The following is a 55,953-nucleotide window of genomic DNA, read 5'->3' on the forward strand; positions in this document are numbered from 1 at the left end:
TTTTGTTCGCGACTGCGGGGCTCGCAACCCCGGCTCACTCCTCGCGCTCACAGATCCGCCTTTTGTTCGCGACTGCGGGGCTCGCAACCCCGGCTCACTCCTCGCGCTCACAGATCCGCCTTTTGTTCGCGACTGCGGGGCTCGCAACCCCGGCTCGCTCCTCGCGCTCACAGATCGACACGGTATCGCGGCGGTATGCCCATCATCCCCCCAATGGGGGGTGGACAGTGACCCCACCACGGCCGAGCCCGCCATGGTCGAGTAATCTGCGACCGTCGGTGACGCCTTTGCCGCCGGTGCTGAGGAAAGACGCACCGCGGCGCGCTAGGGAGGCAGGACCAGGTGGTCGCAAGGAGTTCGGAGGTACGGCCGTCGGCCGTACGGCACAGCGCTTCGCCAGGGGTCGGTGGACGCCGGGGGCGTGGTGCTGGTCGGTTGGCCGGGCTCGGTCTCAGTGGCGTTGCGCTGCTGATCCTGCTCACGGGCTGTGATGTGGGCCAGGCGTTTGACGGCTTCGGTTGGCCGCAGGGCGGCATCTCGCCGGAGTCCAAGCGGATGTACGACCTGTGGATCGCCTCCTGCATCGCCGCGCTCGCGGTCGGCGTCTTCGTGTGGGGCCTGATCTTCTGGTGCGTCGTGCGCTACCGCAAGCGTGGCAACGCGCTGCCGGTGCAGACCCGGTACAACCTGCCGATGGAGTTCCTCTACACCATCGCGCCGATCCTGATCGTCTCCGTGCTCTTCTACTACACGGCGATCGTGCAGACCGACGTCGACAAGTTGTCGAAGAACCCGGACGTCACGGTCGAGGTCGTCGCCTTCAAGTGGAACTGGCAGTTCAACTACCGCGACGGCCAGGGCACGGAAGCCCGCACCACCGCGTCGACGCTCGGCACCAGCGAGGTCATCCCGGTGCTGGTGCTGCCGACCGGCCGGTCCATCCGCTTCGAGGAGACCAGCCGCGACGTCATCCACTCGTTCTGGGTGCCGGAGCTGCTGTTCAAGCGGGACGTCATGCCGGGCAAGATCCGCAACGTGTTCGAGGTTTCCAGCCTGGACGCCGAGGGCGCCTACGTCGGACGCTGCGCCGAACTGTGCGGCAGCTACCACGCGTTCATGAACTTCGAGCTGCGGGTGGTCTCGCCGGAAAAGTACGACCAGTTCCTGGCTGCCAAGCAGAGCGGCAAGTCGACCCAGGACGCGCTGACCCAGATCGGTGAGCAGCCGTACGCGGAGACCACGCAGCCGTTCGACACCCGGCGGACGCAGGACAACTTCAACCCGGACAAAGTTCCGGCCCGCACGGGAAGCTGAGGCAGCCGCATGAAGACCGAGTGGCGTATCTTCCTGGTCATCGCCGGGTTCCTCTTCGGTGCCACCATCCTCTACGGCGCCTGGACCAACGGTGCGTCCGGCGGCGTCGAGTGGGTTGGCACCGTGGCCCTGCTGCTGTCGTTCCTGCTCTGCTCGATGTGCGGCGGCTTCTTCTGGTTCGTCTCCCGCCGCATCGACCTGCGGCCCGAGGACCGTCCGGACGCCGAGATCGCCGACGGCGCTGGTGAGGTCGGCTTCTTCAGCCCGGGCAGCTACTGGCCGTTCGGTCTGGCGCTGGCCGCCGCGATCGCCGCGCTCGGCATGGTGTTCTGGCAGTTCTGGCTGATCGGTGCCGGTCTGTTGGCCGTCATCTTCGCCGCCTGCGGGTTGCTGTTCGAGTACTACAGCGGCACCCGGCGCACCGCCGAGCACTGATCCACCCGGTCGCCGTCGCGACCGACCCGTACGCCACGAAGGCCCGCCTCCCATTGGGAGCGGGCCTTCGTCGTGGGGGCGCTCGTCGTGGCGGGCCTTCGTCGTGGGGGCGCTCGTCGTGGCGGGCCTTCGTCGTGGGGGCGCCTTCGTCGTGGCGGGCCTTCGTCGTGGCGCGCGCCGGGCGGTGCTGCCCAGATGTTGGTGGTCTGGGTGCTGCGGCGCGGGTGCGGGGCGGTGCCGTTGGTGTGGTGCCGGTGCTGGGTGGTGAGTGTCAGGCGGCGTAGCGGTGGGTGGGCTGGTGGCGTCGGCGCTCAGCCAGCCGGGTGACCGAAAAGGTGAACGTGGCGATCACCACGGCGACGCCGCAGCCGGTGCAGATCAGCTCGGGACAGTCGGTGTCATGGCCGTCGACGCAGGGCGGCATCTCGAACGGCGTCACGTCCTGGCAGGCATCGCAGTAGAGCTCGCGGTGCGACACGGGTGTCTCCTTCTCACTCCAGGTGAACCGCCCCCGGATGCGACAACGACGCACAACGGAAGCGGAGAAGTACTCGCCTGTAGTTTTCCACCCGGGTCCGACAAATCTCCGCCGGGTGCCCCGGGAGGCCCGACACAGGCTGACCGCTGCCGCATGATCCACTCGACATCATTGAGGTCGGGGTGTCCAGGGCTGCCGGACAGCACCGATTCAAGGATCTTGAGTTGATCAAGGGTCGGGCGGCCGTCTGATACCCCGGGTTCAAGGACCCCGAGTCGATCAAGCGGTGGAGAGCGGCGGTGGCGGCGCTTCAGTCAGACGGGCGCCGGCCCGAGGGCGGCGGCGGTCTTGATCCAGCGGTCCAGGGTCGCGGCGGCCGCGCCGGAGTCGATCGACTCGGCCGCGCGGTTCATGCCCGCGCGAAGCGCCTCGGTCAGGTCGCCGTCGAGCGGACCCTGGGTGGCCAGCGCCGCGGCGGCGTTGACCAGCACCGCGTCCCGGACCGGACCCGTCTCACCGGCCAGCAGGCGACGGGCCACACCGGCGTTGTACGCGGCGTCACCGCCCCGCAGGTCCTGCAGGGTGGACCGGGGTACCCCCAGGTCCGTCGCGTCCAGCACGGCCTCGCGCACGGTGCCGCCCTGGGCCACCCAGACGCGAGTGGGTGCCGCCGTCGTGAACTCGTCCAGGCCGTCCTCGCCGCGCATCACGATCACCGAGTCGCCGCGGGCGGCGAAGACGCTCGCCATCACCGGGGCCATCCGGGCGTCGAAGCAGCCGACCGCGCCGGCACGGGGACGGGCCGGGTTGGTCAGCGGGCCGAGGAAGTTGAAGAAGGTGGGCACTCCCACCTCACGGCGGACCGGCCCGGCATGCCGCATGCCGGGGTGGTGTCGGGCCGCGAAGCAGAACCCGATGCCCGCCTCCTCGACGCAGCGGGCCACCTGTTCGGGGCCGAGATCCAGCGGGATGCCGAGGAACTCCAGCAGGTCGGCCGTGCCGCAGAGGGAGGAGGCGGCCCGGTTGCCGTGCTTCACCACGCGGACGCCCGTGCCCGCGACCACGAGCGCGGTCATCGTGGAGATGTTCACCGTGTGGGCAAGGTCACCGCCGGTGCCGACGACGTCGAGCGCGGTGCGGCGCACCTCCTCGGGAAGCACCACCGGCACCGCACGACCCAACATCGCCTCGACGAGACCGGCCAGCTCGGCCGGGGTCTCACCCTTGGCCCGCAGCGCGATGGCGAAGCCCGCGATCCGCGCCGCGCTCGCCGAACCGGTCATGATCTCGTCCATCGCCCACGCGGTGTCGGCGGTGGACAGCTCCTCGCCGTGCAGCAGCGAGCTGAGCAGGTGCGGCCAGGTCCGATCGCCCATGGCGGGCCTCCCGAGCGTGCGAAGTGCGGGTGGGCTGGAACGGGCGCCGGCGGATCCGGCGCCGCGACGGTGCCGGACAGCTGCGAGACGTCAGGCGGGTGCGTGCGTCCGCAGCAGCTCGGCCACCGTACCGCCGGTGGTCACCGGGTCGAGCGGGTGCACGAGCGTGGCGTCGACCTCGGCGTACGCGGCGAGCCATCGGTCGGCGGCGCGGGCGATCACCAGGCAGGTCGGGGGAGCGTCGTCCCGGTCGTCCTTGATCTGGCGGGCGATGCCGATGCCGCCACCCGGGCTCGCCTCACCGTCGAGCAGCAGCAGGTCGATCTCGTAGTCGTCGACCAGCCGGATGGTCTCCGCATAGGTCGACGCGTCGACGAACTCGATCTGCAGACCGGGCGCGGGCCGGGTGCCGACGGCCATCCGCATCCGATCACGGACCTGCGGGTCGTCGCTGTAGAGCAGGACGGTGCAAAGACGATCGCTCATGCCGGCACTCCGCTTCCAACCTCGTAGCTGCCCGCCGATCGTACCGGTCGACGTGACGTAGCCGACATCCCGCCCGGCGGCACCCGTCGGGCGTACCGTCCGGGCAGCTCAGGCGGGCGCGGCGTCGGCGGCGCGCTCGCGAGCCTCCTGGCGGTCCAGCTCGCGGTCGACCCGGCGGGCCTCCCGCTCGGACTGCTTGACCCACTGCACCACCAGCACGGCGAGCATGGTCACACTGACGAACTCACCACCGGCCCAGAGGATGCCGCCGGCGACCACCTGGTCCGCCTTGGGGTCGGACCAGCTCAGGTTGAGCGACGGGTACCAGTCGCCGCCGAAGAGCGTGGTGCTCTGCATGATGGTGAGGCCGAGCACCGTGTGGAACGGCACCGACAGCAGCATCAGGAGCGCACGCGCCGGGTACGGCCAGCGGCCGGGCAGCGGGTCGAGGCCGAGCAGCGGCCAGAAGAACACGCAGCCGGTCATGATGAAGTGCGCGTGCACCAGCTCGTGCGCCCAGGCGTGTTCGAGGGTGAAGCGGTACAGATCACTGAAGTACAACACGAACGGGTTGACCACGAAGATGGCGAACGCCACCAGCGGGAAGCTGTAGACCCGGGCGACGCGGCTGTGCACGATCGCCAGCAGGCGCTTGCGCGGCCCGACCGGCAGGGTGCGCAGGGCCAGGGTCATCGGCGCGCCCAGCGCCAGGAAGATCGGCGCCACCATGGACAGCACCATGTGCTGGACCATGTGCACGGACAGCAGCGCGGTGTCGTAGGCGTGCAGCCCGCTGACCGTGACCAGCGCGATGCCGCCCAGCCCGGGGCCGAGGAAGAACACGGTACGGGCGACCGGCCAGCGGTCGCCCCGCAGGCGCAGCCGGTACACCCCGTAGAGGTACAGGCCGGCGGCGAGCACCAGGCCGAGGGCCAGCCAGCTGTCCAGCCGGGTCTCGGTCAGCACCGCGCCGACGGTGAACGGCGGCGGGGCCGAGGTGGCGGCGAAGATCGGATCGACGTGCAGCACGCTTTTCAGGCTAGGCCAGGCGAACCGGACCCTGGCGGTCGGGCCACGGAAGGCGCAGGTTTGCCACCCCGCTGATGGGCGGCCCCGGTCAGGGGCAATAATGACGGCGTGACTGCGGCCCCAGCCATTGACAAGAGCCGGATCCACTCTCTGACCCGACCGAACATGGTCAGCGTCGGGACGATCGTGTGGCTCTCCAGCGAACTCATGTTCTTCGCGGCGTTGTTCGCGATGTACTTCTCGATCCGCGCGGCTGCGCCGGAGCAGTGGGAGAAGCACACCGAGGCGCTGAACATCCCGTACGCGACCACCTTCACGGTGATCCTGGTGCTGTCCTCCGTGACCTGCCAGCTCGGCGTCTTCGCGGCGGAGAAGGGCGACGTGCACGCGCTGCGGCGCTGGTTCACCGTCACCTTCGTGATGGGCCTGATCTTCGTGCTCGGCCAGCTGAACGAGTACCGGCACCTGGTCGAGGACGGCATCAAGATCAACGGAGACGGGTACGGGTCGGTGTTCTACCTGACCACCGGCTTCCACGGCCTGCACGTGACCGGCGGTCTGATCGCCTTCATCATCTTCATGGTCCGTACGACCATGGGCCGGTTCACTCCGGCGCAGGCGACCTCGGCGATCGTCGTGTCGTACTACTGGCACTTCGTCGACGTCGTGTGGATCGGGCTGTACGGCATGATCTACTGGCTTCAGTGATCTTGCGCGTCACGTTCCGTGCTGCTGCTCCGTCCCCTGAGACAGGTCCAACCGGTTAAGGACACCGCTCATGACTTCTGACAACGACCGCCGAGGCGGTCTGCTCGCGCGGCTGCGTGAGCGGCCCGCCGCGCGCAGCAGGGGCCGCCGCCGGCTGGGCGCCGCGGTCCGGCTGATCGCCGCGCTGATGCTCGCCGGCGGCGCCTACACCGTCTTCGCTCCCGGTGCCCAGGCGCAGGACAATCCGCAGCTGACCGGCGCCGCCGCCGAGGGCAAGGCGCTGTTCGACGTGAGCTGTGTGACCTGTCACGGCCGTAACGCCCAGGGCGTGGAGGGTCGCGGTCCGAGCCTGATCGGCGTCGGCGCGGCCTCGGTCGAGTTCCAGGTCAGCTCCGGGCGGATGCCGCTGGCCCGCCAGGAGGCCCAGGCGCACCGCAAGCCCCCGGTCTTCACTCCGGATCAGGTCACCCAGCTCGGCCAGTACATCCAGGAGCTCGGCGGCGGTCCGGTCGTGCCGGGCACCGAGGAGAACCTCCACGAGAACGGCAACGTCGCCGCCGGTGGCGAACTGTTCCGGATCAACTGCTCCCAGTGCCACGCCTTCGGTGGCGGCGGCGGTGCGCTCTCCTCGGGCAAGTTCGCCCCGAGCCTGCACCCGGCGACCGACCGGCAGATCTACGCGGCGATGCTGAGCGGCCCGCAGAACATGCCGGTGTTCGGTGACAACCAGATCACTCCGGAGCAGAAGGCGAACATCATCGCCTACATCCAGGAGACGCTGAAGCACGACCAGGACCCGGGCGGCTTCAACCTCGGCCGGTACGGCCCCTCCACCGAGGGTCTGGCGATCTTCCTGATCGGCATCGTGGCGCTCGTCTTCGCCAGCCTGTGGATTGCGGGCAAGTCGTGACCGAGCGGATCATCCGGTTCAGTGCTGTGGCGCCGCTCGGCGCCATTCGTAGCGAGGTGACGGCATGAGCACCCACACCGAGCACCAGGCCCCGCAGGGCCAGGAGCCGCTCGACGTGAACGACCCCAAGCTGACCCGTTTCGACGTCGTTCGCGAGGGCGCGCGTCGGGACGACATCGAGATCGTCCACTACGAGCCGCAGGTGCTGCCGGGCACCAAGGCGGAACGTCGGCTGACCCGCGTGGTCGCCGGGTTCTTCCTGATCACCGGCCTGGCCGCGACCGCGTTCCTGGCCATCTACATCTGGTGGCCGTGGCAGTACGAGGCGGGCCGTGGCGGCGACAAGTGGTACACGCCGCTGCTGGGCGCCACCCTCGGCATCGCCCTGCTCGCCGTCGGCTTCGGCATCCTGACCTGGGGCAAGAAGTTGCTGCCCAAGGAGGTCTCGATCCAGGACCGGCACGAGGGGCAGGTGGACTCCGAAGGCCGCACGATCACCGGCCAGACCATGCTCTACATGGCCGACGAGTTGGGTGTGAAGCGTCGTCCACTGCTCGGCATCTCGTTGCTGGCCGGCCTCGCGCCGGTCGCCGCGGTCGCGGCGGCGCCGCTGGTCGGTGGTCTGATCTCCCAGCCGCACAAGAAGAACCAGATGTTCACCACCGGATTCGCCTCGGCCAGCGGCGGCGAGCCGATCCGCCTGGTGCGCGAGGACGGCCGGCCGGTGCGCCCGGCAGACGTCAGCGTCGGTGGCCAGGTGACGGTCTTCCCCGGCATCGAGCACGGGGTGAGCAACACCCACGCCGACTCCCCGACGCTGCTGATCCACCTCCGGGACTCCGACGCGCAGGAGTCGCGTCAGGCCAACGAGAGGATCGGCCACGGCGACTACATGTGGGGCAACTACGCGGCCTTCTCCAAGATCTGCACGCACGCCGGCTGCCCGGCCAGCCTCTACGAGCAGCAGACCAACCGGCTGCTCTGCCCGTGCCACCAGTCCCAGTTCCTGATCACCAACAACGCCAAGCCGGTCTTCGGCCCTGCCAGCCGGCGGCTGCCGCAGCTGCCGATCGAGGTGGACTCCGAGGGTTTCTTCGTGGCGAAGTCCGACTACACTGAGACCGTCGGGCCTGATTTCTGGGAGCGGCCATGAAGCGTCGAAAGTTCGACCTGGCGGCGACGCCGGGCAAGGCTGCCGTGGGAGTGGACGACCGCTTCCAGGTGGCCACCCCGCTGCGCAAGCTGCTGAACAAGGTCTTCCCGGACCACTGGTCCTTCCTGCTCGGCGAGATCGCGCTGTTCTCGTTCATCGTGCTGCTGCTGACCGGTGTGTTCCTCACCTTCTTCTACGAGCCGGCGATGACCGAGGTGGTCTACAACGGCAGCTACGCGCCGTTGCAGGGCACGCCGATGTCCGCCGCGTACGCCTCCAGCCTGGACCTGTCGTTCGACGTCCGCGGTGGTCTGGTGATGCGGCAGATGCACCACTGGGCGGCGCTGCTGTTCATGGCCGCGATCGTCGTGCACATGCTGCGGGTCTTCTTCACCGGCGCCTTCCGCAAGCCGCGCGAGACCAACTGGATCATCGGTTCGCTGCTGTTCTGGGTCGGCTTCCTGGCCGGCTTCACCGGCTACTCGCTGCCGGACGACGGCCTGTCCGGCACCGGTCTGCGGATCGCCTCGGCGATCATGCTCTCCATCCCGGTGATCGGCACCTGGGTCACCTCGTCGATCTTCGGCGGCGAGTTCCCGGGCACGATCATCATCAGCCGGTTCTTCATCGCCCACGTGCTGCTCATCCCGGGTCTGCTGCTGGCGCTGATCAGCGTCCACCTCGGCCTGGTCTTCAAGCAGAAGCACACCCAGTGGCCCGGCCCCGGCCGGACCAACAACAACGTGGTCGGCGAGCGGATGTTCCCGCGGTACGCGCTGAAGCAGGGCGGCTTCTTCATGGTCGTCTTTGGCGTCATCGCGCTGATGGGCGGCCTGTTCCAGATCAACCCGATCTGGTTGTTCGGCCCGTACGAGGCGTGGGTGGTCTCCGCCGCCAGCCAGCCCGACTGGTACGTCATGTTCCTCGACGGCTCGACCCGACTCATGCCGGCCTGGGAGATCAACATCCCGCTCGGCGACGGGTACGTGATTCCGCCGCTGTTCTGGCCGACTGTCGTGCTGCCCGGCATCCTGGTGGGCCTGTCGACGATGTACCCGTTCCTGGAAGCTCGACAGCTCAAGGACCGCAAGAACCACAACCTGCTCCAGCGCCCCCGGGACGCTCCGGCGCGGACCGCGGTCGGTGCCATGGCCGTCTCGTTCTACGTCGTGCTGACGCTCTCCGGCGGCAACGACGTGATCGCCGACAAGTTCCAGATCAGCTTGAACGCGATGACCTGGGCCGGCCGGATCGGTCTGCTGGTGGTTCCGCCGCTGGCGTACTACGTGACGTACCGGCTCTGCCTGGGCCTGCAGCAGCACGACCGGGAGGTGCTGGCGCACGGCGTGGAGACCGGCATCATCCGGCGCATGCCAGACGGTCGGTTCGTCGAGGTGCACCAGCCACTCAGCGCGTCGAACGGGCACGCGGACGGCCACGGCGAGCTGGAGTACGTCGGCTGGGTCGTGCCGAAGAAGATGAACCGGCTCGGGGCACTCGGCCCGGCCATCCGGGGCTTCTTCTACCCGATCGAGAGGCCGGTCGAGGCGCCGGTCTCGCCGGGGCACCCGCCGGTCGAGCCCCGACCGGAACGCGAGGAGATCACCAGCGGCGACAGCCGCCGCTGACCGCCCAGACGCACCGTCACGGGGCGCCCGCCGGATTCCGGCGGGCGCCCCGTCGTATCCGTACCCCCCGCCCATCCGACCAGGAGTCGGACGGCCCTGATCGGACCGGTCGACCCCGCGCGACGGGCGATCGCAGGAATAACCCCGGTGAGCCGGGTATCCGTGCGGTCCAACGTCTCAAGGGGGGGAAGCATGTTGGGTATCAAACGCCTCGGCCTGTTGGCCGCGCTGGTACTTGTCGGTGTCGCGCCGGCTGCGGCCGCGCAGGCCGCGGCACAGCCGTCGACGCAGGACACCCAGTACCTGCAGGCGGTACACCAGGTCAACCTGTTCGAGATCACCGCGGGTGACCTGGCCCAGCAGAAGGGTCAGGACCAGGGGGTCAAGGACCTGGGCGCGATGCTGAAGACCGACCACACCCAGCTGGACCAGACGGTGCAGCAGACCGCGTCCCAGCTCGGGGTGGAACTGCCGAACGAGCCCAGTGCCGATCAGCAGGCGGTCATCGACAAGCTGAACAACGCCAGCGGGGCGGAGTTCGACCGGCTCTGGGTGACAAGTGAGCTGGCCGGCCACGTCCAGGCCATCCAGGCCACCCAGACGGAGATCTCGCAGGGCTCCGAGCAGTCGGTGGTCCAGTTGGCCCAGACGGCCCTGCCGACGCTGCAGGCGCACTATGACGAACTGGTGCAGCTCGCCAACAAGCTGGGCATCCCGGTTCCGCAGACCAGCGCCAGCGGTACACCCAGCCCGGGTGGCACCGGCACCGAGTCCCCGGCTCCGGGTGGCACCGGCACCGAGTCCCCGGCTCCGGGTGGCGGCACCACCGAGGCCCCGGCTCCGGGCACCACCGAAACGCCGGCTCCCAGCGTGAGCTGACGTAGCGACAGCAGACGGCCGGTCCACCCCCGCGGGTGGACCGGCCGCCGTGGGTGCGGTGGGTGGTCAGTCGGCGCTGGAGAGGCCGATCGCGAACGCCTCCTCCAGGTCGTGCTGGGAGTACGCCCGGAACGCGATGTGCGACTCGGTGTTGAGCACGCCCGGCACCTTGGAGATGCTGCCCGCGATGACCTGGGCGATCTGGTCGAACTCGCGGACCCGGACGATGGCGATGAGGTCGACGTGCCCGGCCACCGAGTAGACCTCGCTGACCCCGGAGAGGCTGGCCAGGGTCTCCGCCACCTCGGGGATCGCGTCGGTGGCACAGTCGATCAGCACGATGGCGGTGATCACGGGACATTTCTCCGTTCGTCGGCGTCGTCGCCCATGCTAGATGCTCCCCGGCGGCGCGGAGACCGGGTGTGCCCGCCGGCCCGCGCCGGACTCGGCTCAGGCGTGAGCGGTGGCGGCAACGGTCAGATCGTTCCCGGCCCGGATCACGTCCTGCAGCCGTTCGTCGTCGCGCACGGTCGCGCCCGGCCACACCACGCTGCGGAACACGTCGCCGTCCACCCGTGCGCCCGCGCCGACCACCGACTCCACGCAGCCACCGGTCACCGTGGCGGACCTGTCGACGAGGGTGCCGCCATGCGCGGCGTGCAGGTTGGCGGCCAGGTAGTCGGCGGGGGTGCCCGTGTCGTAGAAGGTGCCCGGGTAGGGCACCACCTCCAGCGCGCCCGCCGCCTCCGCCGGACGCCAGAGGGCGCGGACCAGGTCGGAGAAGACGACAGGCAGATCGCGGACGAGCCGCCAGGGCAGCAGCGAGAAGCCGGTGAAGTTGTGCCCGGCGAAGGTGCCGGGCGCCGCCGGGTCCGCGGCGGGCTGACCGAGCAGGCGTACGGTGTGGCCGTCCCACCCGTCGAGCAGTGCGGCCACGTCCGGGCCCGGCGAGGCGGCCGGGTCGGCGAGGTACGCGTCGGCGTTGCCGACCAGCACCGGCCGCCCGTCGATCCAGTCCCGCAGGTTGGCCACGCCACCCGCGGTGCCCAGTGGCTCGCCCGGCTCGACGGACAGGTGGGCGCGGTCGGCGACGTGCGCGACCACCTGGTCACCGAGATAGCAGGCGTTCACCGCGACCCGGGCGGGGCCGACCAGGCCGAGCCCCGCGACCCGTGCCAACGCCCGATCCAGCAGCGGGACGTTGCCCACCGGGCAGAGCGCCTTGGGCACCCGTTCGGTGAGCGGACGCAACCGGGTGCCCGCACCGGCGGCGAGCACCACCGCGCACAGCTCCGCCGGCACGGACGCCGTCGGGGTCATGGCAGGTCGTCGGGGATCGGGGGCGGGAACTGCCCGGCCAGCGGCCCGATGTCGTAGTAGGCGAGCAGCCGGGCCGTCGGCCAGGTCAGCTTGGGCAGGTCGTCCAGCGGGTGCCACGCGGCCTCGAAGACCTCCGCGCCGTCGACCGCCAGCTCGGTGCCGGACGCCGGCACCTCCGCCTCGAAGACCATGTCCACCCAGCCCTTGGCGTGCACGATCGCGTTCGGCACCGCCGGACGTAGCCGGGACGGGGGGAGTCGGACGCCGGACTCCTCGAACAGCTCGCGCGCCGCGCCCACCACCGGGGCCTCGCCGCGGTCCAGCAGGCCGGCGGGCAGTGACCAGCCCTTGCCGGGCGGCTGGCGCAGCATGAGCAGCCGTCCTGCGCCCGGTGCCTCGGAATCGCGGACCAGGGTGACCGCACCGACGATGTACTTCGGCATCGCCAGCTTGACCAGGCGCCGGCGCACCGGCAGCGGCAGCCGGTAGAAAGCCTGGTAGAAGATGGCCCGACCGGTGGCGCGGGAACGGGGGATCATGACTCCAGGCTAGTGGTCACGAATGTTCCTCGGACGCGCTGGGCCGGCCCCGGTCACTGTCGATGGTCGACCAGGTCGATGAGCTGGCGTACCACGGTGTCCGGTTCGATCACCCGGTCGAAGACCGCGACCAGCAGGGTCTCCAGGTCGGGATAGCCCAACTCCTCCGAGAGGCGCAACAGCGGCAGGTCGCTGGCGAGACCCCGGTTGTGCTGACGCAGGGTGAGCCCGATGGTCGCCCGACCCAGACGGACCTTGTCGCTGATCGTGATGCCCGGCTCGGTGTGCTCGGCGAACCACCTGTTGATCTGCATCTGGGCGTGTGGCGACTTGACGAAGCTCAACCACTCCCGCCGGGGGCCACGCGAGGCGACCCCGGCCTCGAATCCGTTGTCGCCGTCGTTCTCGGTGAAGATCTCCACCACGTCGCCCTCGTCCAGCTCCGAACTCAGCGGGGCCAGCCGACCGTTGATCCGCGCCGCGAGACAGTGGTCGCCCCGCTCGTTGCCCAGTTCGTACGCGAGGTCGACCGGGGTGGCGCCGCCCGGCAGCACGACCTGCCGACCCTCGGCGAAGACCTGGATCTGGCCCTCGGCGAGGTCGCAGCGCAACGACTCGAGGAACTGCGCCGGGTCGGCCGCGTCCGGCTCCCAGTCGAGCACCCGGCGCAGCCAGTCCAACTGCTCGGCGCGGGCCGCGGCGCTGCTGCTCCCCGAGCGGGGGAAGCGGAAGTCGGCGGCGATGCCGTACTCGGCGGAGCGGTGCATCTCCTGGTTGCGGATCAACACCTCCACCGTGCGGTCCTGGGGGCCGCGGACGCTGGTGTGCAGCGAACGGTAGAGGTTGTTCTTCGGTGAGGCGATGAAGTCCTTGAAACGCCCCGGGATGGGTCGCCAGGTGCCGTGGATCGCGCCCAGCGCGGCGTAGCAGTCGGTGGCCGGGCCGTCGACCACGACCACGATGCGGGGCAGGTCGAACGGGGCGGTGTGGCCGCCGGCGATGGTGTCCTTCCAGATCGAGTAGAGGTGCCGGGGGCGCGGGCTCACCTCGGCGTCGACCCGGCTGCGCTTCAGCGCCACCTTGGTCCGGGTGACCACGGCGTCGAGGTACGCGTCCCAGCCCGGCCGGTCGTGCACGTGCCGGGCCAGCCGGGCGTGCTCGTCCGGCTCCAGGTGCAGCAGCACCACGTCGTCCAGCTCGCGCTTGAGGGTCTGGATGCCCAGCCGGTCACAGAGCGGGACCAGCACCTCCTGGGTCTTGCGGGCGATGCGCTCCCGCGACGACGCCGAGCGCACCCCGAGGGTGCGCATGTTGTGCAGCCGGTCCGCCAGCTTGATGATCAACACCCGGACGTCCTTGGCGGCCGCCACGATCATCTTGCGGATCGTCTCCGCCTCGGCGGCCTTGCCGTAGAACGCCTTGTCGAACTTGGTCACCCCGTCGACCAGGTGGGCCACCTCGCCGCCGAAGTCCTCGGAGAGCGCCTGGAGGGTGTAACGGGTGTCCTCCACGGTGTCGTGCAGCAGCGCCGCGACCAGAGTGGTGGTGTCCATCCCCAGCTCCGCGCAGATCTGCGCCACCGCGAGAGGATGGGTGATGTACGGCTCACCGCTCTTGCGGAACTGCCCGCGGTGCATGTTTTCCGCGATCGTGTACGCACGTCGCAGCACCGCGGGATCGGTGCCGGCGTGGATGCCCCGGTGGGTGCGCACCAGTTGGGTGACCGGGTCGGAGTCGGTGGTCGGCCAGCTGAGCAACGACCGCAGCCGGCGGGCGAGCGGCAGCTCACCCGGCTGTGTCGGCAGGGCGCCCCCCAGGGCGGCGCCGTGTCCGGCGTCGACGTCCACGAGGGACACCTCCTCACCCCGGCTCCGCGACGCCGGAACCCGGCGGCGGGAGCAGGCCCACGAATCGGGCAGGACTACACTCCTCTAACAGCCTAAGCGAGTCGACGTAGTCCGATCGGTCAGTTGGTCATGAGCGTTCGGTCGAGAGTTGGTGAGACGCGCCGTTCTCGGCCTTCGCCAGCAGGTCACGGAACCGCCCCGCGCCGCCCACCGGGGATGACCAACCGGAGGACATCTCGACCAGTCGGGTCTCCGGTCGTTCCAACCAGGACAGGATCCGCTCGGACTCCTCGGCGGTCGCCGCCGGCACCGGGCCGTGCCCGCCGGCCACCGTTTCGGCAGTGGCCCGGATGGTGGCCAGCGTGGGTCGCGGGTGCGCGCCGGGCGGGGACACCCCCGCGCCGGCCAGCCGGCCGTGCCGCACCAGCGCCAACTCCCAACCGCCCCGGGCGGCCGGCCGGGCCGCGGCCAGCTCGACGATCCCGGTCAGCGCGGCCAGCCGCTGCATCCGCACGGTGGCCCGCAGCACCGCCGCCAGCCGGAATCGCACCACCGCGGCCTCCTCGTAGCGCTGGTCGGCCGAGAGCACGTCGATTCGGGCGAGCAGTGCGTCCACCACCGGCTGCGGGTCACTTGTCGTGGCGGTGCGGAAGGGCCGGGCCGCGCTGTCGTCGTACTCCTCGGGGGTGATCTTGTGTTCGCAGGGCGCCGGGCAGCGACCCAGCTCGGCCAGCGCGCAGGCCGGCGTGACGGTGCGCAGCGAGAGCCGGTGCGTGCACTGGCGCAGCGGCACGGCGTCGTGGAAACCGGCGGCGGCCAGCTCCGCGGCCCGCCGGGAGGTGAACGGGCCGAGGTACGCGGTGTCGGTGGGGGAGAGGTCGCGGACGATCGAGAGCCGAGGATAGGGACCGTCGGTCAGCTTGAGCCAGACCACCCGCTCCGGGTATTTCGACCGTCGGTTGTACGGCGGGGCGTGCGCGGCGATCAACCGCAGCTCACGGACCTCCGCCTCCAGCGAGTGCGCGCACTCCACCGCCTCGACCCGCTCGGCCGCCGCCAGCATCTCGGAGATGCGGGCGCGCTTCTCCCCGGCGGTGAAGTAGCTGCGCACCCGGGTGGCGATGTCGACGGAGGTGCCCACGTAGAGCGGACGGTCGTCGGCGGCCCGGAAGATGTAGACCCCCGGGACCTTGGGCAGCCCCTCGGCCAGGTGCCGTTTGCGGCGTTGGGTCGGGGTGACCGCGCGGGCGAACTCGATGGCGTCGCCGACCGTGTCCACCCGGTGCCCGCCGAGCCGACCGATCAGCCCGTGCAGCACGTCGACCGTCGCCTTCGCGTCGTCGAGGGCCCGGTGGGTGGGCTGGGTGGCGGTGCGGAAGTAGGCGGCCAGGGTGCCCAGCTTGCGGTTGGGCACCTCGTCTCGGGTCAGTACCCGGCGGGCCAGCGCCGCCGTGTCCAGGACCCGGGGGTTGGGCCAGCGGTAGCCGTGCTTGGCGCAGGCCGCCTTGAGGAAGCCCACGTCGTAGGGGGCGTTGTGGGCCACCAGCACCGCGTCGGCGATGAACTCCAGGAAGCTGGGCAGCACCTGCTCGATCGGCGGCGCCGGCACCAGCATCGCCTGGGTGATGCCGGTCAGCACGGTGATGAACGGCGGGATCGGCTGCCCCGGGTTGACCAGGGTGGCCAACACCCCCAACTGCTCGCCACCGCGCACCCGGACCGCGCCGATCTCGGTGATGCCGCCGCCGTCCGGCGCACCGCCGGTGGTCTCCAGGTCGACCACCACGAAGGTGGTCGCGTAGAGCGGCAACGCCGGGTCCACCCCGCCCACCGTCGGGTCGAGACCGGCCAGTGACTCCTGGACGTACTCCGCCTGTGCCATCGGCGGCACGCTAGCGCGTCGGTCCGACACTCGCGTCGCAGCCGTCCCACCAGTCACCATGGGGCTAGGATGAGAGATCGGCTCACTCACCGGGCGGTGGGCCCGGTCGCGGTGGGAGACTTGCCACATGCCCCTCACCGAGCCGTCCGACGACCACCTCCCGCAGGAGGATCTGGTCGCGCTCGACGGGGCCGTCAGCAACCCGGACGACAACGTAGTCAGCGCGACATCCGACGCATCCGACCCAACCACGGCGGGCGACGGCGCGGCTGGTGAGCCGGAGCCGACGCTGCCCGAGCCGACGCTGCCGGAGCCGGTCCGGCAGCGGATCGTGACGCTGACCGCCACGGTCCTGCCCACCCTGCCCGCCGACGAGGTGCCGGTGCCGTTGCGGCGGGTGGCCAAGTTCGCCCCGAACCGGCGGGCCCGGCTCGGCGCGCCGGCCATCGCCGCCCAGCTCACCGCCGACCCGCTGTTCCGGCAGCGGGTCACCGCCCGGGTCCTGGCCGACGCCGGCGACCTCGGGGCCGCCGTCGTCGAGGGCACCGCGCCCGCCGCCGCCGACCCGGTCGAGGTCGCCGCGCTGGCCTACCTGGCCCGGCCGCGTGGCTGGCGGGAGCTGATCGACGCCAGCGGTGCCGCCGTGCGTGCCGAGGCGGACAGCGCGGTCGTCGCCGAGCTGGTCCGCGAGGCCGAGCAGCGGGCCACCCGCGCCGAACACGACCGGGCGGTGGCCCGGGTCGAGGCGGAGAAACTGCGCGACGAGCTGGCCCGCGTCCGCGAGGAACTGGGTCAGCTCCGTGAGGAGTCCCGGCAGGTCGCCCGCACCCTGCGGGAGACCCAGGCCCGTGAACGCAAGGCCACCGAACTGCTGGCCACCGAGCGCGGCCGGGCCGCGCGCGCCAGCGCCGACGTCGACGCCGAGCTGCGCCGTGCCCGCGCCCGACTGGCGGAGGCGGAGGCGGCCGCCGGGGTGGCCCGGGCCAGCGCCAAGGAAGCGCGCTCGGTCGACGACGCCCGGCTCTGGCTGCTGCTGGAGACCATCGGTCAGGCCGCCGTCGGGCTGCGCCGCGAGCTGGCGCTCGACCCGGTCGACAAACTCCCCGCCGACTTCGTCGCCGACGCGTTCGCCGAGCAGCCGGGCACCGCTGCGGCCAGCCCCGCCGCACGTGCCCGCGACACCGACGACCCGGCTCGACTCGACCAACTGCTCGCTCTGCCCCGGGCACACCTCGTGGTGGACGGCTACAACGTCACCAAGCGCGGCTTCGGCGAGATGTCCCTGGAGCAGCAGCGCAAACGCCTGATCACCGGGCTGGGCGGGATCGCCGCGCAGACCGGTGACGAGATCACCGTGGTCTTCGACGGCGCCGAGCGGATGCACGGGCTGCCGCCCGCGCCGCGCGGCGTCCGGGTGCTGTTCTCCCGCAAGGGCGAGACCGCCGACGAGCTGATCCGGCGGCTGGTCCGCGCCGAGCCGGCGGGGCGGCCGGTGGTGGTGGTCTCGTCCGACCGTGAGGTCGCCGACGGGGTACGCCGGCACGGCGCCTACCCGCTGGGTGCCGACTCGCTGCTGCGGCGGCTCGCCCGCTCCTGACCATGATCGACACGAGCTCCATGATGTCGGGGCGTCCGACCGCGTCGGACGATCCGATTCCCGTGAACTCGAGTCGATCTCGCCCCGAGGTGACACGTCGACCCGGATTCCTGACGTAACGTGCGGGCCAGCGTTGCCGCTGTCGCCGACGGAGGAGGTCGCCATGACCCAGGACAACGTCAAGGTCTTCGTCGACAAGGACCTGCGACGTGCCCGGTTCACCAGGTCGACACTTGCCGGTGCGGTCATGCGCGGCGTCGACGTGAACGGCCTGGACATCGATGCGCCGTGGCTGGCCGAGGGCACGCTCCTGGTCAACGGGGTCGATGTCGCGCCGCTGGTCGAGGCCGAGCTCAACCGACGATTTCCCGGGCGCGAGCTCCGGCAGGCCGAGGATCCGGACGGTCTCCGCCTGGCGTGGGCGGCGATCGAGGAGGCCTGGGCGTCCGCAGTAGACCAGGTCCGATCGATGCCCCCCGGCGCGGTCGACGTATCCATCGACGGGGAGTGGTCGTTCGCGCAGACGCTGCGCCATCTCGCGTTCGCCGCCGACGCCTGGCTGGGCAGGGCGATCCTGCGCCTGCCGCAGCCCTTCCACCCATTCGGGCAACCAGATGCCGAGTACGAGGCCGAGGGCTTCGACATGTCGATCTTCGCCACGGAGCAGCCGACGTTCGCCGAGACCCTGAGGGTGCGGGCCGAGCGGCAGGCGATGGTGCGCGACCTCGTCGCGACCGTCACACCGGACCAGCTCGCCGAGCCTCGGCCGGCCGCCTGGTGGCCCGAGCAGCAGGTGACCGTCCTGCACTGCCTTCACGTGATCTTCGACGAGGAGTGGCAGCACCTCCGCTTCGCACTGCGTGACCTCGACGCGCAGGGCTGAGGGGGAAACGCGATCGGGCCGCAGACCGGCGCGGGTGGGGCTGGTTGCGGTGTCCGGGCCTTGGGGGCGGGCGCGCTAGTCCGCGAAGTGGTCACCGATGCGGATCTCGTCGTACCGGGTTTTCGGCACGCACGAGTTCCTGTCCCGGCCGCTGTCGGTGACGTAGGTGACCCGGTAGCAGGTCCGCAGGCGGCACATCTGGCCTTTGCGGTTGCAGACGGACGTCGAGGTCACCTCCTTGCCCGAGACGGTGCCGACGGTGTCACCACGCGCCCACCACGCGATCAGTCCGATCGCCACGGCCAGTGCGCAGACGATCCCCACCACCGCGATGATCGGCCTTCTCGCCGCCCCGCTGCGGCGGCGTGGCAGCACCTCGCCGCCCGGATGCTCCGACGAGGGACGGCCGTCTTCCTCGGTCACCCACCCACCCCCGATGTCACGGCCTCACCGTAGGAGGTCGTCGCAACGGTGCCGCCGTGACCGCGACCGGTCGGTCGACACGGAATTGGGAACGTCGGGGTGTCCGGCCGGTCGGGATAGGCCGATATCGCTGATCTGGAGTGGATCTCGCCCCCAAACGGACGGTCGGGCGCGGTTTCTGTCGTACCCGGTGGCTAGCGTCGATGTGACCGACGGTGCTCGGCCGGCGACGACAGGGTGCGCCGACCGCGCGTCACGAGCGATCAGGAGGCGTGATGCTCATCGACTGCGACGGGTGCGCGAAGCGGGACGCCGGCTGTTCCGGCTGCCCGCTCACCGCCCTGTTCGACGAGACGTCCCCGGCCGCCGGGCTGGTCGCCGCCGAGGTGGAGGCGATCGAGGTGCTCGCCCGCGCCGGTTTCGACGTGGAGGTGTTGGCCGCGCCCACGCGTACCGCGGCGGCTCGCCGCCGTGCTGTCCGCCGGATCGCCTGAGCGCGACACCGTGCCCGGAAGCGGGCTTCTCGCGGACCATAGGATGAGCGGTCACGGCGGGAGGAGCGGCGCGATGAGCGGGGTACGACGGGCGGTGACGCGGTGACTCCGCGCGGGTGGGCGCTACTGACCCTGGCCGGGCTGACCATCGCGCTTGTCGTGATCGCCGCGCTGCTCATCCCGTGGCACCGACCGCCGGCCCCGCGGGCCGACCAGCTTGCCGCGCTGCGTGACCTGCCGGCCGAGCAGGTGGCCAAGGGGCGGGAGTTCCGAGCCGCGCTGCGTCCGGGCGGTTACACCGCGCTCGCCGTGGGGCTGCTCGTCGCTCTCGCGCTCGGGCTGACCCCGCTGGGCAGTCGCCTGGTCGAGCTGGTGGGCCGGCCGTTCGGTGGGCACTGGGTCGCGCAGGCGGTGCTCGGCGGGCTGGCCGTGATGCTCGTCGCCGACCTGGTGACGCTGCCGTTCGCCGCCTGGCGCCAGAGCGTACTCACCCGCTACGGGCTGAGCACCAACGGCTGGAGTGGCTGGGCGGTCGACCTGCTGAAGTCGTACGCGGTCAGCGCGGTGATCGGCGCGGTGGCGCTCGTCGGCTTCTACGCGGTGATCCGGTTCGCGCCGCGCTGGTGGTGGGCGTTCGGTGCGGCGGGTGCGGCGCTGCTGGTGGTGCTGCTGTCGTTCGTGCTGCCGGTGCTGGTGGAGCCGGTGTTCAACAAGTTCACGCCGATGGAGCAGGGTCCGCTGCGTACCGAGCTGATGAGCATGGCCGCCCGCGACGGGGTGCCGGTGCGCGACGTGCTGGTCGCCGACGCGTCCCGGCGCACCAAGGCGGTCAACGCGTACGTCTCCGGTCTCGGGCCGACCCGTCGGGTGGTCGTCTACGACACGCTGCTGCGCGAGGCGACCCCGGCCGAGGTGACCGCCGTGGTCGCGCACGAGCTTGGGCACGCAAAGGACTCCGACGTGACGGTGGGCACGCTGACCGGGGCGCTGGGCGCCGCGGCGGCCGTGGTGGCGCTCTATCTGCTCGGCTCGTGGGGGCCACTGCTGCGGCTGGCCGGCGTCGACTCGGTCGCCCAGCCACGCGCGTTTCCGTTACTGCTGGCACTCGTCACGGTGGCCGGCCTGGTCGCCGCGCCGGTGCAGGCGCTGATGTCGCGACGGGTGGAGGCGCGGGCCGATGCGCACGCGCTCGCGCTGACCCGCGACCCGCAGGCGTTCGAGTCGATGCAGCGCCGGCTCGGGTCGGTCAACCTCGGCGACCCCGATCCGCCACGCTGGGAATACCTCTACTCGGCATCGCATCCGTCCACCGTCGAGCGGATGGCCGCCGCGCGCGCGTACGCCCGGGAGGCCGGCCGATGAGCCGCACGCTGTTGATCACCAACGATTTCCCGCCCCGTCCGGGCGGCATCCAGTCCTTCGTGCACAACCTCGCGGTGCGGCAACCGGCCGGTTCGGTGGTCGTCTACGCGTCGAGCTGGCGGGGGGCCGAGAAGTTCGACGCCGACCAGCCGTTCGAGGTGATCCGGGAACGCACCCGGGTGCTGCTGCCCACCCCGTTGATCGCCCGCAGGGCGGCGCGGTTGGCGCGCGCGTACGACTGCGACACGGTGTGGTTCGGCGCGGCGGCCCCCCTGGGGTTGCTCGCCGCCGGGCTGCGTCGGCGTGCCGGCGTACGCCGGGTGGTGGCGCAGACCCACGGCCACGAGGTTGGTTGGGCGGCGTTGCCGGCCGCCCGGCCGGCGCTGCGGCGCATCGGTCGAGGTGTGGATGTCACCACCTATCTCGGCGAGTACACCCGCAGTCGGCTGGCCCGCGTGCTGAACGGGGTGACCGAGCTGCGCCGGCTCGCCCCGGGGGTCGATGTGGACACCTACCACCCGACCGTGGACGGCGAGCAGGTCCGGGCCCGGCTCGGGTTGACCGACCGTCCGGTGGTGGTCTGTGTGTCCCGGCTGGTGCCGCGCAAGGGTCAGGACATGCTGATCCGGGCGCTCCCGGAGATCCGCCGCCGGGTGCCCGAAGCGGCACTGCTGATCGTCGGCGGTGGTCCGTACCGGGCGACCCTGGAGAAGCTGGCCCGACAGACCGGTGTGGAGCGGGACGTGGTGTTCACCGGCTCGGTGCCGTCGGCCGAGTTGCCGGCGCACTACGCGGCCGGCGACGTCTATGCGATGCCGTGTCGCACCCGTAACCGGGGGCTCGACGTGGAGGGGCTGGGCATCGTCTACCTGGAGGCGTCCGCGACCGGCCTGCCGGTGGTGGCCGGTGACTCCGGGGGCGCACCGGACGCGGTCCGGGAGGGGGAGACCGGTTACGTCGTACGCGGGCGCGACGTCGCCCAGCTCGCCGACCGGGTGGCCCGTCTGCTCGCCGATCGGGACCTGGCCCGCCAACTGGGCGCTGCCGGCCGGGCCTGGGTGGAGCGGGAGTGGCGCTGGGAGGCGCAGGCGGAACGGATGGCGGCGCTGCTCGCCGGTTGATCGCCGGTCAGCTCTCCCGGGCCGGCGCGTAGTGCGGCACGTACTCCTGGCCGGTGAGTTTCTGGATCTCCGCCATCACCTCGTCGGTGACCGTCCGGACGTCCCGCGGCCCGTGGATCCGGTCGACGACCGGGATCGGCGGGCCGAACCGCAGGGTGACCGGATGTCGACGGGGCAGCCGTGCGTCGACCGGCAGCACCTCGGCGGTGCCGAGCACACCGACCGGAATGATCGGCACTCCGGCGTCGCGGGCCAGCCGGGTCATCCCGACGCGGCCCCGGTAGAGCCGTCCGTCCGGGGAGCGGGTGCCCTCCGGGTAGATCGCGACCAGGCCACCGGCGCGCAGCACCGGTACGGCGGCGTCGAGAGCCCGCAGGGCGGCCCGGCCGCCGGCGCGTTCGACCGGGATGGCGCCCATCCCGGCGACGATCCGCCGATTGAGCCAGCCGCCCGGACCGCGGCCGTTGAAGTACTCGACCTTCGCCCAGAAGGTGACGTGCCGGGGCGTCGAGGTGACGAGGAACCACTCGTCGGCGACGGACAGGTGGTTGCCGGCGAGGATCGCGCCGCCGTGTCCGGGCAGGTGCTCAAGCCCCTCCACGTGGGGCCGCCAGCCCATCCGGAGCGCGGCGCCGACGGTCAGCTTGGCGACGTCGTACAGCAGGGGCACGTGTCCTCCGGGGTCGAGCTTCAGGCTCGCGCCGGGCCGAGGTGGGCCTCCAGCGCGGCGTGCAGCAGGGTGTCGTCGTCGGTGACGCCGGTGGCCAGGGGCAGGCTGCCCCAGGCCCAGAGCTGGGCGATGCCGTGCAGGTTCGCCCAGAGCGCGCCGGCGAGCACCGTCGCGGGGGCGTCGGTGGGCCGACGCACCTGCGCCACCAGGTCGGCCAGCGCGGTGAACAGCGGCAGGCTCGTCTCGCGCAGCCGCAGCCGGCCGCTGTCCAGCAGGTCGTGGCGGAACATCAGCTCGAACATGCCGCGGTGGGCAGCCGCGAAGTCCAGGTACGTCCGGGCCAGCGCGGCCAGTCGGGTACGCGGGTCCGGGTCGACGTCGCGCATCGTCTGCTCGACGCGGGCGGTGAGGTCGGCGAAGCCCTCCCGGGCGATGGCGGAGAGCAGGTCGACGTGGGTGGGGAAATAGCGGCGCGGTGCGCCGTGCGAGACGCCGGCACGGCGGGCGATCTCCCGCAGGGACACCGCCGTCTGACCCTCGCGCAGCACCAGGTCCACCCCGGCGGCCACCAGCCGACCGCGCAGGCCTGCCTCGTCCGCGTCCATAGGCATTGTCTACCAGTAGCGGTAGACGCTGTCTACCTGGTCGGTGTGGTGTCGGTGCGTCCTCCCTCGCATGATCCACTCCGATTTCCTGATGTCGGGGTGTTCTGGTGCCCGAGATACCCCGACATCAGGAAAGACGAGTGGATCAAGCTCGGCCGGTCGGCCGGTCGGCCGGTCGGTCGGCCCGGTGCGGCCGCTCGGCCCAGCGGCCCGGTGCGGCCGACCGGCCCAGCGGCCCGGTGCGGCCGACCGGCCCAGCGGCCCGGTGCGGCCGACCGGCCGGGCGGGCGTTCCGAGGACTCAGCGGATGCGGGCCAGGATCCGGTCGGCGGGGGCCGGACGCCCGAAATGCCAGCCCTGGCCGGCGTCGCAGCCGATCGCCCGTAGCCGCTCGGCCTGCCCGGCGGTCTCCACACCCTCGGCGGTGACCGTCAGGTCCAACGCGTGCGCGAGCGAGACCAGCGAGGCGAGGATCCGCTCGTCGGTGCGGCCGACCGAGGGCGACCGCAGGCCGGCGACGAACTCCCCGGCGACCTTCAACTCGGTCACCGGCAGATCCCGGAGGTACGCCAGGTTGCTGTAGCCGGTGCCGAAGTCGTCGATGGCGATCCGTACGCCGAGGTCGGCCAGCACCCGCAGGGCGCGGACCGGCTCCTCGGCGGTGCTCATCATCGTGCTCTCGGTGATCTCCAGTTGGAGCCGCTCCGGCGGCAGACCGGTCTGCCGCAGGAGCGCGCGAACCTCCTGCACCAGCCCGGGCCGGTGCACCTGCCGTACCGCCAGGTTGACGCTGATGAAGGGTGCGGCGACGGTACCGCCCGCCCACGCCTCCGCCTCGCGGCAGGCCTCGGCCAGCACCCAGCCGCCCAACTGGATGATCAGGCCGGTCTCCTCGGCCAACCCGATGAAGCTGTCCGGACGCAGCACCCCCAGCTCCGGGTGGCGCCAGCGGACCAGCGCCTCGACGCCGACCAGGCTGCCGTCGCGCAGTGAGGTCAGTGGCTGGTAGTCGAGGTAGAACTCGCCCCGCTCCAGCGCGGCGGGGATCGCCGCGGAGAGCGCGTACCGGGCCAGTTCGCGTTGGTTGCGCTCGGCGTCGTAGAGCGCCCAGCGCGCCCCGCCGGCGGACTTCGCCCAGTGCAGGGTGCTGTCCGCGGCCCGCATCAGGTCGCTGGGGTTGGCCCCGGCCACCTGACGCTCGACGATGCCGATGCTCGCCGAGATCTGCAGCTCGTGCCCGTCGACGAGCGCCGGTGTCCGGACCGCGGCCAGCGCGCTCTCGGCCAACTCCACCATGTCGTCGGTGCCGCCGGTGCGTTGCACCAGGATGACGAACTCGTCGCCGCCGAGCCGGGCCACCAGATGCTCACCCATGGCCCGACACAGCCGTTCGGCCACCGTGACCAGCAGCCGGTCACCGACCTGGTGCCCCAGGGTGTCGTTGACGACCTTGAAGCGGTCCAGGTCCAGGAAGCACACCCCGACCCGCTGCGCGCCCCGGCCGGGCTCGTTGAGCGCCGCGGTGAGCCGCTCGGTGAACAGCGTCCGGTTGGGCAGACCGGTGAGCGGGTCGTGGGTGGCCTGATGCCGGAACCGGGCCTCGCTGGCACGCAGCGCCCGCTCGGCCTGCGTCCGGGCCCGCATGGCGGCCCGGCGGATCGACTCCTGCTCGTCGAGGGTGCGGTCGCGCAGCGCGCGGGCGTAACCGGTCGCCACGGCCGCCAGCAGCCGGGCCATCCGGTCCTCGACCTCCTCGGCCACCAACCCCAGGTCGCGCACCAACCGAAGCTGGATGACCTCGACGGTACGACCAAGCCCCTCCGCGGAGGCGATGTGCGCGGCGACCAACTCGGCACCGACCCGGTACCCGGCGCGCAGGTCGAACGGCTCCGTGAGCAACGCGCCGGCCAGTTGTGCGGTGAGCCGGTCCAGCATGGTTTCCAGCTGGGCCTGGGTCATCGGCAGGTAGCTGGTGCCGGAGACCGCCTTCGCCCAGGCGCGGGCGAAGGTGCCCGGACGGGTGGCCGCGTCGGGCGTCTCAGTCACCGAGTCGCCCGACGCCGCCCATGAAGACCGCGCGCTCGGCGTCCTCCGCGCTCTCCGGGGTGTCCGGTCGCCACTGGGGCACCCACACCACGCCGGGGTCGAGCAGCTCGAACCCGTCGAAGAGTGCGGTCAGCTCAGCCCGATTGCGTATCCACAACGGATTGTCGGTGCGTCGGTAGACCCGTTCCGCCTCGGCGCGTTCGTCGTCGCTGCGACCGTCGTCGCTGGCCTGCGACAGCACCAGATAGCTGCCGGGGGCCAGGGCGTCACGCAGCGTCCGCAGCAGCTCCGCCGGTCGGTCGTCGTCGGGGACGAAGTGCAGGACGGCCACGACCATCACGGCCACCGGTTGGCTCAGGTCGAGCAGCTTGCGGACCTCCGGGTGGGCCAGGATCGCCTCCGGGTGCCGCAGGTCCTCCTGCACCACCACCGTCCGGTCGTTGCCGGCGAGGATCTCGCGGCTGTGCGCCACCGCCACCGGGTCGACGTCCACATAGACCACCCGGGACCGCGGGTCGAGCCGCTGGGCGATCTCGTGCACGTTGCCGACGGTCGGGATGCCCGAGCCGATGTCCAGGAACTGCCGGATTCCGGCCTCGGCGAGATGGTGCACGGCCCGGCGCAGGAACGCGCGGTTGGCCTGGGCCATCAGCGGCGCCTCCGGCACCGCCGCGACCATCGCCTGCGCCGCGGCGCGGTCCGCGGCGAAGTTGTGCGAGCCACCGAGGTAGTAGTCGTACATTCGCGCGACACTCGGGCGCTCGATGTCGATGGTGTCGGGTGCCCAGTCCGGCCGCTGCATGCGATTCACCCCTCGAGTCCGCGACGCGGGCGTCGTCGCCCGCGCGGGTATTGTGCACCCGCCACGCACGCCAGACCATAGCCTGCGGGAGGTTACCCGCCGACGTCGGTCGATGCGCGACGGCCCGCGCTGGCCGAAGCCGGCGCGGACCGTCGGTCGTGCGGTCCCGCTGAACGAGCGGGGCGGGTCAGAACTTCGGCGCGTCCGGTGCTTCGAGCAGGCCGAGCCGCAGCGCGGTCATCAGCGCCTGGGCCCGGTTGGCCGCGCCGAGCTTCTCGTAGAGCTTCGAGATGTGCGTCTTGGCCGTGGACTCGCTGACGAACAGCTGCTTGGCGATGCCGGCCACGCTCATCCCGTCGGCGAGCAGCCGCAGCACCTGCCCCTCCCGGGGAGACAACTGCGGGCCGGACGGCGCGAGCCGGCGCTTCATCGCCTCGGCCAGGTCGGCGGCGGTGAACGCGCTGGGGGAGGAGGCGGCGTGCCGCGCGGCGGCCACCACCTCGTCGGCCGGGGCGGTCTTCGGCACGAAGGCACTCGCACCGGCCTCCAGCGCACCGAAGAGCTGGTCGTCGCCGGCGTACATGGTCAGCACCACGATGCCCATCGACGCGCTGGACTTACGCAGCGCGCGGGTGGCCTCCAGGCCGCTGCCGTCGGGCAGCCGCAGATCCATGATCACCACGTCCGGCTGCAGGGCGCCGGCCTGGCGTACGCCCTCCGCCGCCGTGGCGGCCTCACCGACGACCTCGAACTGCCGGTCGCGCTCGAAGGCGTGGCGCAGGCCCTTGCGAATCAGGTCATGATCGTCAACAAGGAGGACCTTGGTGCGGGTGGCCGGTGTCGGACTTGTGGTCATCCTCGGGTTACTCCCCTTCTGGTGCTGCGCTGTCGCGCACGTTATCTCGGCGGGACGAGGTGCCAACAACCACGGCCACGGTAGTGCCGCTGGGTTGCCGCGGCCTGATCTCCAACCGGCCCCGGATACGTTCCGCCCTCTCGGCCATGATCGCAAGACCGTACCGTCCGTCGGGGCGCTGGTCAGCCATCCCCTGACCGTCATCCGACACTTCTATTTGGGCGTACGGGGGGTCGACCTCACACGTGACCCACAAATTCGAGGCGCCGGCGTGCTTGCGCGCGTTGGTCACCGCCTCCTGGGCGATGCGCAGCAACTCGGCCTCGGTGGCGGCCGGCAGCCGGGCGGTGGACTCGTCCAGCGAGAGGTGTACCCGCAGTCCGCCGGACGCGCCCACGGTGCGCGCGTACTCGGCGATGGCGGCGGCCAGCCCGCCCTGCCGGTCCACCTCACTGCGCAGCTCGAAGAGGCTCAGCCGCAGCTCCTGGATCACCCGGGTCACCTCGGTGCGCAGCGTACGCAGGGCCTCGGCGGTCTCGTCGGCGTCGTCGAAGACGGTGGCCATGGCGTTGTCGATGCCGTAGCCGACCATCACCAACTCCTGCGCCACCCCGTCGTGGATCTCCCGGGCCAGCCGCTGCCGTTCCTCGTTGGTGGCCAGCGAGCGCACCTCGTCGAAGAGCAGCGCCGCCTCCAGCCGCAGCGCGGCCGGGCGGGTCAGCGCGGTCACCCGGGACACCACCGGAGGTGGGTACGCGTGCGCGGCGTCCGCCTCCAGCACCACCAGCCCGACCGTGCGGACCCCGGCGACCAGCGGAACGATCAGCGCGGACACGTCGCCGCCACGGTGTGAGCGGGACTGCGAGCGCACGGCCGTCGTGGCCTGCTGGCTGGCCCAGGCGTCGGCGATGGCCGAGTCGGCGTCCAGCGTCGTCTCCCAGTCCACCCGGTCGACGCCGGCCTGGGCGAGCACCACGAGCCGGCCACCGCCGCTGGCCGAGAGCACCGCGCCCCGGTCGGCCTGGGCCACCGTGCGCAACTCCTCCAGCAGGTGCTCGGAGATGCCGCCCGGGTCCAGGGTGGCGCCGGGCAACTGCCGGGCCACCGTCCGCAGCTGGGTGAGCAGCCTGGTCGCCTCGGCGTACGGCTGGGGTTTGCCCTCGTCGCGAACGGCCATCACCCGGTGCAGGGTGCCGGCGGCGTAGAGCCCCAGCGCCGCCAGGATGAGCCACTGGGCGCAGACCGCGAGGTAACCGGGCTGGCCGAGCTGGAGCTCTCCGCCGACAGTGGTGAGCGCACCGCTGACCAGCAGGGTGGCGGCGGTGACCGCGAGCAGGGCGGTGCCCTCGGAGAAGTGGCGGCGCAGCGCGGTGACGGTCACCGGGACCGCCAGGTAGGGCAGCACCGCCGAGGCGCCGAGCCCGGCGACCGTGCCGATCGACGCCACCGCGGCCACCTGGCTCGCGGCCAGGCCCAGCACCACCACCTCGGCCACCCGGCTCAGCGGCGCGATCAGCCGGTGCTGCGGGGCCAGCAGGGACGGGAGCCCGGCCACCGCCAGTAGCGCGATCCACCACAGCTGGGTGAGGTCGCGGGTGGCGAAGAGGGTCAGGACGGCGATCAGCGCCAGCATCACCAGGCGGGCGGCCGCGGCGAGGGGATGCGGGTGCGGTGCGGTTGCTGTGGATGCGGGCACGTGACGGATGGTAGTCAGCCTCGGTAGATCTCGGCGATGTCCGCCGCGTACGTCGTGTGGACGACCTGGCGCTTGACCTTGAGCGACGGGGTCAGCTCGCCGGTCGCCTCGGTGAAGTCGCGGGGCAGGACCCGGAACATCTTGATCGCCTCGGCCTTGGAGACGGCCTGGTTGGCGGTGTCGATCGCGGTCTGGATCTCCCGGAGCAGGGCCTCGTGCTCGCGGAGCTGCTCGACGGGGGTGTCGGCGGGCATCCCGACGCCTGCCAGCCAGGCCGGGAGCGCCTCTTCGTCGACGGTCACAAGCGCCGCGATGAACGGCTTGCGGTCACCGACGACGACGCACTGGCTGATCAACGGGTGCGCCCGGACCAGGTCCTCCAGCACCGCCGGGGCGACGTTCTTGCCGCTGGCGGTGACGATCAGCTCCTTCTTGCGTCCGGTGATGCTCAGGTAGCCGTCGGCGTCGAGGTGGCCCAGGTCACCGGTGCGGAACCAGCCGTCGGTGCTGAGCGTCTCGGCGGTCGCCGTCTCGTTGCGCCAGTAACCCTGGAAGACCAGCGCGCCGGAGATCAGGATCTCGCCGTCGTCCTCGATCCGCACGGTCACGCCGGGCAGTGGCCGGCCGACGGTGCCGATCCGGGTGCCGGTCGGCAGGTTCGCCGCGGCGGCGGGCGAGGTCTCGGTCAGGCCGTAGCCCTCCAGGACCGTCACGCCGATGCCGCGGAAGAAGTGACCGAGCCGGGCGCCGAGCGGCGCTCCGCCGGAGATGGCGTCGCGGCAGCGCCCACCGAGCGCGGCGCGCAGCTTGCCGTAGACCAGCCGGTCGAAGACCACGTGCTGGGCACGCAACGCCAGACCCGGTCCGCCCGGGGTCTCCAGCGCCTCGCTGTAGGAGATGGCGACCTGCTCGGCGCGGGCGAAGATGCCGCCCTTGCCGTCGGCCTCGGCCTTCTGTTTGGCCGCGTTGTAGACCTTCTCGAACACCCGGGGTACGGAGAGCACGAAGGTCGGCCGGAACGCCTGCAACTCGGCGACCAGGTTCTTGGGGTCGGCGCAGTGGGCCATGGTGGCCCGCGCCTGCACGACGCCGATCTGGATCAGCCGGGCGAAGGCGTGCGCCAGCGGGAGGAAGAGCAGGGTGGACGCGCCGGCGTGGAACAGGTTCGGCAGCACCGGCACGGCGTTGGCGATGTCGGCGTACATGTTGCGGTGGGTGAGCACGCAGCCCTTGGGGCGGCCGGTGGTGCCGCTGGTGTAGATGATGGTGGCCAGGTTGTCGGCGCCGACCGCCTTGCGTCGCCGCTCGACCTCGGCCAGTTCGACCGTGGCGCCGGTGCTGACCAGTTGGTCGACCCCGCCGAGGTCGATCTGCCAGACGTGGTCCAGCTCGGGCAGCCGGTGTCGGACGCCGGCGATCAGGGCGGCGTGCGCGTCGGTCTCCACCACGACGGCGACCGCGTTGGAATCCTCGATGATCCACGCGGCCTGTTCGGCGCTGGACGTCTCGTAGATCGGCACGGTGACCGCTCCGACGGTCCAGATGGCGTAGTCCAGCAGCGTCCACTCGTATCGGGTGCGGCTCATCAGCCCGACCCGGACACCTGGTTCGATGCCGGCGGCGATCAGTCCACGGGCCACCGCGGCCACCTCGTCGCGGAACTGCCGGCAGGTCACCTCGGCCCAGACGGTGACGGCGCCCTCGGCGCCGGGGGCGGGGCGGGCGAACTGGACGGCGTCGGGCGCGACCTCGGCGTTGTCCCAGACCGGATCGGTGAGGTTGGCCGCGTCGCCAACGGTGACGATCGGCGGGACGGAGAACTCGCGCACCTGCACTCCTTCGTGCTCGCACTGGCCGGGCCGGCACCGCCGACGGGCGGTGGCTGTGTCGAAACCTACCCGGTGAGCACGGGCACACCGCTGAGGCCCGGCGCTGTCCCGGGCCCCTGCGGGCCGCTGGCGGCGCGGCGGGGGCGGTGCGGCGTGCGGCCGCGGCCCGCCGGGTAGCCTCCCCCCATGGCGGACTCCTCCACCCAGTCGATCATCATCGGCGCCGCACCGGATCGGGTGACGGCGGTCATCTGCGACTTCGCGGCATACCCGGAGTGGACCGACGCGGTCCGCCACACCGAGGTCGTCGAGGAGTACGAGGACGGCTACGCCAGCCAGGTGCGCTTCACCATCGACGCCGGGGTGATGGCCGACGAGTACGTGCTCGCCTACTCCTACGCCGAGGACCTCTCCCGGATCGAGTGGCACCTGGTCGCTCCCTCGAAGATGCAGAAGTCCCAGCGCGGTTCGTACGACCTGGTGGGTAACCCGGACGGCAGCACGACGGTGACCTACACGCTGGAGGTCGACCTGTCGGTGGGGATGCTCGGGATGTTTCGGCGCAAGGCCGAGAAGGTGATCATGGATACCGCGTTGAAGCAGCTCAAGCGCCGGGTAGAAGCACCCGGTGCGGCGCACTGACGGGGTCGGTGGCACGGTGGAGGAGCCGAGGGTGGGCGAAACAGATCCGGGTTCGGCCCGGGAAGAGGCGGAGCGGTTGGTAGCCACCCTGCTGGCGGGCGCGCGACTGGCCTCCGCCGGCTCGGCGGGCGGCGCGTTCGGCTCGCTGGGCGGGATGCTGTCCGGTGTCCTCGGTCACAGTAACGACGCGGGGGGACGTCCCGGTACCGGTGGTGCTTTCGCCACCGGATCGGCCGAATGCTGCGTCTGCCCGGTCTGTCGGGGCATCGCCGCGTTACGAGACCCGAGTCCGGAATTCGCCGAACGGCTCGCGACCGGTGCCGGAGACCTGGCAGCGGGCGTCGCCAGCCTGCTCCGCGCGTTCTCCCCGGCGCAGCCGTCCCCGACGCGTCCCTCCGGTGGGACCTCCGAACCTCCCTTCGCGCCACCACCGGCAGCCGCCGCGAGCACCGACGACGTGCACCCCGAGCCAGCCCTCGGCGACCCGTCCAGCGCGACCGGCGACGAACACGTGTGGCGCGATGCCACCCGCAGCGGGCATGATTCTCAGCCGGCGCCGGAGCGGGATGTCTGGTCGGTCGCCACCCGGACGGCGGACCCACTCGCCCCGGCCGCCGTACCACCCGTCGACGACGCCGGGCCGGCGACCGTACCGGCACCGACCACTCATCCCGCGGTGCCCGCTTCGCGGGTGCCGGACGACACCGGTGCGCAGGCACCGGGCGACGGCGCCTGAGCGCGGGACATCCCGACCCGGACCGGCATGCCGCCGGGACCCGGGCCGGACAGTAGAGGGGAGCGGCAGCGGTGACGCTGACCATCGGAGTCGACGTCGGTGGCACGAAGGTGGCTGGTGGTGTCGTGGACGACACCGGCACGGTGCTCGTGCAGACCCGACGGGACACCCCCGCCGATGACGTCGGCAAGACCCGCGACGTCATCATCGAGCTGGTCGGCGAGCTGGCGGCCGGGCGGACGATCGAGGCCGTCGGCATCGGCGCGGCCGGTTGGATCGACGCCAGCCGCTCGACCGTGCTCTTCGCTCCGAACCTGGCCTGGCGGGACGAACCGCTGCGGGAGTACGTCAGCGAGGCCGTCGGCCTACCCGTGATCGTGGAGAACGACGGAAACGTCGCCGCCTGGGCCGAGTTCCGCTACGGCGCGGCCCGCGACGCCGACGATTCCATGATCATGTTTACCATCGGCACCGGTGTGGGCGGCGGCATCGTCCTCGGCGGCGACCTCATGCGCGGCGCGCACGGCATCGCCGCGGAGCTGGGCCACATGCTGGCCGTGCCGGACGGGCACCAGTGCGGCTGCGGCCGGCTCGGCTGCATCGAGCAGTACGCCAGCGGCAGCGCCCTGGTGCGATTCGCCCGGGCCGGCGCCCGGCAGGAGCCCACCCGGGCCACCGCGCTGCTCGACCTGGCCGGCGGTGAGGCCGAGGCGATCACCGGCCCGATGGTGACCGCCGCCGCACAGGGTGGTGACCCCGTCTCCGCCGAGGCGTTCGCGCAGATCGGCCGATGGCTGGGCACCAGCCTCGCCGACATGGCGCAGATCCTCGACCCGCAGACCCTGGTGGTCGGCGGCGGTGTGATCGACGCAGGTGACCTGCTGCTCGGCCCCACCCGCCGCTCGTACCTCGACGCGCTCGCCCAGCGCGGTCGCCTGCCGGTGGCCGAGGTGCTCCCGGCGGAGCTGGGCAACAGCGCCGGGGTGATCGGCGCCGCCGACCTGGCCCGCCGGATCTGAGGCGGTCCGGGATGGGTGTGCCGCTGCGCGTGGTGTCCTACAACATCCACAGCCAGCGCGACGACACCGCCGCGCTGGCGGCGGTCGTCCGAACGGCGCGCCCGGACGTGGTGATCGTGCAGGAGGGGCCGCGCCGGTTCCGGTGGCGGCAGAAGTCCGCCACGCTGGCCGAGTCGTTCGGCCTGGTGGTGGTCGCCGGTGGGCTGCCCGCGCTGGGCAACCTGCTGCTGACCAGCCTGCGGGTACAGGTGCGGGGCACCCGGTGTCAACGCTTCCCGCTCACCCCCGGTCGGCACCTGCGCGGCGCCGCGTACGCCGACTGCCGGGTTGGTGACGCCCAGTTCACCCTGGCCGGCTCGCACCTGTCCACCGACCCGGCCGAGCGGCCCTCCCAGGCCGCCGAGTTCAAGCGTGGCCTGGACGCGGCGACCAGCCCGGTGCTGGCCGGCGCGGACCTCAACGAGGGTCCGGACGGACCCGCCTGGGCCACCGTGTCGCGTGGGCTGACCGACGCCGCGGTGGCAGCCGACCGGGCCGAGCGGCTCACCTACTCGTGCGCCGACCCGCGCCGCCGCATCGACGCGCTCTTCGTCGACCCGCGGATCACCGTGGTCGACTACGACGTCGTGGACACCCCGCAGACGCGTCGGGCCAGCGACCACTTCCCGGTCCTGGTCGACCTGCTGCTGCCCGCCACCGGTTGACCACCCGGCCCGGCCCGGGCGTCGACGCGTCCGTTCCGGGACTGGACATCCGGCTCGGTTGTGGAGAGGATTTCGCGGCGACCGGCACGCCTGCCGTACCAAAAGGAGATGTCCCGGTGTCCACCTCCACCGACCACGGCCGGCCCGACCCGGAGGCGACCTCGTCCGCGCACAGCGGCGACGGTCGCCCGGTCTCCGACCGGGGCGACACGGTCTGCGTCATCGGGGCCGGGGCCAGCGGCCTGACGGCGATCAAGAACCTGCGCGAGCACGGGTTCGGCGTGGACTGCTACGAACGGGAGACGGGCGTCGGCGGCGCCTGGAACTGGCGGCACGACCGCAGTCCGGTGTACGCCAGCACCCACCTGATCTCGTCGAAGCCGTTCACCCAGTTCCCGGACTTCCCGATGCCGGACTCCTGGCCGGACTACCCGCACCACAGTCAGCTGCTGTCGTACTTCGAGCGCTACGCCGACCACTTCGACCTGCGCTCGCACATCTGGTTCGGCACCGAGGTGGTTCGGGTCGAGCCCGCCGAGGGTGACCGGTGGGACGTGACCACCCGCTCCACCGGCGGGTACGGCCCGGAGCGCACCTCCCGGTACGCCGCCGTGGTGATCGCCAACGGCCACAACTGGTCGCCGAAGCTGCCCCGCTACGAAGGGCTGGAGGAGTTCCGCGGCGAGATCATGCACGCCTCGTCCTACAAGGATCCGGCGCAGCTGCGCGGCAAGCGGGTGCTGGTGGTCGGCGCCGGCAACACCGGCTGCGACATCGCCGTCGAGGCCGCCCAACAGGCGTCGCGGTGCTGGCACTCCACCCGGCGCGGCTACTGGTACGCCCCGAAGTACGTGCTCGGCCGCCCCGCCGACCAGGTGAACGACAGCCTGTTGGCGCTGCGCGTGCCGCTGCGGGTGCGGCAGTGGCTCTACCACTGGACGATGCGGTTGACCGTCGGCGACCTGACCCGCTTCGGCCTGCCCAAGCCCGACCACCGGGTGTACGAGACGCACCCGATCGCGAACAGCCAGCTCGTCTACTACGTGGGCCACGGCGGGATCGGCCCGGTGCCGGACGTCGCCCGGTTCCGCCCGTACGCCGTGGAGCTGTCCGACGGCCGCGAGATCGACCCCGAGGTGGTCGTCTTCGCCACCGGCTACCTGCCGCGCTTCGAGTTTCTCGACGCGTCGGTGTTCGGTGACAGCGCCGGGGCGGGCCGACCCACGCTGTGGCTCAACGCGTTCACCCCGGGGCACCCGACGCTGGCGGTCGCCGGCCTGGTGCAGCCGGACTCCGGGCTGTTCACCCTGTCGCACTGGCAGACGGTGCTCTTCGCCCGGCTGCTCCAGGCCCGTCGTGATCGGCCGGAACGGGCCACGGCGTTCGCGTCTCGGGTGCGGGACCGGGCGGGGGAGCGGTACTCCGGGCCGGTCAAGGAGAGCAGCCGGCACTGGTTCGAGGTCGGTCACGCCGACTACCTGCGCGCCATCCAACGCGCCCTGGTCGAGCTGGAGGGCAAGTGAGCGCGAGCAGTGAGCTGGCGAGCCCCGCAGTCGCGAACGAAAGGCTGGCACGGTGAGCGCGAGTAGTGAACTGCGGATCATGCGGGGTCGGGAGTGGTCGCGTCCGGTCCGACCGGCCCGGCGGGAGGTGCTCAGCGCCGTTCCCGCAGCGGAGGAGGGGCGAGGGCCGCTGCTCTTCGTCCCCGGGTTCGGGCACGGCGCGTGGGCGTTCGCCGAGCACTGGCTGGGTCACGCGGCGTCGCGGGGCTTCCCGGCGTACGCGGTGAGCCTGCGCGGCCACGGTGCCAGCGAGCCCGCGCCGGAGGCGACACTGCGCGCGTACGCGCACGACGTGGTCCAGGTGGCCGCGAGCCTGCCGCGGCAGGCGGTGCTGGTGGGGCACGGCGCCGGGGCCCTGGTGGTGGCGCACGCGTTGGCCCGCTATCCGGCGCGGGCCGCGGTGCTGGTGGCGCCGGTCTTCGGCGGCTGGGGAGTGCTGGGCGCGGCGTTGCGCCGCAACCCGGCGGGCACGTTGCCCGCGGTGTTCGGTGGGCCGTTGCGGCTCAACCGTGGGCAGTTGTTCAGCCGCGAGTTGCCCGACGAGGAGGCCCGGCGCTACGTCGGGCGACTCGGCCGGGCGGGCCGGCGGGCGCAGTGGGCTCTGCTGGGCGAGCCGGCGGCCGAGCCGGCGGTGGGCGCACCGCCGGTGCTGGTGCTGGGCAGCCCGGACGACCGGGTGGTGCCGGCGTCGACGTTGACCGGGGTGGCCCGCCGGTACGATTCGGCCCCGCTGCTCTTTCCCGGGATGGGCCACGACCTGATGCTGGACGCGCGGTGGGCGGAGCCGATCGACGCGATCCTGGACTGGCTGGAGAAGGAGCCCACGACGCGCTGAGCACCCGGACGCTCGCCGCCTTCGGGCGTCGCCGGTCCTGGCGGGATGGGTCGTGCTCGGCGACGACCCCGAGCGGTCAGCCGCTGGTCTGTCGGGTGGTCGAGGCGGCGGTGGGGGTGGCGGGTCGTGGCACCCGAGCACCGTCGGTGGGGGTGGCGGCGTCCGGGTTGGCGTCGCCGGGAGAGGCGTCGTTGCTGGTCAGGCGACTGACCAGGGCACCGTGCTCGTCCAGCGCGTGCAGGTAGGAGCGCGCCCAGGCCCGGATGTCGTGCTCCTCCAGGTGCGCACGCATGGCCCGCATCCGTTGCGTGGTGTCGGCCGGTGTGGCCTTCAGCGCCGCACAGAGGACCTGCTTGAGCCCCTCCAGGTCGTGCGGGTTGACCAGGTACGCCTGGGAGAGTTCGGCGGCGGTGCCGGCGAACTCGCTGAGCAGCAGGGCGCCCGTGTCGTCCACCCGGGCGGCCACGTACTCCTTGGCGACGAGGTTCATCCCGTCGCGCAGCGGGGTCACCGCCATCACGTCGGCGACCCGGTAGAGCGCGGCCAACTCGGCCCGGTCGAAGGGCTGGGTGAGGTAGTGGATCGCCGGCTCGCCGACCCGGCCGAACTCGCCGTTGATCCGGCCCACCTCGCGCTCGATTCGCTCACGCAGGATCTGGTACTGGCCGACGCGCTCGCGGCTCGGCATCGCGACCTGCACCAACACCGTGTCGCGGACCTTGACGTCGCCGCTGGCGAGCAGTTCGCTGTACGCCTTGAGGCGCTGCTCGATGCCCTTGGTGTAGTCCATCCGGTCCACGCTGAGGATGACCTGCCGGGGGTCGCCGAGGTCCTGGCGCAGGCGGCGGGCTCGGGCGGCCACGTCCGGGCGGGCGGCGAGCGCGCCCATCTCGGCGGTGTCGATGGAGACCGGGAACGCGCCGATCCGGACGACCCGGTCGTCGATGCCGATCCGCCGGTCGGTGGCCGGCAGCTCCAGCACCCTCGTCACCAGTTGGGCGAAGTTGTGCGCCGCCTGCACGCGCTGGAAGCCGACCAGGTCGGCGCCGAGCATCCCGCGGAGCAGTTCGGCCCGGCGCGGCAGCTGCATGAAAAGCTCCGGCGGTGGGAACGGCACGTGCAGGAAGAAGCCGATGCGCAGGTCCGGACGGAGCGCCCGCAGTAGACCGGGGACCAGTTGCAGGTGATAGTCCTGCACCCAGACCACGCCGCCCTGCTCGGTCACCTCGGCGGTCGCCTCGGCGAAGCGCTTGTTGACCCGCTGGTACGCCTCCCACCACCGGCGGTGATGCTGCGGCTGCTCGACGGCGTCGTGGTAGAGCGGCCAGAGGGTGGCGTTGGCAAACCCCTCGTAGTGGTCGCGCAGGTCTTCGGGGCTGAGCGCGACGGTGTGCATCCGGACGCCGTCGACGTCCGGTAGGGCGGGGGGAGGGCCGGTGCCGCCGGCCCAACCGACCCAGGTCGCCGGGGTGTGCCGTAGTAGGGGGTGCAGCGCGCTGACCAACCCACCCGGGCTGCGCCGCCACTCGCAGGCCCCGTCGGGCGCCTGACTGTCGTCGATGGGGAGGCGGTTGGCCACCACCACGAGAGAACTCTGTCGCATCTCGGGCATTCCGATCAGCAGAGGACTGACCGCCACGAGCAAGGAAAAACCGGTCAGTCAGCGGGGGAAGTGACGTACAGCGGTATTCCTACTGACAGTAAGTTACACCACTGTTACGCGCCCGGCGGGTCGGCGCCGTCCCGGGATGCGGGCCAGGATCAGACGACGGCGCCGTTGTCCGGGTCGTCGTCGTCCTCGTCGCCGGGGCGCAGCCGCCAGATCAGCGTGACGAAACCGGCAAGGATGCCGGTGAACCCGAACAGGGTGACCGCCGAGCGGTCCACCGGTATCAGCGACGGGAAGAGGAAGAGCGCGAATCCGACGACCACGCCGAGCACACCGACCACCGCGTACTTGCTGACCCGGGGCAGCGGCGGTGGCGGGGGCGGGTGGTAACCCTCGTCGTCCTCGTCGTCGGGCAGGTCGGCCCCGAAGGTGTCCAGCCCGTCCAGCAGCGACGGCTCGTCGGGCCGGGTGCCGCGACCCACCGAGATCCCGGAGATGTCGGTGGCGTAGGGAAGCCGACGGGTGTCGGTGGCGGTCGGACCCGGTTCGTCGGTCCCCGAGCGGGCCGGCGGGCCGGCGGTCGGCTCGTCGCGCGCCTCCCGCTCGTCCACGTCTTCCAAGGCCGGCCAGGGGCGGTCGCCGACGACGGCGGAGGAGGTGTGGAAGCCGGCCACGATCCGCGCCCACTCGGCATCGATGTCCGGTTCGTCGCGTGCGGGCGGCTGCTCCGGGCTGCTCTCGTCGGCGAGCTGGGTCAGATAGTCGCGGGCGGTGGTCAGGTGTGAGCGGTCGACGTAGAGCCGGTCGACCGGCCGGGCCGGAACGGTGGTGGTGCGGGTGACCGGGTTGAGGTCGGCCGAGGGCTGCAGGTAGGCGGCGATCCCGCCAGCGGCCAGCACGTCGAGCAGGTGCTCGCCGACGCGCGGATCGACGTCGCCGACGACGGCGTACTCGTTCGCGTCGAGCCCGTTGTCCCGCCGTCCCCGGCGGGCACCACCCGCTGACACCCGGACATCCCCCTTAAGCGCCTCGCGGCGCGACCCTCGACGCCCGTCCGCACGCCGTGCTCTGAATCGTGACACGTCAGGGCCTGGTTCCGGGAGTGCGTTGTGTCGCGTCTTCCAAAGTCACGACTGCCGCCGCAGGTCGCGACCGGGGTTCTATGTCCGTTCTTGCGCGACCAGCGCCATCTCGGTGATCGTTGGCACTCGGGGACCGGATGGGCCTCCCGCTCAGCAGGCCACCGCCGGACCGGTCGGGCTGATCGGCCGACCGGCCAGGGCGAGCAGGCCGGGGGCGTCGTTGCGCAGCGCGAAGGTGCGTACCTCCGCGCGGGTCGCCCGCGCGCCGGTCCGGTCACCAGCGCGGGTCAGCTCCGCCGCCGCGAGCGCGAGCGCCAACACCTGGTCGCTGACGTCCGGGATCCGCCCGTAGGTCTCGGCGGCGGCCAGGTGCAGCTCGGCGGAGCGCCGGTGGTCGCCGTCCGCGGCGGCCAGGGCCGCCGTCACGGTCCGCAACGCCGCCTCCGACCAGGGCGTGCGGTGCCCGACCCGGCCCAGCATCGTGCGGACCCGCACCGCCGCGCTCCGACCGCTCAGGGCGGCGGCGTACGCGGCTGCGGCGATCCACTCCCCGCTGGCCAGCGCCGGCACCGCCGACCAGCTCGCGTCCAGCTCCTCGATCAGCTCCGCCGCCTCGGCGTCGCGCCCCTGCAACCCCCGGCACAACGCGGCCATGCTCAACATCGTCCAGAGCAGCCGGTGGAACCCGCTGCGCCGCGCGGCGTCCAACGCGTCGGTCAGGTCGGCCGGGTCGTCGTCGTCGCGCAGCACCAGCAGACAGCAGCGCAACCCGCGTACCTGCATGTCCCAGCTCCCGGTGGGCGTGTCCACGAACGCCTCCGCCGCTGCCAGGAGCCGGCCGAAGTCGCCGTCGAACCAGGCGCGCATCGCCTCCGCCGAGTAACTGGTGGTCAGGGTCTGACCGCTGGCGGTCCGCGCCGGCGCGGCCGAGAGCAGGGCATTGGACCGCAGCCAGTCGCCCTCCTCCCGGATTGCCCAGGCGAGGTTCTGGGTGGCCCGGGGCAGCGCCAGCAGTTGACCGGCCCGGGCGAACTCGACGATCGCGTGCAGCTCGTCCAGGCCGACCCGGTCCCCGGACTGGTAACGGGCGGTGGCCGCGGTGATCCGGGCGTTGGTGCGGGTCTCGGTCAGGCCCAACTGCTCGGCGATCTCCGCCGCCGTGTCCGCCGCTGACACGGCCGGGTCCCGCTCGTAGTTGAGCATGTGCAGCCGGCCCATCTCGGCGTACGCGTCCGCCTTCTGCGGGGTGTCCGGTAGGGGCTCGAACAGCTGCACCGCGCGGTCCAGGCAGGCCAACGCGTCGCCGCGGTCGGCCCGCAGCCAGGCGGCCTGACCGAGCAGCGTCCACGCCCGCGCGGCGCAGGCGTTGTCGCCGTGCGACAGCAGCTGGTCGGCGAGTGTGTGCACCTGCTCGGGCCCGCCGCCGGAGAGGAACGCGTTGCCGTCGCGGTAGAACGAGATCTCCGTGCTCAGCAGCTCCAACTGGAGCCGGCCCACGGGGTCGCTGTCGTCGGCCAGGCCGAGTGCCCGGCCCGCGTGGCTGGCCGCCGCGTCCAACCCGTGCAGCGCGTACGCCCGCCGGGCGGCCCGGTGCAGCGCCTGCCGCGCCGGCCCGGCGTAGCGCCGCACCTGCATGCCCAGCGAGCGGGCGATCTCGTGCGCCGCCCAACGGTGGTGGGCGAGCACCTCGGCCAGGTCGGTGTCGCGGGAGTGCGACAGCGCGTCGAGCCAGTCGGCGGCACGCTCGTGCCGGGCCACCCGCTCGGTGCGCGGCAACCGCTGGTAGCAGACGTCGCGGACCAGCACGTGGCGGAACCGGAACTCCGCCTGCCCGGCCATCGTCGACGCGGCCTGCTCGTGCACGAAGTCGCGTTGTTCGAGTCGGCGCAGCGACCGCTCGACCGACTCGACCTGTTGCCCGAGCGCGGTGGCGACCGCGCCGGGCCAGAACTGCACCCCGACCACCGACGCGGCCAGCAGCACCGCGCGGTCCTTGGCGTCCAGCAGGTCCACCCGGTTGGCGATCACCGCGTGCACGCTCTCCGGCATGGCCAGCTCAAGCTGCTTGTCCAGCGACCACCCCCGCCCCGACTGGCGCAGCGCCCCCTGCTCGATCAGCATCCGGACGTACTCGTGCGCGTAGAGCGGGTTGCCGCCGGCCACCTCGATCAGCGGGGACAGCATGTCGGCGGAGAACGCCGCCTGGCCGAACAGGTGCGCGTACAGGGCGGCGATGCCGGTGTCGCGCAGTGGCGGCAGGGTGATCGTCACCGAGCCGGTGATCGTCCCGGCCCAGCTCGGGTCCCGATCGACAAGCTCCGGGCGGGCGGTGCAGAGCAGCAGCAGCGGCACGTCGCGGGCCGCCGCCCCGAGCAGCTCCACGAAACGCAGCATCGCGTCGTCGGCCCAGTGCAGGTCCTCGAAGACCAGCACGGTGGGCCGCTGGGCGGCCAGCGCCAGCAGGAAGCGACGCCACGCCGACTCCGCCTCCTCGGCCGGCAGCGGCGTGCCGGGCAGGCCGACCAGCGGGCGCAGCGCGTCCACCACCCGGTCGCGTTCGCCCGGGCCGATCAGCTCGCCCACGGCGGCGGCGAGCCGTTGCGCGGCGCTTGTCGCCGGGTCGGTGTCGAGGATGCCGGCCTCGGACTTCACGATGTCGGCGAGCGCGGCGAAGGTGACGTTCTCCCCGAACGGCGGGCAGCGCCCGGTACGCCAGGTCAGCGGCTCGTCGACCAGCCGGCCGGTGTGCCGGTAGAGCTCCCGCAGCAGCCGGCTCTTGCCGATGCCGGCCCGGCCGAAGATGGTGACCACCTGCGGTCGCCGGTCCCGCAGCGACCGGTGCAGCGCGTTGACGAGCATCCCCAGCTCGTGTTCCCGATCGACCAGCGGTGTGGTGTCCGGCTCCCGGTCGGTGGGTTGGCGACGCAGCGGGGACAGGGCGAGCCACACCTCGGTCGGCGACGACCGGCCGCGCAGGGTGACCGGCGGCTGCTCCTCGTAGCGGATCGCGTCCTTGGTGAGCGCGTGGGTGCTGCCGCAGACCAGCACCCCACCGGGTGGCGCGACCGACTGCATCCGGGAGGCCGTGTTCACCACGTCGCCGGCCACGATGGCCTGTCCGCCGTCGCGCGCGGCGGCCACGTCGACGAGCGCCTCGCCGGTGGCCACCCCGACCCGGAACCGCAACTCGGCGCTGCCGGTCGGTGCGAACCGGGTGAGCACCCGTTGCAGCTCCAGACCGGCCCGTACGCAGCGCAGCGCGTCGGTCTCGGTGGCGATCGGGGCACCGAAGAGCGCCATCACCGCGTCGCCGATGTACTTCTCCACCACCCCGCCGTACTGACCGACCACGCGGCGGGCGGCGGAGAAGAACCCGGTCTGCATGCCACGGACCTGCTCCGGGTCGGTGCGCTCGACGTACGGCGTGAAGTCGATCAGGTCCACGAAGAGCACGCTCACCCGGCGGCGGTCCTCCTGCGGGGTGACCGCGGCCGGTCGGTCCGCGCCCGGTCGGGGCGACCCGCAGGACGTGCAGAACGTGACGTCCGCGGCGAGTGGGCGCAGGCAGTGTGGACACACGGCGCCCAACTCGGCGCCGCAGCCACCGCAGAAGCGGTCCCCGTCGGCGGCCGTGCGTCCACAGCGTCCACACTGCGCGGCGATGACATCCCCCCAGGAGACGAGCGGGTCGACGCCGATGGCGTCCCCAGACCGGAATTATCGCCCCCTCCGGCCGATGTCAGGTACCGGCCTGTTGGCTTGTGGACAGTCACCGACGGTGCCGACCGACTAGATTCAGGCGGCCAGATATCGAGCAGGGACCAAGGGGGACAGGTCAATGGTGTACGTCAAGTTGGAGAGCGACTGGACCGACGGCAACGGGGTCAGCCACTCCGCGGGCGACTCGGTGGACGTCGACGCCGCCACGCTCGCCACGCTGCAGGCCGAGGGCATCGTCAGCGAGCCGGTGCACGGCCCGGGTGGCGACGGCAAGGGCCCGGACAAGTGGGCCGGGCCGGGCAGCTCCGGGGTGTGACCCCACGCCGATGACGCCGAAACGGCCGGGGGGGGGCGGGGGGGGGGGGGGCGGGCGGGGGGGGGGCGGGGCGGGGGGCCGGCCGGGGGGGGGGGGGGGGGGGCGGGGGGGGGGCCCCCCCCCCCCCGCCCCCCCCCCCCCGGGGGGGCCCCCCCCCGGGCCCCCCCCGGCCGTTTCGTGTTGCTCGTGCGGCGTCAGCGGTCGTTCATGCCGGCGCGGCGGCGCAGCGCGGCCACGTCGGTCACCACGATCCGACGCCCCTCCGTACGCAGCCAGCCGCGGCTGGCGAACGAACCGATCGCCTGGTTGACGCTCTGTCGGGAGCCACCTGCCATCTCGGCCAGTTGACTCTGGTTGAGCTCGATCGTGATCATCGGTGCCTGGCTCTCACCAGCCAACCGCACAAGCGTCTTGGCGACCCGACCTGGCAAATCGAGGAAGACGTGGTCGGCGTTCTGCTCGGTCAGCCGGCGGATCAGCCCGCCCAGCGAGCGCATCACCGCGTCCAGGATGCGCGGGTTGGAGTGCACCAGCTCCATGAACGCGCCTCGCGAGAGCGCGAGCGCCGCGCAGTCCTCGATGGCCTCGGCCGAGGCGGACCGGGTGGACGCGTCGAGCAGGGAGACCTCGCCGAGCACGTCCGGTGGACGGATCACCGACAGCACGGCCCGCTCACCCGTGGGTGCGGTGCGGAAGACGGCCACCGCGCCGCGGCGCAACACGATGAGCGACTCGCCCGGGTCGTTCTCCACGAAGAGCAACTGGCCCTTGCGGTAGGTACGGGGAACGGCGGCGGCGATGACGCGCTGCCGCACCTCGGGCTCCAAACCAGCGAACATCTCGACACCCGTGAGCGCGTCACCCGGCTCCGGCAGGCGCATCTCCACGGCCCAACCCCTCCCCGGTCACGGACCACACACTCGCTCACCGGGTGAACCTGATGGCCCTGACAAGGTGAACTGACACCGATTCGGCATCCGGTAGCGGTACACATCAGATCATGACGGTCCGGTCGCTTGCTGTACACCCCTCGAAGCACTTCCGTGACCGTCGCGAGCTGCGACGTACCGTCATGGAAGTGCCGCTCAGGCCCGTCACCAGCGGTGCGGCGGCCCCCGCCGGGCGGGGCCGGACGGCGGTGGGCGAGGATGGCCGGAATGGTCTACCGCTATTTCTACGACTGCGAGTTCATCGAGGACGGCACCACCGTCGACCTCGTCTCGATCGGTGTCGTCGACGAGTACGGCCGCGAGTTCTACGCGGTCTCCACGGAGTTCGACGACTCCCGTGCCGTGCCCTGGGTCCGGCGCAACGTACTGGACAAACTGCCGTCCCCGGCGGACCGGGCCTGGCGGTCGCGCGAGCGCATCCGGGACGACCTGTTCGACTTCCTGGTCGAGCCCATCCGGGACCGGCCGGGGGAGCAGTTGGAGCTGTGGGCCTGGTTCGCCGCGTACGACCACGTGGTGCTCGCCCAGCTCTGGGGTGCGATGCCGGCGCTGCCCCGGGAGATCCCCCGCTACACCAAGGAGCTGCGGCAGCTCTGGGACGACCGTGGCCGGCCCACGCTGCCGGACGCGGACGCGGCCCGGCACGACGCTCTGGTCGACGCTCGGCACAACCTGGCCCGCTGGCGGGCGATGACCGCTGGCGGGCGATGACGATCCGCTGAGCGGCGGTCGTACCGTCGTAGGTTTTGACCGGTTCTGTCCCGGGCATCGGTTCGACCAGCCGATCCGAGGGAGAGTGCCATGAGCAACCAGCCGACCAGCGCCGCCGAGGCTCGGTCCCGGGTCACCGAGCTGGCCCGGGCCGCGCGGATCTGCATGCTCACCACGACCGCTCTGGACGGGCGGCAGGTGAGTCGGCCGATGGGGCTCCAGGAGGCCGAGTTCGACGGCGAGCTGTGGTTCTTCGCCTCCGCCGAGTCCGCCAAGGTCCGCCAGCTCCGGGTCAACCCGGAGGTCAACGTCGCCTTCTCCGACCAGAAGCACAACGCCTGGGTGTCGATCTCCGGCACCGCCACCGAGGGGTTCGACCGGGAGCGCGCCGAGCGGCTGTGGAACCCGCTGCTCAAGGCGTGGTTTCCCGACGGGCTGGACACCCCGGGACTCACCTTGATCAAGGTGCACGCCAGTTCCGCCGAGTACTGGGACTCGGCGAACAGCGCCGTGGTCAACCTGCTCGGCTTCGCGAAGGCCGCCGTCACCGGGCGCCCGCCGAAGGCCGGGGAGAACCACGAGGTGACGTTCTGAGCAGCGCGCGTCGGCCCGCCGCCCCGGGGCGCGCTGTCGTCGCACCGGCGGGCCGACTACAGTGCGCAGTGACGGCCCGCCCCGGGCCGGCAACGGCGCCGATGGTCTGATCTGACACATACCCTGGGGCAATTCGGGCTTTACCTGATGCTCCAGGAGGATGAGCGGATCATGCGTATCGGCGTGCTCACCGGCGGCGGCGACTGCCCCGGTCTCAACGCGGTCATCCGGGCGGTGGTCCGCAAGGGCGTCGCCACCTACGGTCACGAGTTCGTGGGCTTCCGGGACGGCTGGAAGGGCCCGCTTGAGGGTCTGTCCCGGCCCCTCGGCATCGCGGACGTCCGCGGCATCCTACCCCGCGGCGGCACCATCCTCGGCTCGTCCCGGACCAACCCGTTCAAGATCGAGAACGGCGTCGAGCGGATCAAGGACAACCTCGCCACCCAGGGTGTCGACGCGCTGATCGCGATCGGCGGCGAGGACACCCTCGGCGTGGCCACCAAGCTCTACGAGCTGGGCGTGCACGTGGTCGGCGTGCCGAAGACGATCGACAACGACCTCGGCGCCACCGACTACACCTTCGGCTTCGACACCGCGGTCAACATCGCGATGGAGGCCATCGACCGGCTGCACACCACCGCGGAGAGCCACCACCGCACCCTGGTCGTCGAGGTCATGGGCCGGCACGCCGGCTGGATCGCCCTGCACGCCGGCCTGGCCGGCGGCGCCAACGTGATCCTGCTGCCCGAGCGGCAGTTCGACGTCGACCAGGTGGCCGGCTACGTCGAGAAGCGCTTCCAGCACCAGTACGCCCCGATCGTCGTGGTCGCCGAGGGCGCCCAGCCGCTGGACGGCCAGATGGTCCTCGCCAACCAGGAGCTGGACTCGTTCGGCCACGTCCGCCTCGGCGGCATCGGCCAGTGGCTCGCCGAGCAGCTGGAGGCCAAGACCGGCAAGGAGGCCCGCACCGTCGTGCTGGGTCACATCCAGCGCGGTGGCACCCCGACCGCCTTCGACCGGGTGCTCGCCACCCGCCTCGGTCTGCAGGCTATCGACGCGGTCAACGACGGCGACTGGGGCAAGATGGTCGCGATGCAGAGCACCGACATCGTCCGGGTGCCCCTCGCGGAGGCCACCCGCGAGCTGAAGACCGTGCCGCTGGAGCGGTACGTCGAGGCCGAGGTCTTCTTCGGCAGCTGATCGACGGTTGACGGCACGGCGGGCCAGCGGGTCCGCCGTGCCGCGACCAGACGTTCGACGGCGCATCGGGCTCGCGGCCCGCTGTGCCGCAGCGCGACGCGAGGGGGTACGGGCCGACATGTCCGCCGGGGTGCACACGGTCGCGGTCATTGGCGCGGGCAAAATCGGTGAGCTGATGCTCTCCGGGCTGCTGCGCTCGGGATGGCCGGTGGACCGGCTGCTGGCCACCGCCCGCCGGCCGGCCCGCGCCGAGGAGTTGACCGCCCGCTACGGCGTACGGGTCGTCGACAACCTGACCGCGGTGGACGAGGCGGCGGTCCTCGCGGTCTCCGTGAAACCGCAGGACGCCGCCGCGCTGCTCGACGAGATCGGCCCCAAGGTGCCGGCCGACAAGCTCGTCATCTCGCTCTGCGCCGGCTTGCCCACCAGCTTCTTCAACCGCCGGCTGCCCGACGGCACGCCGGTGGTCCGGGTGATGACCAACACCCCCGCGCTCGTCGACGAGGCGATGACGGCGATCTCGGCGGGCGCGCACGCCACCGGGGCGCACCTGGCGTTGGCCGAGGAGATGTTCAAGCCCCTCGGCCAGACGATCCGGGTGCCCGAGTCACAGCAGGACGCCGTCACGGCGCTCTCCGGCTCCGGCCCGGCCTACTTCTACCTGCTGGTCGAGGCCATGATCGACGCGGGAATCCTGCTCGGGCTGCCCCGGCAGGTGGCGCACGAGCTCATCGTGCAGACCGCCATCGGCTCCGCGGTGATGTTGCGGGACTCCGGGGAACACCCGGTCAAGCTGCGCGAGGCGGTCACCTCGCCGGCCGGCACCACCATCTCCGCGATCCGCGAGTTGGAGAAGCACGGCGTACGGGCGGCGCTGCTCGCCGCGCTGGAGGCCGCCCGGGATCGCGCCCGGGAGCTGGCCGCCCAGGCCGACTGACCGTTCCGGGCACCTGTCCGGTTGGTCGTCTTCGCCCGTGGAGCGCTGACCGTTGTGGGCCGGTGGCCGTCGGGGTGCGTCATGGGGCCATGTGTGCCGCATACTGGCCCGGTGTTCACACTTGCCCAGGCCCGGCACCTGGTGGCCACCCTGCAGCCGCGCGTCGACGAGTTGATCCGGGTCCGGGCCGACCTGGCTGAGCTGCAAGTCGACCTGGCCGACCACGGCGTGAGCGCGCTCGGCGGGCTGGCCGAGGTCAAGGGGCTGGAAGCTCGACTGCACGCCGTCGTCGACGAGCTGCACCAGCACGACATCCAGGTCAAGGGCATCGCCCCGGTCCTGCTCGACTTTCCCGGCGAACGCGCCGGCCGCGCCGTGCTCTGGTGCTGGCTGGAGGGCGACTCCGACGTGCGCTGGTACCACCGCGCCGAGTGCGGCTTCGCCGGCCGCCGCCCGCTCTGACCCGGCCGTCACCCTGACGCCGCCCGCCTCTGCGCTGCCCGCCGGCTGCTGCGCCGCCCGCTGCCCGCCGGCTGCTGCGCTGACGCCGCCTGCCGCTTCTCGGCGGCAAGGAGGGCCGGGTTGAGCGCTTGATCCACTCGGGGTCCTGGAAGTCGCGGCATCAGGGCGCGCCGGACACCGCGACTTCCGGGAAACCGAGTTGATCAAGCCGTGCGCGGGCGTCGGGGCGTGCGGCGGGCGTCAAGCCGTGCGCGGGCGTCGGGGCGTGCGGTCAGCCTGCGGCGGAGTCCGGCAGTACCGGGTTGGCGGCCTCGGTCACCGCGAACACCACCACGTTGTCCCGGTAGTGCCCGCTCCGCCGGTCGAAGTCACCCCCGCAGGTGACCAGACGCAGCTCCGCGCCGGGCGTCGGCCCGTAGACCGCCTCCGTCGGGAAGTGGTCCTTGCGGGTCCGCAGCGAGCCGGTCACCCGGAACGGCAGCCGCTGCCCGCCGCGCCACACCTCGACCCGGTCACCGGGGCGCAGCTCACCGAGCCGGGCGAACACCGCCGGTCCGCTGCGCGAGTCCAGGTGCCCGGCGAGCACTGCCGGCCCGGTGTCGCCCGGGGCCGGGCCGCCGCCGTACCAGCCAGCGGTGCCGAAGTCACTCGGCGGGATCAGCGCACCGGCCTGGTCCAGGCCGAGCACGGTGAGGGTGGAGTCGACACCGATGCGCGGTACGCGTACCCGCGTGGGTGGACCGTGTGGCGCGGGCGCGGCCGCCGTCGGTGGGCAGTCGTCGGTGCAGCCGGGGTGCCAGGTCGCCGCCGGGGGCGGCGGGTCGGCGTCGGCCAGCCCGACGCCGGCGCCGGCGGCCAGGCAGACCGCCGCGCCAGCCGCGACCAGCGCCGCCGGCAGTATCCGGCGGTCGCGATGCCGCCGGATCGACGGATCGGGCCGGGTGGTCACCAGGTAGTGCGCCGCCGCCGGCGCCACAACAGCAGGGTCACCGCGCCGGCCGCCGCGGCCAACCCGCCGGCTACCAGGGGGTACGCGCCGAGTCCGGAACTGGCGGTGCCGCCGGCGCCGGTGTCCACCCCGCCCGCCGGAGCGACGGTGCCGCCCTCGGCGTCGCGGCGCAGCTCGGCGGTGAGCCCGCCCTGCTTCGCGTCGAGCACCAGCAGCGAGTAGACCGCACCGCCGGTGAGCCGCACCTCGGCGTTGGTGCTCGGCCCGTCGGCACCCGCCAACCGCAGCCGCCAACTGCCCGGCTCGACCTGCTCATACTCGGTCGTGGAGGCGAACTGCACGTCGTTGGCGATCACCGGGCCGTCCGCGGCGGCGACGTCCAGCACCGGGGTACGCACGGAAGCCTGCACGACACGCACCTTGGCGCGGCCCTGCGTGGGCGCGCTGAGGTCGTCGTTGAGCACCCGCAGGCCCAGGTCCGCGTGTCGCCCGACACCGGCCACTGTGTACGCGTCGCCGCTGGTGACCGCGACTTCGGTGGTGAGCACCGCGGGTTCGCTGGCGGGAGCGCCGGCCTCCCGCATCGCCACCGCGTACCGGCCGGGCGCCAGCTCGAAATAGTCGGAGACCACGCCGTAGCCGACCCCGGGGAAGACCCTCGGTTTCGCGGCGCCCGGCGCGGCCAGGTAGACGTCGACGGCCGGGGTGTCCGGGGAGAGGTGGGCGAGCCGGACGTAGCCGACGGTGTCCGCACCGGTCGCCGCGCTGGCGGGGATCGGCGTGCCGGCTGCGGCGAGGGCGGTGCTGAGCAGGAGAGCGCCGGAGCCGGCCAGCAGCCGGCGGGGGGCGGTACGGAGCATGAGCATCTCGCCTCCGGAAGCACGTTTGGTGAGCGGGCGGCAACCCAGAGAACAGGGTCCCGTGTGCGGGACTGCAACGCAAGTTGCCGGTGCGATGTTTTCTGTCGCCGTCCCGACCCTCGCTCGCGCGGGCTCGGGCCGGGCGGCCTGTCGCTACCGCTCCCGGACGGCGAGGAGGCCGAACAGGTCGGGAACTCCGCCCGGGCCTGCCTCGGCGACCCGGACCAGCCGCAGACCGGCGGTCGCGGTCGCGTTGACCAGGTCGGCGAGAGGGAGGTGCCAGGCGCCCACCCGGACCCGCACGCCGTCGGTGTGCCAACTGTCGAAGCTGCGGGACCGGTCAGCGTACCGCTCGTCGACCACCACCCTCGGGTGCTGGCCCCAGTCGGCGAACGCACCCACGAAACACGGGTGCACACCCACGTGCACGAACCGCCCGCCGGGGCGCAGCACCCGGGCGACCTCGCGCACCAGGGCCGGGTAGTCGGGCAGGTCGGTGCTGGCCAGCACGCACATCGCGGCCGGCAGCGACGCGTCGACGACCGGCAGGGCGGTCGCGTCGCCCCGGGTCACCGGCAACCGCCCGCGCGCGTGCCGCAACTGCCCAGCGGACAGGTCCACGCCCACCGGCGTCCACCCCAGACCAGCCGGTACGGTCGCGTGCGCGCCGGTGCCGCAGCAGATGTCGAGGCAGACACCCTTGCCCGCGCCGAGCAACTCCGCCACGGTCGCGTGCACCCGGCGGAGATAGTCGCCCGCACCCGAGACGAAGCCCTCGTACCAGTCCGCGTGGGCGTCGTACGCCGGTGCGTTCGTCGTTCCCATCCCTCGAGGCTAGGGATCGGTGCCGCGCACGCGGTGCCCGTTCTGCCGAGGGCAGAGGTGCCGGCGGCTGTCACTGTCGGGGCCGCCGCTCGCCGCGATGCTGCTGATCGGCGCGTCCGGTGTCACCCGGCGGGCCGCCGGCGTGGGGCTGCTCGCCGCCATGGTCATCTCGGTGGGTGCGGTCCTCAGCCCGGTGTCGACACGGCCGGGTGTGCAGTTCCTCTTCGAGAACGCCCGCCGCCGGGGCGGACCCACCTTCGAGGCGTACGCCCTCGACGACGTGGTCAACCCGCGCTACCTCTTCGTCTGCCGTGCGCTGCTCGACGCGTACCCGGGCAGTCGCACGTTCTCGTTCCGCTCGGCGAACGTGGCGCAGGGGCGGCTCGTCGCGTACGCCTCGGACGGCCAGCCGATCGCCAGCTACGACGAGGAACTCGCCGCCGCCCTCCGGACGGTCACCCGGTAGGCGGTCAGGGGAGGGCGGCGGCTCAGCTCAGCGAGTCGCGGCGGCCAGGGCGGCGCGCAGCTTGTCGGCGTCCGCCGGTGCCGGGTGCGCCCAGTCGGTCGGGTCGACCGAGTAGAGCGTGCCGTACGCCGGGGTGTCCGGCTGGTAGCGCCACCCCTCGGCCAGTGGGCCGACGTCCACCGCGTCGTAGCCGATCCGGTCGAGGAAGGCGGTCACCTCGGCCTTCGCGGCGGCGTCGTCGCCGGCGATGGCGAGGGCGCTGCGGTCGGCCGCACCGGACGGGCGGGGGAGCGCGGCCAGGCCCTTGTAGTAGATGTTGTTGAAGAGCTTGACCACCCGCGAGTCCGGCAGGTGCCGCTGGAGCAACTCGCTGCTGGTGGTCTCACCCGAGTCCAGCTCGGGGAAGGTCCCGTCGCGCTGCGGGTAGTAGTTGTTGGTGTCGATGACGACCTTGCCGGCCAGTGGCTCGACGGGCACCGCGCGGTACGCCTTCAGCGGCACGGTGACCACCACCAGGTCGCCGACCTGCGCCGCGTCCTGTGCCGTGCCGGCGCTTGCGTGCTCGCCCAACTCCTCGACCAGGTCCTTCAGCGTCTCCGGGCCGCGTGAGTTGCTCAGCACCACGTCGTAGCCGGCGTCCACCGCCAGCCGGGCCAGGGTGCCGCCGATGTTGCCACTGCCGATCAGTCCCACAGTTGTCATGTTCGTCCCAACTCCGTCCACCCACGACGCATTCCCGACCAGTCCGGTGGGTTATTTTCGATGACCCGCTGGCGGGTGGCCGCGCGGCCTTCGCCGTCCCGGTGGGTGCCTGGTCGCGCCGCGAGCCCGCCCTGCACAACGTACTGCGCACGCTTGTCGCCGACCGGCTCCCCGGAGACATCCCACCCAACGGTGACGGCCGATCGTCCTGCATCGCGATCTTGCACTTTCTGCCCCGACATCAGGGTGCGTTACCGCTTAAATCGGCGACAGAAAGTGCAAGATCGGCGCGATTCTCCTGCTCGACGTGGCTTGCTCTACAAGCCCCGACGGCGTTGAGGTCCAGGATTTAGCGCGGTCAGGGCGGTGCCAGGCGAGCCGGGGCGAGCCCGGGCGCTTGGGCCTCAGGCGGGGAGGGCCTTGTCGATTGCCGCCTGGAGGTCGGTGTCCTCGGGGGTGACCGTGGGGGCGAAGCGAGCGGCGACCGTGCCGTCCGGGGCCACCAGGAACTTCTCGAAGTTCCACCGGACGTCCCCGGTGTGCCCGTCGGCGTCCGGGGTCTCCACCAGGGTGGCGTAGAGCGGGTGCCGGTTGGGGCCGTTGACGTCGACCTTCTCGGTCAGCGGGAAGGTCACCCCATAGTTGACCTGGCAGAAGTCGCTGATCTCGGCGGCGCTGCCCGGCTCCTGCCCGGCGAACTGGTTGCACGGGACACCGAGCACCACCAGACCGCGCTCGGCGTAGGTGTCGGCGAGCGTCTGCAGGCCGGCGTACTGCGGGGTGAGGCCGCAGCGGGAGGCCACGTTGACGACCAGCAGCGCCTTGCCGCGGTAGCGGGCCAGGTCGGCAGGGCCGCCGTCGAGGGCGTCGATCGGAATGTCGAAGACGGTCATGGCCCGAGGCTACGCGCCGACCGGGCGGTGGCCCGGAGGCGGGCGGAGCGGGCGCAATCCACACATCAAGGGAAATCGAAACATGGACATCTTGACGAAGTGATGACGCCGTGAGTACCGTCTCACCATCCCTTTTGGAAAGTTTCCTAACAGTTCGGGAGACGCCTTATGAAAAGATCGCTCCGCCGGGCCCTCTGGGCCGGTGCCGTGGTCGCCGTGACCGTCGCCGCGGTGCCGATGACCACCGCGTTCGGCGCCGGCAGTGTCACCACCACGTTCACCAGAGCACAGGACTGGGGGACCGGTCACGAGGCGAGGGTGACGGTCACCAACGGGTCGAGTGCCACCGTCACCACCTGGCGCATCGAGTTCGACCTGCCGTCGGGCACCACCATCAGCAGCGCCTGGGACGCCGACGTGACCAGCAGCGGCAACCACTACGTCGCGGTCAAGAAGAGCTGGGCCGGTGGCCTCGCCCCGGGCGCCTCGTTCAGCTGGGGTTACAACGGCACCGGCGCGTACAGGGCGCCGCTGAACTGCACCGTCAACGGCGCACCCTGCGGCGGCGGCACCCCGACCAGCCCGCCGACCACGAGCGCGCCGACCACGGCCCCGCCCACCACAGCGCCGCCCACCACCGCCCCGCCCACCACCGCCCCGCCCACCACGGCACCCCCGACCACCAACCCGCCGAACCCCGGTGGCAAGAAGGTCGTCGGCTACTTCGCCGAGTGGGGCGTCTACGGGCGCAACTACCACGTCAAGAACATCCAGACCAGCGGCTCTGCCGCCAAGCTCACCCACATCCTGTACGCCTTCGGCAACACCACCGGCGGCCGCTGCTCCATCGGGGACAGCTACGCCGACTACGACAAGGCGTACACGGCGGCGGACAGCGTGGACGGCGTTGCCGACACCTGGGACCAGCCGTTGCGCGGCAGCTTCAACCAGCTGCGCAAGCTCAAGCAACTGAACCCGCACCTCAAGGTGATCTGGTCGTTCGGTGGCTGGACCTGGTCCGGCGGCTTCACCCAGGCCGCACAGAACCCGGCCGCGTTCGCCGAGAGCTGCCACAACCTGGTCGAGGACCCGCGCTGGGCGGACGTCTTCGACGGCATCGACATCGACTGGGAGTACCCGAACGCCTGCGGTCTGACCTGTGACACCAGCGGCCCGAACGCGTTCAAGAACGTGATCGGCGCGCTGCGGTCGAAGTTCGGGTCCAGCGCCCTGGTCACCGCCGCGATTACCGCGGACGGCACCAACGGCGGCAAGATCGACGCCACCGACTACGCCGGCGCCATCGGCAACCTCAACTGGCTGATGCCGATGACGTACGACTACTTCGGCGCGTTCGCCGCCCAGGGGCCCACCGCCCCGCACTCGCCGCTCACCTCGTACACCGGCATCCCGCAGCAGGGCTTCTACTCCGACGCCGCCATCCAGAAGCTCAAGAGCAAGGGCGTACCGGCCAACAAGCTGCTGCTCGGCATCGGCTTCTACGGCCGGGGCTGGACCGGGGTCACCCAGGCCGCCCCGGGCGGCAGCGCCACCGGTGCGGCAACGGGCACCTACGAGGCGGGCAACGAGGACTACAAGGTCCTCAAGAACACCTGCCCGGCCACCGGCACGATCGCCGGCACCGCGTACGCCAAGTGCGGCAACAACTGGTGGAGCTACGACACCCCGTCGACCATCAACGGCAAGATGACGTACGCGAACAACCAGGGCCTCGGTGGCGCGTTCTTCTGGGAGCTCTCCGGTGACACGAGCAACGGCGAGCTCATCGGCGCCATCAAGGGCGGCCTCGGCTGAGCCGAAGGTCGACGCATCACCCACACGGCGGGGAGGGGCCCGCACCGCTCCTTCCCGCCCGTGAGACGACGGCCCGGTCGACGCCCAGCGTCGGCCGGGTCGCCGTTCGTTGGGTCGGGTCAGCTCGATGTGGCAGACTCGCGGCTCGGCAGGTCTCGATCTCACCGTCGACGGAGGTGGTCATGCGCCCGACCCACCGCAGGCTGGCGCCAACCGTCGCCGGGCTGGTGCTGCTGCCGATCGCCCTGGTCGGCTGCGGGATCGGCGACGACGCCAAGGAGAAGCCGCCCGCCAAACCGGCGCGTGCCCCCGCCGAGGAGGCCGCCGCCCGCTCCCGGGAGCGCGTGCAGGCGTACCTCGACGCGATGACCGCGAAGGACGTCGCCGCCGGCCGGAGCCAGCTCTGCGCCGTCCTGCACGACGGCTTCGACCTGGCCGCCACCGGTCCCAACGGCGACTTCGCCGATCACTTCCAGGTGCCCGAGGCGGCCATCACCGCCATCCGGTCCGGGCCGCTCGGGCAGGAGGTGAGCGTGTCGGTCTCGGTCACCGCCGGCAAGCGCACCGTCGCCCGGCCGCTGGTGTTCACCGTCACCCGTCAGGGCAGCGACTGGTGCATCGCCGGGGAGTCGCCCGGCGGCGGCCCGGCTGCCAACCCGACGCCGACCGGGGCCACCCCCACCCGCGCGTCCTGACCGGCGTCCGGCAGGTTGATCTCCCATCTGCCGGAACCGTCCCCCTCGCCGCCCGGTCACCCCGACCGTCGCCGTACCCTTTCTGTCATGCGCCATGAGTGGCATCAGCTGAGCCATCCCGCGGTGGGCAGCCCGGGCCTGCAGACCAGCCGACCGACAGTCGACTCCGCCGAGGACGCCGCGCTCGGCCTGGACCGATGGCGGGAGCTGCCCCGCGAGCAGGTCCCGCCGTGGTCCGACCCGGCGGCCGTGGCCGCGGTCTGCAAGGTCCTCGACACCGTGCCGTCGGTCGTCGCGCCCTACGAGGTGGACCAGCTCCGGCAGAAGCTCGCCCTGGTCTGCGAGGGCAAGGCGTTCCTGCTCCAGGGCGGTGACTGCGCCGAGACGTTCGTGGACAACACCGAGAGTCACCTGCTGGCCAACGCCCGCACCCTGCTCCAGATGGCGATCGTGCTCACCTACGGCGCGTCGCTGCCGGTGGTCAAGGTCGCCCGGGTCGCCGGTCAGTACACGAAGCCCCGCTCGCTGCCCACCGACGCGCGCGGCCTGCCCGCGTACCGCGGCGACATGATCAACTCACTGGAGGCCGACCCGGCCGCCCGGATCGCCGACCCGCAGCGCATGATCCGCGCGTACGCCAACTCGGCGGCGGCGATGAACATGCTCCGGGCGTACCTCGCCGGCGGGCTCGCCGACCTGCACGCCGTACACGACTGGAACAAGGGGTTCGTGAAGAACTCCCCGGCGGGGGAGCGTTACGAGGCGATCGCCCGGGAGATCGACCGGGCGCTGGCCTTCATCCGGGCCTGCGGCATGACCGACGACGAGGCGCTGCGCACCGTCACGCTCTACTGCTCCCACGAGGCCCTGGCCCTGGAGTACGACCGGGCGCTCACCCGGGTCTCCGACAGTCGGGCGTACGGGCTCTCCGGGCACTTCCTCTGGATCGGCGAGCGCACCCGGCAGATCAGCGGCGCGCACATCGACTTCATCTCCCGGATCGCCAACCCGATCGGCGTCAAGCTCGGCCCGACCACCTCCCCGGACGAGGCGATCGAGCTGTGCGAGAAGCTCAACCCGGACAACATCCCCGGCCGGCTCACCCTGATCAGCCGGATGGGCAACCACCGGGTGCGCGACGCCCTGCCGCCGATCGTCGCCAAGGTCACCGCCGCCGGCGCCAAGGTGGTCTGGCAGTGCGACCCGATGCACGGCAACACGCACGAGTCGTCCAACGGCTACAAGACCCGGCACTTCGACCGCATCGTCGACGAGGTGCTCGGCTACTTCGAGGTGCACCG

The 55,953-nt window shown here is 72.0% G+C and carries 54 protein-coding genes (1 of these 54 cut by a window edge); 28 read left to right on the forward strand and 26 right to left on the reverse strand.

Annotated features, from left to right (window positions below; genetic code table 11):
• The first annotated feature begins 342 nt into the window (after positions 1-342).
• Together coxB and ACFYPM_RS17540 are read left to right on the forward strand one after the other, a co-directional pair.
• A complete protein-coding gene (gene coxB / locus ACFYPM_RS17535; protein ID WP_357245111.1) occupies positions 343-1,314 on the forward strand; it encodes a cytochrome c oxidase subunit II in 972 nt (323 codons plus the stop codon).
• Between the two features lie 9 nt (positions 1,315-1,323).
• Positions 1,324-1,749 (forward strand): cytochrome c oxidase subunit 4, encoded by a 426-nt coding sequence (locus ACFYPM_RS17540; RefSeq protein WP_387197551.1) that lies wholly within the window; start codon positions 1,324-1,326, stop codon positions 1,747-1,749.
• A 271-nt stretch (positions 1,750-2,020) separates the two neighbouring features.
• Here ACFYPM_RS17540 and ACFYPM_RS17545 read toward each other — a convergent pair whose 3' ends face one another.
• The 4 genes from ACFYPM_RS17545 to ACFYPM_RS17560 all read right to left on the reverse strand — a co-directional run bounded on the left by ACFYPM_RS17545 (position 2,021) and on the right by ACFYPM_RS17560 (position 5,118).
• Positions 2,021-2,227 (reverse strand): hypothetical protein, encoded by a 207-nt coding sequence (locus ACFYPM_RS17545; RefSeq protein ID WP_387197553.1) that lies wholly within the window; start codon positions 2,225-2,227, stop codon positions 2,021-2,023.
• Between the two features lie 314 nt (positions 2,228-2,541).
• Positions 2,542-3,603, reverse strand: coding sequence for an anthranilate phosphoribosyltransferase (gene trpD / locus ACFYPM_RS17550; protein WP_387197556.1), 1,062 nt, complete (start codon positions 3,601-3,603; stop codon positions 2,542-2,544).
• A 90-nt stretch (positions 3,604-3,693) separates the two neighbouring features.
• On the reverse strand, positions 3,694-4,089 hold the full coding sequence (locus ACFYPM_RS17555) for a hypothetical protein (RefSeq protein WP_145779657.1): 396 nt from the start codon (positions 4,087-4,089) through the stop codon (positions 3,694-3,696).
• 108 nt (positions 4,090-4,197) lie between these two features.
• Positions 4,198-5,118 carry a cytochrome c oxidase assembly protein gene (locus ACFYPM_RS17560; protein ID WP_387197560.1) on the reverse strand — a complete coding sequence of 307 codons (921 nt, stop codon included), beginning with the start codon at positions 5,116-5,118 and terminating at the stop codon, positions 4,198-4,200.
• A 108-nt stretch (positions 5,119-5,226) separates the two neighbouring features.
• On the opposite strand from ACFYPM_RS17560, the gene ACFYPM_RS17565 reads away from it, so the two are divergent.
• From ACFYPM_RS17565 to ACFYPM_RS17585, 5 genes are all read left to right on the forward strand, one after another.
• Positions 5,227-5,826, forward strand: a complete 600-nt coding sequence (locus tag ACFYPM_RS17565; RefSeq protein ID WP_357245119.1) for a heme-copper oxidase subunit III — start codon at positions 5,227-5,229, stop codon at positions 5,824-5,826.
• Positions 5,827-5,896: 70 nt separating this feature from the next.
• On the forward strand, positions 5,897-6,736 hold the full coding sequence (locus ACFYPM_RS17570; RefSeq protein WP_387197563.1) for a cytochrome c: 840 nt from the start codon (positions 5,897-5,899) through the stop codon (positions 6,734-6,736).
• Between the two features lie 64 nt (positions 6,737-6,800).
• Positions 6,801-7,889, forward strand: a complete 1,089-nt coding sequence (locus ACFYPM_RS17575; protein WP_387197567.1) for a ubiquinol-cytochrome c reductase iron-sulfur subunit — start codon at positions 6,801-6,803, stop codon at positions 7,887-7,889.
• Complete coding sequence (locus ACFYPM_RS17580) at positions 7,886-9,517, forward strand: cytochrome b N-terminal domain-containing protein (RefSeq protein WP_387197570.1); 1,632 nt, start codon at positions 7,886-7,888, stop codon at positions 9,515-9,517. The genes ACFYPM_RS17575 and ACFYPM_RS17580 overlap by 4 nt, the downstream gene beginning before the upstream one ends.
• A gap of 192 nt (positions 9,518-9,709) precedes the next feature.
• Positions 9,710-10,396 carry a DUF4142 domain-containing protein gene (locus ACFYPM_RS17585; protein WP_387197573.1) on the forward strand — a complete coding sequence of 229 codons (687 nt, stop codon included), beginning with the start codon at positions 9,710-9,712 and terminating at the stop codon, positions 10,394-10,396.
• Positions 10,397-10,462: 66 nt separating this feature from the next.
• Here ACFYPM_RS17585 and ACFYPM_RS17590 read toward each other — a convergent pair whose 3' ends face one another.
• From ACFYPM_RS17590 to ACFYPM_RS17610, 5 genes are all read right to left on the reverse strand, one after another.
• The gene (locus ACFYPM_RS17590) at positions 10,463-10,750 is read right to left on the reverse strand and encodes an Lrp/AsnC ligand binding domain-containing protein (protein ID WP_355033408.1); all 288 of its coding nucleotides are present in this window, start codon (positions 10,748-10,750) and stop codon (positions 10,463-10,465) included.
• A 96-nt stretch (positions 10,751-10,846) separates the two neighbouring features.
• The gene (locus tag ACFYPM_RS17595) at positions 10,847-11,716 is read right to left on the reverse strand and encodes a sugar phosphate nucleotidyltransferase (protein ID WP_387197576.1); all 870 of its coding nucleotides are present in this window, start codon (positions 11,714-11,716) and stop codon (positions 10,847-10,849) included.
• A complete protein-coding gene (locus ACFYPM_RS17600) occupies positions 11,713-12,255 on the reverse strand; it encodes an NUDIX hydrolase (protein ID WP_387197579.1) in 543 nt (180 codons plus the stop codon). The genes ACFYPM_RS17595 and ACFYPM_RS17600 overlap by 4 nt, the downstream gene beginning before the upstream one ends.
• A 53-nt stretch (positions 12,256-12,308) precedes the next feature.
• Positions 12,309-14,102 (reverse strand): HD domain-containing protein, encoded by a 1,794-nt coding sequence (locus tag ACFYPM_RS17605; RefSeq protein WP_357245210.1) that lies wholly within the window; start codon positions 14,100-14,102, stop codon positions 12,309-12,311.
• Between the two features lie 127 nt (positions 14,103-14,229).
• The gene (locus ACFYPM_RS17610; RefSeq protein WP_387197582.1) at positions 14,230-15,984 is read right to left on the reverse strand and encodes a DEDD exonuclease domain-containing protein; all 1,755 of its coding nucleotides are present in this window, start codon (positions 15,982-15,984) and stop codon (positions 14,230-14,232) included.
• A gap of 127 nt (positions 15,985-16,111) precedes the next feature.
• Here ACFYPM_RS17610 and ACFYPM_RS17615 point away from each other — a divergent pair, with 127 nt between their 5' ends.
• Both ACFYPM_RS17615 and ACFYPM_RS17620 read left to right on the forward strand, forming a co-directional pair.
• A complete protein-coding gene (locus tag ACFYPM_RS17615; protein WP_387197585.1) occupies positions 16,112-17,581 on the forward strand; it encodes an NYN domain-containing protein in 1,470 nt (489 codons plus the stop codon).
• Positions 17,582-17,744: 163 nt separating this feature from the next.
• Complete coding sequence (locus ACFYPM_RS17620) at positions 17,745-18,464, forward strand: DinB family protein (protein WP_387197588.1); 720 nt, start codon at positions 17,745-17,747, stop codon at positions 18,462-18,464.
• A 75-nt stretch (positions 18,465-18,539) separates the two neighbouring features.
• Here the strand turns inward: ACFYPM_RS17620 and ACFYPM_RS17625 are convergent, their stop codons facing one another.
• Complete coding sequence (locus ACFYPM_RS17625) at positions 18,540-18,887, reverse strand: hypothetical protein (protein ID WP_387197591.1); 348 nt, start codon at positions 18,885-18,887, stop codon at positions 18,540-18,542.
• A gap of 275 nt (positions 18,888-19,162) precedes the next feature.
• On the opposite strand from ACFYPM_RS17625, the gene ACFYPM_RS17630 reads away from it, so the two are divergent.
• The 3 genes from ACFYPM_RS17630 to ACFYPM_RS17640 all read left to right on the forward strand — a co-directional run bounded on the left by ACFYPM_RS17630 (position 19,163) and on the right by ACFYPM_RS17640 (position 21,864).
• On the forward strand, positions 19,163-19,381 hold the full coding sequence (locus ACFYPM_RS17630; protein ID WP_357245137.1) for a hypothetical protein: 219 nt from the start codon (positions 19,163-19,165) through the stop codon (positions 19,379-19,381).
• A gap of 102 nt (positions 19,382-19,483) precedes the next feature.
• Entirely contained in the window at positions 19,484-20,743 is a 1,260-nt protein-coding gene (locus ACFYPM_RS17635) for a M48 family metallopeptidase (protein ID WP_357245139.1), read from the forward strand.
• Positions 20,740-21,864, forward strand: a complete 1,125-nt coding sequence (locus ACFYPM_RS17640) for a glycosyltransferase family 4 protein (protein WP_387197594.1) — start codon at positions 20,740-20,742, stop codon at positions 21,862-21,864. The genes ACFYPM_RS17635 and ACFYPM_RS17640 overlap by 4 nt, the downstream gene beginning before the upstream one ends.
• A gap of 7 nt (positions 21,865-21,871) precedes the next feature.
• Here ACFYPM_RS17640 and ACFYPM_RS17645 read toward each other — a convergent pair whose 3' ends face one another.
• From ACFYPM_RS17645 to ACFYPM_RS17675, 7 genes are all read right to left on the reverse strand, one after another.
• Positions 21,872-22,534 (reverse strand): lysophospholipid acyltransferase family protein, encoded by a 663-nt coding sequence (locus ACFYPM_RS17645; RefSeq protein ID WP_387197597.1) that lies wholly within the window; start codon positions 22,532-22,534, stop codon positions 21,872-21,874.
• A gap of 20 nt (positions 22,535-22,554) precedes the next feature.
• A complete protein-coding gene (locus ACFYPM_RS17650; RefSeq protein WP_387197599.1) occupies positions 22,555-23,139 on the reverse strand; it encodes a TetR/AcrR family transcriptional regulator in 585 nt (194 codons plus the stop codon).
• A gap of 300 nt (positions 23,140-23,439) precedes the next feature.
• A complete protein-coding gene (locus ACFYPM_RS17655) occupies positions 23,440-25,098 on the reverse strand; it encodes a putative bifunctional diguanylate cyclase/phosphodiesterase (RefSeq protein ID WP_387198035.1) in 1,659 nt (552 codons plus the stop codon).
• Positions 25,099-25,177: 79 nt separating this feature from the next.
• On the reverse strand, positions 25,178-25,987 hold the full coding sequence (locus ACFYPM_RS17660) for an SAM-dependent methyltransferase (RefSeq protein WP_387197602.1): 810 nt from the start codon (positions 25,985-25,987) through the stop codon (positions 25,178-25,180).
• A gap of 187 nt (positions 25,988-26,174) precedes the next feature.
• A complete protein-coding gene (locus ACFYPM_RS17665) occupies positions 26,175-26,843 on the reverse strand; it encodes a response regulator transcription factor (protein ID WP_007072219.1) in 669 nt (222 codons plus the stop codon).
• A gap of 7 nt (positions 26,844-26,850) precedes the next feature.
• Positions 26,851-28,539 carry a GAF domain-containing sensor histidine kinase gene (locus ACFYPM_RS17670; RefSeq protein ID WP_387197605.1) on the reverse strand — a complete coding sequence of 563 codons (1,689 nt, stop codon included), beginning with the start codon at positions 28,537-28,539 and terminating at the stop codon, positions 26,851-26,853.
• Positions 28,540-28,553: 14 nt separating this feature from the next.
• Positions 28,554-30,368 carry an AMP-dependent synthetase/ligase gene (locus ACFYPM_RS17675; protein ID WP_387197608.1) on the reverse strand — a complete coding sequence of 605 codons (1,815 nt, stop codon included), beginning with the start codon at positions 30,366-30,368 and terminating at the stop codon, positions 28,554-28,556.
• A 186-nt stretch (positions 30,369-30,554) separates the two neighbouring features.
• On the opposite strand from ACFYPM_RS17675, the gene ACFYPM_RS17680 reads away from it, so the two are divergent.
• From ACFYPM_RS17680 to ACFYPM_RS17705, 6 genes are all read left to right on the forward strand, one after another.
• On the forward strand, positions 30,555-31,010 hold the full coding sequence (locus ACFYPM_RS17680) for an SRPBCC family protein (protein ID WP_387197611.1): 456 nt from the start codon (positions 30,555-30,557) through the stop codon (positions 31,008-31,010).
• 31 nt (positions 31,011-31,041) lie between these two features.
• Positions 31,042-31,746, forward strand: a complete 705-nt coding sequence (locus ACFYPM_RS17685; protein ID WP_387197614.1) for a hypothetical protein — start codon at positions 31,042-31,044, stop codon at positions 31,744-31,746.
• Between the two features lie 71 nt (positions 31,747-31,817).
• Complete coding sequence (locus tag ACFYPM_RS17690; RefSeq protein WP_387197617.1) at positions 31,818-32,765, forward strand: ROK family glucokinase; 948 nt, start codon at positions 31,818-31,820, stop codon at positions 32,763-32,765.
• Between the two features lie 11 nt (positions 32,766-32,776).
• A complete protein-coding gene (locus tag ACFYPM_RS17695) occupies positions 32,777-33,469 on the forward strand; it encodes an endonuclease/exonuclease/phosphatase family protein (protein WP_387197620.1) in 693 nt (230 codons plus the stop codon).
• Between the two features lie 116 nt (positions 33,470-33,585).
• Positions 33,586-34,992, forward strand: coding sequence for a flavin-containing monooxygenase (locus ACFYPM_RS17700; protein ID WP_387197623.1), 1,407 nt, complete (start codon positions 33,586-33,588; stop codon positions 34,990-34,992).
• A gap of 79 nt (positions 34,993-35,071) precedes the next feature.
• Entirely contained in the window at positions 35,072-35,866 is a 795-nt protein-coding gene (locus tag ACFYPM_RS17705; RefSeq protein ID WP_387198038.1) for an alpha/beta hydrolase, read from the forward strand.
• 76 nt (positions 35,867-35,942) lie between these two features.
• Here the strand turns inward: ACFYPM_RS17705 and ACFYPM_RS17710 are convergent, their stop codons facing one another.
• The 3 genes from ACFYPM_RS17710 to ACFYPM_RS17720 all read right to left on the reverse strand — a co-directional run bounded on the left by ACFYPM_RS17710 (position 35,943) and on the right by ACFYPM_RS17720 (position 42,256).
• The gene (locus ACFYPM_RS17710; RefSeq protein WP_387198041.1) at positions 35,943-37,469 is read right to left on the reverse strand and encodes a trehalose-6-phosphate synthase; all 1,527 of its coding nucleotides are present in this window, start codon (positions 37,467-37,469) and stop codon (positions 35,943-35,945) included.
• A gap of 158 nt (positions 37,470-37,627) precedes the next feature.
• Entirely contained in the window at positions 37,628-38,482 is an 855-nt protein-coding gene (locus ACFYPM_RS17715; RefSeq protein ID WP_387197626.1) for a DUF308 domain-containing protein, read from the reverse strand.
• A 225-nt stretch (positions 38,483-38,707) separates the two neighbouring features.
• Positions 38,708-42,256, reverse strand: coding sequence for an adenylate/guanylate cyclase domain-containing protein (locus ACFYPM_RS17720; protein ID WP_387198044.1), 3,549 nt, complete (start codon positions 42,254-42,256; stop codon positions 38,708-38,710).
• Between the two features lie 139 nt (positions 42,257-42,395).
• Between ACFYPM_RS17720 and ACFYPM_RS17725 the strand changes: the two genes are divergently transcribed.
• Positions 42,396-42,593, forward strand: a complete 198-nt coding sequence (locus tag ACFYPM_RS17725; protein ID WP_357245167.1) for a hypothetical protein — start codon at positions 42,396-42,398, stop codon at positions 42,591-42,593.
• Between the two features lie 194 nt (positions 42,594-42,787).
• Here ACFYPM_RS17725 and ACFYPM_RS17730 read toward each other — a convergent pair whose 3' ends face one another.
• Entirely contained in the window at positions 42,788-43,480 is a 693-nt protein-coding gene (locus ACFYPM_RS17730; protein ID WP_007463121.1) for a Crp/Fnr family transcriptional regulator, read from the reverse strand.
• A 270-nt stretch (positions 43,481-43,750) separates the two neighbouring features.
• Between ACFYPM_RS17730 and ACFYPM_RS17735 the strand changes: the two genes are divergently transcribed.
• The 5 genes from ACFYPM_RS17735 (at position 43,751) to ACFYPM_RS17755 (ending at position 47,447) form a co-directional block, all read left to right on the forward strand.
• Positions 43,751-44,254: a polyadenylate-specific 3'-exoribonuclease AS gene (locus ACFYPM_RS17735; RefSeq protein WP_365067814.1), complete on the forward strand. Its 504-nt coding sequence runs from the start codon at positions 43,751-43,753 to the stop codon at positions 44,252-44,254.
• A 90-nt stretch (positions 44,255-44,344) separates the two neighbouring features.
• Complete coding sequence (locus ACFYPM_RS17740) at positions 44,345-44,848, forward strand: pyridoxamine 5'-phosphate oxidase family protein (protein ID WP_387197629.1); 504 nt, start codon at positions 44,345-44,347, stop codon at positions 44,846-44,848.
• Between the two features lie 171 nt (positions 44,849-45,019).
• Positions 45,020-46,048: a 6-phosphofructokinase gene (locus tag ACFYPM_RS17745; protein WP_357074956.1), complete on the forward strand. Its 1,029-nt coding sequence runs from the start codon at positions 45,020-45,022 to the stop codon at positions 46,046-46,048.
• A 118-nt stretch (positions 46,049-46,166) separates the two neighbouring features.
• On the forward strand, positions 46,167-46,985 hold the full coding sequence (gene proC, locus ACFYPM_RS17750) for a pyrroline-5-carboxylate reductase (protein WP_357250930.1): 819 nt from the start codon (positions 46,167-46,169) through the stop codon (positions 46,983-46,985).
• Between the two features lie 111 nt (positions 46,986-47,096).
• Entirely contained in the window at positions 47,097-47,447 is a 351-nt protein-coding gene (locus tag ACFYPM_RS17755) for a DUF2203 domain-containing protein (RefSeq protein WP_357250933.1), read from the forward strand.
• A gap of 271 nt (positions 47,448-47,718) precedes the next feature.
• Here the strand turns inward: ACFYPM_RS17755 and ACFYPM_RS17760 are convergent, their stop codons facing one another.
• The 3 genes from ACFYPM_RS17760 to ACFYPM_RS17770 form a co-directional block, all read right to left on the reverse strand.
• Complete coding sequence (locus ACFYPM_RS17760; protein ID WP_387197632.1) at positions 47,719-48,423, reverse strand: class F sortase; 705 nt, start codon at positions 48,421-48,423, stop codon at positions 47,719-47,721.
• The gene (locus ACFYPM_RS17765) at positions 48,393-49,262 is read right to left on the reverse strand and encodes a DUF4397 domain-containing protein (RefSeq protein ID WP_387197635.1); all 870 of its coding nucleotides are present in this window, start codon (positions 49,260-49,262) and stop codon (positions 48,393-48,395) included. Before ACFYPM_RS17765 ends, ACFYPM_RS17760 begins: the two co-directional genes overlap by 31 nt.
• A gap of 147 nt (positions 49,263-49,409) precedes the next feature.
• Positions 49,410-50,081 (reverse strand): class I SAM-dependent methyltransferase, encoded by a 672-nt coding sequence (locus ACFYPM_RS17770; protein WP_387197637.1) that lies wholly within the window; start codon positions 50,079-50,081, stop codon positions 49,410-49,412.
• A 97-nt stretch (positions 50,082-50,178) separates the two neighbouring features.
• On the opposite strand from ACFYPM_RS17770, the gene ACFYPM_RS17775 reads away from it, so the two are divergent.
• Positions 50,179-50,547 (forward strand): hypothetical protein, encoded by a 369-nt coding sequence (locus ACFYPM_RS17775; RefSeq protein WP_387197640.1) that lies wholly within the window; start codon positions 50,179-50,181, stop codon positions 50,545-50,547.
• 27 nt (positions 50,548-50,574) lie between these two features.
• On the opposite strand, the gene ACFYPM_RS17780 is transcribed toward ACFYPM_RS17775, so the two are convergent.
• Complete coding sequence (locus ACFYPM_RS17780; protein ID WP_387197643.1) at positions 50,575-51,249, reverse strand: NADPH-dependent F420 reductase; 675 nt, start codon at positions 51,247-51,249, stop codon at positions 50,575-50,577.
• Positions 51,250-51,653: 404 nt separating this feature from the next.
• Positions 51,654-52,142, reverse strand: coding sequence for a glutathione peroxidase (locus tag ACFYPM_RS17785; protein WP_387197645.1), 489 nt, complete (start codon positions 52,140-52,142; stop codon positions 51,654-51,656).
• 168 nt (positions 52,143-52,310) lie between these two features.
• Between ACFYPM_RS17785 and ACFYPM_RS17790 the strand changes: the two genes are divergently transcribed.
• The 3 genes from ACFYPM_RS17790 to ACFYPM_RS17800 all read left to right on the forward strand — a co-directional run.
• Positions 52,311-53,957: a glycosyl hydrolase family 18 protein gene (locus ACFYPM_RS17790; protein ID WP_387197648.1), complete on the forward strand. Its 1,647-nt coding sequence runs from the start codon at positions 52,311-52,313 to the stop codon at positions 53,955-53,957.
• A gap of 182 nt (positions 53,958-54,139) precedes the next feature.
• On the forward strand, positions 54,140-54,652 hold the full coding sequence (locus ACFYPM_RS17795; RefSeq protein WP_387197651.1) for a hypothetical protein: 513 nt from the start codon (positions 54,140-54,142) through the stop codon (positions 54,650-54,652).
• Positions 54,653-54,739: 87 nt separating this feature from the next.
• Positions 54,740-55,953, forward strand: the 5' portion of a protein-coding gene (locus ACFYPM_RS17800) for a class II 3-deoxy-7-phosphoheptulonate synthase (RefSeq protein ID WP_387197654.1). The gene runs 193 nt beyond the window's last position; only the first 1,214 of its 1,407 coding nucleotides appear in the window; the start codon lies at positions 54,740-54,742; its stop codon lies off the right edge, out of view.

It is taken from the genome of Micromonospora sp. NPDC005203 (genome assembly GCF_042872705.1).
GTDB lineage: Bacteria > Actinomycetota > Actinomycetes > Mycobacteriales > Micromonosporaceae > Micromonospora.

What these genes read in the sequence shown, in the direction of transcription:
- ACFYPM_RS17540 (WP_387197551.1), top strand. Translation starts at nt 1,324, where the DNA reads ATGAAGACCGAGTGGCGTATCTTCCTGGTCATCGCCGGGTTCCTCTTC.
- trpD (WP_387197556.1), bottom strand. Translation starts at nt 3,603, where the DNA reads ATGGGCGATCGGACCTGGCCGCACCTGCTCAGCTCGCTGCTGCACGGC.
- ACFYPM_RS17555 (WP_145779657.1), bottom strand. Translation starts at nt 4,089, where the DNA reads ATGAGCGATCGTCTTTGCACCGTCCTGCTCTACAGCGACGACCCGCAG.
- ACFYPM_RS17570 (WP_387197563.1), top strand. Translation starts at nt 5,897, where the DNA reads ATGACTTCTGACAACGACCGCCGAGGCGGTCTGCTCGCGCGGCTGCGT.
- ACFYPM_RS17575 (WP_387197567.1), top strand. Translation starts at nt 6,801, where the DNA reads ATGAGCACCCACACCGAGCACCAGGCCCCGCAGGGCCAGGAGCCGCTC.
- ACFYPM_RS17580 (WP_387197570.1), top strand. Translation starts at nt 7,886, where the DNA reads ATGAAGCGTCGAAAGTTCGACCTGGCGGCGACGCCGGGCAAGGCTGCC.
- ACFYPM_RS17585 (WP_387197573.1), top strand. Translation starts at nt 9,710, where the DNA reads ATGTTGGGTATCAAACGCCTCGGCCTGTTGGCCGCGCTGGTACTTGTC.
- ACFYPM_RS17595 (WP_387197576.1), bottom strand. Translation starts at nt 11,716, where the DNA reads ATGACCCCGACGGCGTCCGTGCCGGCGGAGCTGTGCGCGGTGGTGCTC.
- ACFYPM_RS17600 (WP_387197579.1), bottom strand. Translation starts at nt 12,255, where the DNA reads ATGATCCCCCGTTCCCGCGCCACCGGTCGGGCCATCTTCTACCAGGCT.
- ACFYPM_RS17610 (WP_387197582.1), bottom strand. Translation starts at nt 15,984, where the DNA reads ATGGCACAGGCGGAGTACGTCCAGGAGTCACTGGCCGGTCTCGACCCG.
- ACFYPM_RS17615 (WP_387197585.1), top strand. Translation starts at nt 16,112, where the DNA reads ATGCCCCTCACCGAGCCGTCCGACGACCACCTCCCGCAGGAGGATCTG.
- ACFYPM_RS17620 (WP_387197588.1), top strand. Translation starts at nt 17,745, where the DNA reads ATGACCCAGGACAACGTCAAGGTCTTCGTCGACAAGGACCTGCGACGT.
- ACFYPM_RS17630 (WP_357245137.1), top strand. Translation starts at nt 19,163, where the DNA reads ATGCTCATCGACTGCGACGGGTGCGCGAAGCGGGACGCCGGCTGTTCC.
- ACFYPM_RS17640 (WP_387197594.1), top strand. Translation starts at nt 20,740, where the DNA reads ATGAGCCGCACGCTGTTGATCACCAACGATTTCCCGCCCCGTCCGGGC.
- ACFYPM_RS17650 (WP_387197599.1), bottom strand. Translation starts at nt 23,139, where the DNA reads ATGGACGCGGACGAGGCAGGCCTGCGCGGTCGGCTGGTGGCCGCCGGG.
- ACFYPM_RS17655 (WP_387198035.1), bottom strand. Translation starts at nt 25,098, where the DNA reads ATGACCCAGGCCCAGCTGGAAACCATGCTGGACCGGCTCACCGCACAA.
- ACFYPM_RS17660 (WP_387197602.1), bottom strand. Translation starts at nt 25,987, where the DNA reads ATGCAGCGGCCGGACTGGGCACCCGACACCATCGACATCGAGCGCCCG.
- ACFYPM_RS17665 (WP_007072219.1), bottom strand. Translation starts at nt 26,843, where the DNA reads ATGACCACAAGTCCGACACCGGCCACCCGCACCAAGGTCCTCCTTGTT.
- ACFYPM_RS17680 (WP_387197611.1), top strand. Translation starts at nt 30,555, where the DNA reads ATGGCGGACTCCTCCACCCAGTCGATCATCATCGGCGCCGCACCGGAT.
- ACFYPM_RS17695 (WP_387197620.1), top strand. Translation starts at nt 32,777, where the DNA reads ATGGGTGTGCCGCTGCGCGTGGTGTCCTACAACATCCACAGCCAGCGC.
- ACFYPM_RS17705 (WP_387198038.1), top strand. Translation starts at nt 35,072, where the DNA reads ATGCGGGGTCGGGAGTGGTCGCGTCCGGTCCGACCGGCCCGGCGGGAG.
- ACFYPM_RS17710 (WP_387198041.1), bottom strand. Translation starts at nt 37,469, where the DNA reads ATGCGACAGAGTTCTCTCGTGGTGGTGGCCAACCGCCTCCCCATCGAC.
- ACFYPM_RS17725 (WP_357245167.1), top strand. Translation starts at nt 42,396, where the DNA reads ATGGTGTACGTCAAGTTGGAGAGCGACTGGACCGACGGCAACGGGGTC.
- ACFYPM_RS17735 (WP_365067814.1), top strand. Translation starts at nt 43,751, where the DNA reads ATGGTCTACCGCTATTTCTACGACTGCGAGTTCATCGAGGACGGCACC.
- ACFYPM_RS17740 (WP_387197629.1), top strand. Translation starts at nt 44,345, where the DNA reads ATGAGCAACCAGCCGACCAGCGCCGCCGAGGCTCGGTCCCGGGTCACC.
- ACFYPM_RS17745 (WP_357074956.1), top strand. Translation starts at nt 45,020, where the DNA reads ATGCGTATCGGCGTGCTCACCGGCGGCGGCGACTGCCCCGGTCTCAAC.
- proC (WP_357250930.1), top strand. Translation starts at nt 46,167, where the DNA reads ATGTCCGCCGGGGTGCACACGGTCGCGGTCATTGGCGCGGGCAAAATC.
- ACFYPM_RS17765 (WP_387197635.1), bottom strand. Translation starts at nt 49,262, where the DNA reads ATGCTCATGCTCCGTACCGCCCCCCGCCGGCTGCTGGCCGGCTCCGGC.
- ACFYPM_RS17770 (WP_387197637.1), bottom strand. Translation starts at nt 50,081, where the DNA reads ATGGGAACGACGAACGCACCGGCGTACGACGCCCACGCGGACTGGTAC.
- ACFYPM_RS17775 (WP_387197640.1), top strand. Translation starts at nt 50,179, where the DNA reads ATGCTGCTGATCGGCGCGTCCGGTGTCACCCGGCGGGCCGCCGGCGTG.
- ACFYPM_RS17780 (WP_387197643.1), bottom strand. Translation starts at nt 51,249, where the DNA reads ATGACAACTGTGGGACTGATCGGCAGTGGCAACATCGGCGGCACCCTG.
- ACFYPM_RS17785 (WP_387197645.1), bottom strand. Translation starts at nt 52,142, where the DNA reads ATGACCGTCTTCGACATTCCGATCGACGCCCTCGACGGCGGCCCTGCC.
- ACFYPM_RS17790 (WP_387197648.1), top strand. Translation starts at nt 52,311, where the DNA reads ATGAAAAGATCGCTCCGCCGGGCCCTCTGGGCCGGTGCCGTGGTCGCC.
- ACFYPM_RS17795 (WP_387197651.1), top strand. Translation starts at nt 54,140, where the DNA reads ATGCGCCCGACCCACCGCAGGCTGGCGCCAACCGTCGCCGGGCTGGTG.